Origin of the sequence: Mesorhizobium sp. Ca11 (assembly GCF_020165275.1) — a bacterium.
GTDB lineage: Bacteria > Pseudomonadota > Alphaproteobacteria > Rhizobiales > Rhizobiaceae > Mesorhizobium.
Genome location: NZ_JAIUHU010000018.1, coordinates 1 through 53571 on the forward strand (window position 1 = coordinate 1; position 53571 = coordinate 53571).

Genomic DNA, 53571 nt, shown 5'->3' on the forward strand with positions numbered 1-53571 from the left:
GTCTGCTTCACAGCCATCGCGATTCCCTCCGAGCTTCCTCTCAGAGAATCATAACCAGCCAATTACGCAACAGGCCCCCCTGTGGGAGAAGGTGGATCGGCGCGCAAGCGCCGAGACGGATGAGGGGTGTTCCAGCGGAGTGAGACGTTGGCATTCCCTGGAGCACCCCGCGCCTTCGGCGACACCTTCTTCCACAAGGGGAGAAGGAAAAGCGCTAAAGCTCGAGGTTCCACGTTTGCCCGACAAGATCCTTGCCGAAGGAATGGTGGCGTTCCTCGTCGACCAGCCTGAAGCCCGCGGCCTGATAGATGCGGCGGGCCGAGCTCAATATGTCGTTGGTCCAGAGCGTCAGCGTCTTGTAGCTCTTGGCTCGAGCAAAGGTGATGCATTCGTCGACCAGCCGCCGGCCAATGCCAAGGCCGCGCGCCGACGGCTCGACATAGAGCAGCCTGAGCTTCGCGACCTTGGGCGATTTGCGCATGACGAAGACCGAGCCGACCACCTCGCCTTCGCGCTCGGCGATCCAGCTGCGCTCCCATTGCGGGACGAAATTCTTGACGAACTCGCCGAGGATCTCTGCGACCAGCGCCTCGTAAGTTTCGTCCCAGCCATAGTCCTGCGCGTAGATGAGGCCTTGACGGTGCGTGATCCAGCCGATGTCGCCGACCTGCAGCGGCCGCAGAATATAGGGAACCTTGGCTTCAGGTCTGTCGCCGAGCAGGTCCTGCACGGCGCGCATGGCCTTGACCAGCCGGTCCTGGTCGGCCGGGGCCAGCCGATCGAGCAGCGCGCGCACCTGGTCGTGCGAATCCTGGTTGAGAGGCGCGAAGGCCTCTCTGCCGGCCTGCGTCAGCGCGATCGAGGCGCGGCGCGCGTCGGTCTCACTAGCTTCGCGTCCGACCAGGCCGCGCTCCTCGAATTTCTTCAACAGCCGGCTGACATAGCCGGGGTCGAGGCCGAGGTCGCGCACCAGGTCGCTTGCGACCAGCCCATCGCGATGGGCGAGCTCGTAAAGCACCCGCGCCTCGGTCAGCGAGAACGGACTTTTCAGCAGGCCCTCGTCGAGCAGGCCGAGTTGGCGGGTATAGAAGCGGTTGAAGGCGCGCACACTATCAATGCGCTCCTTGCCGGGATGGTCGTGGATGGTCATGGGAAGTCCTCCTGTCATGGACAAGATCAACCATTTAGTTGACTGAGTCAATGAAATGATCACCGCGCCTTCGTCATTCCAGGGCGGAGCAAGGAGCGAAGCGACGCGCGCAGACCCTGGAATCCATGCCGTTACCTACGATCGATACAACGGTGCGGACCCTGACGCCAAAACGCTGGCATAGGATACCTTCTTCTGCGCCGTATTCGTTCTTCGGCAGGTGGAACGGAATGGATTCTAGGGTCTCCGCTCCGCTTCGCGTCGCTCCGCCCTAGAATGACGACGTCACGGTAGCCGGCGCTAGTCGCGAGCGTCTGAAGCGCCTCTCAACCCAACGGCAGCACTGGCCAAAACTCCACAATACGCCCGGCCGAGAACACAGCGATCGCCCCGAAATGCTGCAGCACCGCCTCGCTCTGCGTCGGCCGCAGGAAGGCATAGTCGCCGGGCTTCACATCTGCGCCCGCCGGCAGGCCCATGAATTGCTGGTTGGACGACAGGCCGATCAATCCGTTCGGTTTCATGCCTCCGGGAAACACCGGCTCGGCCATCCATTTGCCGCCATAAAGGTAGCAGCCCTTGCGCGGGAAGAGGCCAAGCGCCTGCAGCGCCCTGGAAACCGCCGGCGGGCCGGGCAGCATCGGATCGAGCGCCTTGAGGATCGGCGTGGCGATAAAGGCCGCCGGCTGGAAGCCCTCCAAGCCAGGCGTGTCGAAATCCTTTGGCAGCACGAAGGCCGAGCCGATCGACACTTCGTTGGCGACGCCGCCGCCATGCAGCAGCGCGGTCTTGGAGCCGCCGATGTTGAGGATGCGGCGCTGGTCCGGATCGAGGACGGCGGCAAAATCGGCGGCTTTTGCAGAGGCCTGCTTCAGCGCCTTGGCCGCGCCCCCGAACAGGCCCGGTATCTCCGGCGCATGCGCCTCATAGGCCATGATGCCGTCGCAGAGCAGACCTTTTGGAATCGTGATCGCGTTAATCTCGGCGGGATCACGAAAACCGCCGCGATGCAGGCCGACATCCACCTCGAAAGCGAAGCGCAATTCTGTGTTGAGCGCGGCAGCGAGCGCGCCATATTCCGCCAGCCGTTCCGGCGTGTCGATCAGCCAGCAGACGCGCGACCACCAGCCGGCGCCACCCCTGGTCAGCGCACCCTTGGCGGCACCCACCGGCATCGGCTTGCCGTAGAGAAGATCGCCCTCGGAAAACGCGTCAAGCACGGCCTGCGTCAACTGCGGATGGAAGGTCATAAAGCGATTGGTGGCAAGCGCCTTGGCGATGTGCGAAAGCAGCGGCACGCAAGGCAGCGACTTGTCGACCAGCCGCACGTCAAGGCCCGGCGCCAGCCTTTGCTTCACCAGCGCGATGTTGCCGTCCAGCCGGTCGCAATCGAGGACAAGGCAGGGCCGGAAAATCTCGGCGGCCATCAATGCATCGGCCAGGGCGGCGAAATAGGCGCTCATTGTTGGATGCCGAACAGGCCGGCCATGTAGGGCGAGACGAAACGGTTTTGCGGATCGATGTCGCGCCGCACCGCCATCGCATCGTCCCAGCGCGGATAAAGCTTCTTGAAGTCCGCCGCCTTCAGGCTGTGCATCTTGCCCCAATGCGGCCTGCCGCCATACTTGCGGAAAATGGGTTCGGCGGCGCGCATGAAAGGTAGCGGATCATTCGCCGCATCGTGGTGGATTGCGATCGAGCAGGTCAGCCTCTTGTAGAATGGCGAAAGCCAGAATTCGTCGGCCGCCACCGAGCGCACCTCGATCGGGAAATAGACTTCCGGGAAATGCTTTTCCGTAAGCGCAATGATCTCGGCCAACGCCTTGGGACCTTCCTCGTAAGGCAGGTGATACTCCATCTCGTTGAATTTGGTGCGACGCTCGCTGGCGTAGACGTTGAGCCAGTCCTGCACATAGTCTTCCGCCGGCACCTTCCTCACCGCCCCTCTGATCAACGCGCGGCGCAACCGCGGCAGCCAGTGCAACGCGGTCCGAAGCTTGCGTAAAGTCGCCAGCCCTTCCTCGTCGTCCTCGGTCGGCCGCATAGTCGGCGCCGCGTCGCTGAGATCGCTGGCGATGAACTGGGCGTAGCCGGAGAACGGGATGTAGTAGAACTCGGCCGAGCGATGCGCGGCCATCATCATCTCGAAGTTTTTGAGCATGTCGCCGATCGGCAGCACCCATTTGCGGCGGCGCAGCCGATAGGTGGCGATGTTGTTCATCGCCACTTCGGTCAGCACGCCGAAGGCGCCTAGCGCGACGCCCGTGGCGTGGATCATGTCCAGGTCGTCTGCTCGGCTGAACTCGCGCAGCTCGCCTTGCCCATCGATGAGCTGCAGCGCCTCGAGTTGCGTGTGATAGGCGCCGAGCGTCGGGCCCGACCCATGCGTTGCCGTGCCCAGCGCGCCGCCGATCGCCTGGCGGTCGATGTCGCCCATGTTGGGCAGGCCTTGGCCGATGTCCTGCAGGATGTGCATCAAGGCGCCGAGCCGCGTGCCTGCCCTCACCCGCGCCCGGTTGTTCGCGGCATCGTGCGAGACCAGCCCCTCGATCTTCTCCAGCGAGACGATGGTGCCGTCGGACTGAACCAGCGGCGTGAAGGAATGGCCGGCGCCGGCGACGCGCAGCGGACCGGGTGCCGAGCGCACCAGTTCGGCCAACTCGCCGGCATCGGCCGGCGCCGCGATCAATTTCGGGCAAGCCGTGACGAAGCCGGACCAGTTGCTCCACGCGGTTGCCATCTTGACCCCTTTGCTCAGACCCGGCCGCGCCGCCGCGCGACCAGCACGAAAATGCCGAGCAAAAGCACGCTCGCCAAAGCGGCGGCGGCGGCGAATTCGGGTACGGGCCGGAAGTCCGCGCCGTCGATCAGCAGCGAAGCGGCGACCGGGCCGATGGCGAGGCCGAAGAGCTGGGCGGCCGGCACCAGCAGCACCGCGGTGCGCGTCTCGTCGGCGGTGATCGCCAGCCGGATCTGGTAAGGCACGATGAAGAGCAGGATGAAGCCCATCACCAGCGCCACGGCCCAGAACACCGAAAGACCCGGGCCGGACGCAAGCAGCAGCGAGCTGATCGCCGCGACGATCGTGATGACAGTGATGGCAAAACGATAGTCGATGCGCGCCTCGAAGCTTGTCGCGGTCATCGCGCCGAGCACCTGCGCGGCAAGGCTCGCCGAAACCATCAAGCCGACGGTGCGGCCATCGATGCCGAACTGTGCGCCGATGGGCTCGAGAAAAGCCCAGATGGCGCCGAAGAACATGAAATAGCAGAAGATCGACAGCAGCGCGGCGATCGCCGGCACGGTCGCCACGTTGGCGAACTGTTCTTGCTTGGGCAGGTCGGCATAGTCGTCGGGCACGGTCCATGCCACGACGAGCGAAAGCAGACAGACGATGCCGAGCGAGATGAAGCCGCCGGCCGAGCCCGCTCTCGGCACGGCAAAGAGCGCGAGGATCAGCGCCAGCGCGCATTGCGCCAAGGTCTGCAGCGTGACGAAGTAGCCGCCGATGCGCTCGGCCCGGCGCGAGCGGGCGATCAGCTCGGTCGCCACGGCGACAAGCCCGCCCTCCGCGAGGCCGGCCAGCGTGCGCGCGCCGATCAGCGCATTGGGGCTGCCGGCATAAGCGGTCCAGACATTGGCGAGCGCGAGCAGGACGAGCAGCACCGTGCTCTTCCAGCGCATGTTCCTGGCGGGAAGCAACATCGCCACGACGCCCGAGCCGATCGCTATCGCGATCATCTCGGCGGTGGCGACCAGCGCAAGCTCGTCGCCGGTGACGTGACCTTCGCTGTAGAGCGCACCGAGCAGCACCGGCTGCAGTCCGAGGATGAGGAGGCCGACCGAGCCGATCCACAGCGCCGAGGCCAGCTGCAGGCCCGTCGGATTGCCGACAAGCCAATCGCCATTTTCCGCTTGCACGGCTTGCGATGCAGTCACGAGGCGCTCTCCCTTGCAGCTCGCTCGAAAAACTGACAAGTTGTCAGCATTTGGCGAAACTGATACTTGATCATGTTTCTTGTCAACCGCGAGTTCGCGGCTTTCACGAGATTTGGCGCATGACGCAGACAAGGCGAACAGCGACGGAACCGCGGCGCAGGCCGAAGCAGGAGCGCAGCCGCGAGCGCATCGACGCGATCCTCGCCACGACCATGCGACTGATCGGCGAGAAGGGCATCGACGCGGTGACGATGAAGGAAGTCGGCGCGCTGGCCGGCGGGCCGATCGCTACCGTCTATCATTACTTCCCCAGCAAGTCGGCGATCCTGGCGATGCTCTATGAGCGGTTCTCCGAGGAAAGCCGCGCACGCTTCGGCGCGATCATCGCCAGGATAGCCCGGCTGGATGACGTGACCGCCGCGGCCGACCAGCTGCTCGACGATTATCATGCCCGTGTCGCCGCGGACCCAGCCATCCAGGACCTGCAGAACGCCATCCAGGCCGACAAGGCGCTGCAGCATCTCGACATCGCCGAGACGAGGCAACAGGCGAAGATGTTCTGCGATAAGGTCGGGCCGATCCTCCAAGCGGAGCAGCGCGAGGCGTTCGGACGTGTCGTGTTCCTGATCTTCCAGCTCGCCGGCAGCGTCGTGCGGCTGGCGCTGACACAGGACGAAGCGGAGGGACGGAGGACGATCGAGGATTATCGGTCGATCATCCATACGCAGTTGAAGCTGTTTTTGTAGCCGACGCCATACTCGGGGCCGCGCCTGGCTGCCTCAGCCCGCTTCCAGCTTCGGCCCCAGAATCTCCACCAGCCAATCCACAAACACTCTCACCCTTGGCGAAAGCTGGCGGCTCGGCGGATAAAGCACCGAGATCGGCGTCGGCGTCGGCGGATTGTCCGGCAGCACCTCGACCAGCCGGCCCGCTTCGATGTCGGCGGCGAAGCGGCGGCGCGGCGCCTGGTAGAGGCCGAAACCCTGGCGCACGAGCGTGGCGGCGGTGTCGGAATTGGAGACGGTGACGCGCGACGGCAGCACGATCTCGCGGATCTTTCCATCGACTGTGAACTCCAGCGGCATCACCTGGCCGGTGCGGGACGAGACGAAGCCGATCATGACGTGCCCGGCAAGCTCGTCCAGAGTGCGCGGCAGGCCGTAGCGCTCGACATAGGCGACGCTGGCAACCGTCGCCTCGCGCGCCATGCCGATGCGGCGCGCGATCATGTCGCTGTCGGGCAGCGTGCCGGCGCGGACCACGCAATCGACGCCTTCGCGCACCAGGTCGACGAAGCGGTCGCCCTCGCCGATATGCACGCTGAGCCCGGGATAGCGGGCGAGCAGCGCCGGCAGTTCCGGAATGACGAAGGTGCGGGCCATGTTGCCGTTGATGTCGATGCTCAGACGTCCGCGCACCTCATGCGCGCCGAAGCTGCCCTCGGCATCCTCGATGTCGGCGAGGATGCCGATGCAGCGCTGGTAATAGGCCTCGCCGTCCAGCGTCGTGGTGACGTGGCGCGTTGTGCGCCTCAGCAATTGTACGCCGAGCCGCTCCTCGAGCTGCTTGATCGCGGCGGTGGCGCTGGAGCGCGGCAGGCCGAGATCGGCGGCGGCCGCGGTGAAGCTGCGCCGTTCCACAACGCGAGTGAAGAGCCGCATGCTGTCGAACCGGTCCATCGCCGATTGTTCGCACAGACTGAATAGTGTTGGCAATCCATGGCCGATTATATCGATCAGGCAGGCGAGTATATGCATCTCCATCCAAAAGAAGGAGATTCGCCATGACCACTCGTCCCATTGCTCTCATCACCGGCGGCAGCCGCGGCCTCGGCCGCAACACCGCGATCCACCTTGCCCGGAGGGGCGTCGACGTCATCGTCACCTATCGCTCGCGCGCCGACGAGGCGAAGAGCGCAATCGCCGAGATCGAGGCTGCCGGCGGTCGAGCAGCGGCGCTTGAGCTCGACGCCGGCGCCGTCGCCAGCTTCCCGGCTTTCATTGCGGCGTTGAAGAAGACCCTCAAGGACACCTGGCAGCGCGACCGCTTCGACTATCTCGTCAACAATGCCGGCACCGGCCTGCGCAAGATGATCGCCGAAACGACGGAAGAGGAATTCGACACGCTGATGAACACCCATCTGAAGGGCGTGTTCTTCCTCACCCAGGCGCTGCTGCCGCTGATCAATGATGGCGGACGCATCATCAACATCTCGAGCGGGCTCGCCCGCTTTGCTGCTCCCGGATCGTCGGCCTATGCGATGATGAAGGGCGGCATCGAGGTGTTCACGCGCTACCTCGCCAAGGAGCTCGGCCGGCGCGGCATCACCGCCAACACCGTGGCGCCCGGCGCGATCGCCACGGACTTCAATGGCGGCCATGTGCGCGACAATGCCGAGATCAACCGCATGGTGGCCGGCGTCACCGCGCTCGGCCGCGTCGGCGTCCCCGACGATATCGGGCCGATGATCGCCTCGCTGCTCTCCGACGACAATCGCTGGGTCAACGCCCAGCGCATCGAGGTGTCTGGGGGCATGAATATCTAGACGATCGGTCACTTGACCTGGCGGATCAGTCCTTCGAAGCCGTCGGCAAGATTGGCATTGCCGGCGGCGATGAAGCTCGACAGGTTCCTGGCACGCCCAGGGGTCTTGTTGGCATCGAGCAGCACCGCCCTGCCCTCATGCATGACGAAGTCGAACTTGCCGTAATCGAAGCCGAGCTGGCGCCGCAGCGCGCGCAGCTCGTCCGGCACGGGCACCGCCTCGCGGCGGATGGTGTCGTCGCCCTTGACCAGGCTCTGCGGCGAGACATGACGGGTGCAGCGCTCGCGCTCGCCGCAGAACAGCCAGAAGCGGGCGCCAAAACCGTCCGGCTCCGGCTCGGGAATGAATTTCTCGACGACCAGATCCCGGCGTTCGAAGACCGCGCCCGGAACATCGGCGAGCGAGGCATGGATCTCGTATTTTTCGAAGGCTTGGACGCCGGGAAACGGCTCCGGCCTGCCGGCTCGCCGCGCGCGCCGGTTCAGCTGCTGTTCCGGCGTTCCCCGATGGTTGAGGCTGCTCTTGACGATGACCTGTCCCTGCCAGTCGTCGCCTTGGCCAATCACGGCGCCGCTGACGCGGCGTTTCGAGATGTCGGCGGCCCCAAGATTGAGGCAGAAGGGAAAGCGGCGCGCATAGTCGACATAATCGGGCGGCGTCACGGTCGCGTCGAGATGCAGCACCGCGATGTCGGCGGCCGGCTTCGCCGATGTGCCGCGCAGGACCCGCACCGAATGGCCGCGGCGCTTCAGCTCCTCCAGCAGGTCGAAGAGCATATACGGGCTGTCACGGCGCAGCAGCAGCCCGCGCCGGGTCTGGAAGCGGTCTTGTTCATGCGTGATGACGGCGATGCGTGCCATGCGCCCCACTTGGCTTATCATGCGCCTTCGATTATGCGACGAACACAATGCCCTAACCGATACAGGGTTTGCATGACCGAGCACTGGAATGCAATTCGCAAGCACTGGCAGTTGCTCGGCTCGCCGCTGCGGCCGCCGGCTCAGGTGGTCGAGGCCTACGAACGTGAGCTCGAGCTTTCGCAATCGCACGTCGTCATGCTCGGCGTGACGCCCGAGCTCGCCGGGCTCGGCGCCACGATGACGGCGGTCGACGAGTCTCCCGACATGATTGCCGGCATCTGGCCGGGCGACACCGATATGCGCAAGGCGGTGCAGGGCGACTGGTTCGACTTGCCGTTTCCCGGCGCGAGCATCGAAGCGCTGATCGGCGATGGATGTCTCTCCGTCATCGGCGCCGCTGACCTCAGACGCACGCTGTTCGCGTCGATTGCGCGTTCACTCAAATCCGTCGGCCGTGCCGCCATCAGGCTTTATGCTTCCCCCGGAACTCCAGACGACCCGAAGGATGTCCGCGCCCTGGCGCTGAGCGGCGGCGTCTCGACCTTCCATGAACTCAAATGGCGCGTGGCAATGACCGCCATCGGCGGAGCGCCTGATTACACGATACCGGTGAGGGGCATCCTCGAACAATTCGACAGGATGTTTCCCGACCGCGAGGAGCTGTCGGCTCGAACCGGGTGGGAGCTGCCGACCATCGGGACCATCGACGTCTACCGGAACTCGTCCGTCGTCTACAGCTTCGCCCCGGCGGCAGCGCTGATCAAGGAAGCCCAGACCTTCTTCGATGATGTCCGGCTGGCCCCGACCGGCACATACGGGCTCGCAGAACGCTGCCCGTTGCTGGTGCTGCGTTCGCCGAAGGGCCTGGACTGACGGGCGGGTTGCTCGTCGGCGCCTCGCGATGGCCGGTGCATTTCGGCCTTGCGTCTCGCACGAGAAAAATTTCGCGCCGCTGCCCCGTTGCGCGCGCCTTGACTCCGGCAACCCAGCGGCCTATCTCAGCGCCACGTTAGCACTCGCCTTTGGTGAGTGCTAACTTATATCCGGCGGCCTCGCCGGATGGAGGAACAGTTCTCACCGTTCTCATTCGAGGAAGAAAACATGGCAAAGTCCAAGTTCCGCCCGCTTCATGACCGCGTGGTCGTTCGCCGGGTCGAATCCGAATCCAAGACCGCCGGCGGGATCATCATCCCGGATACGGCGAAGGAGAAGCCGCAGGAAGGCGAGATCATCGCCGTCGGCTCCGGTGCCCGTGACGAAAGCGGCAAGCTCGTGCCGCTGGACGTCAAGGCCGGCGACCGCATCCTGTTCGGCAAGTGGTCGGGCACTGAAGTCAAGCTCAATGGCGAAGACCTTCTGATCATGAAGGAATCCGACATCATGGGCATCATCGGCTGATCATCGGCCTCACCTGAATCTTCATCTTCGGGCTCTTCCCGAGCCCCTGCCAGGAGCTAAAACATGGCTGCCAAAGACGTAAAATTCTCCCGCGATGCCCGTGAGCGCATGCTGCGCGGTGTCAACATCCTCGCCGACGCGGTGAAGGTCACCCTCGGCCCCAAGGGCCGCAACGTCGTCATCGACAAGTCGTTCGGCGCCCCGCGCATCACCAAGGACGGCGTCACCGTCGCCAAGGAAATCGAGCTTGAGGACAAGTTCGAGAACATGGGCGCCCAGATGGTCCGCGAAGTCGCTTCGAAGACCAACGACATCGCCGGCGACGGCACCACGACCGCAACGGTCCTGGCGCAGTCGATCGTCCAGGAAGGCCACAAGGCGGTCGCCGCCGGCATGAACCCGATGGACCTGAAGCGCGGCATCGACCTCGCCGTCACCGAAGTCGTCACGGCGCTCGGCAAGGCCGCCAAGAAGATCAAGACTTCCGAGGAAGTCGCCCAGGTCGGCACGATCTCGGCCAATGGCGACGAGTCGGTCGGCAGGATGATCGCGGAAGCGATGCAGAAGGTCGGCAACGAAGGCGTCATCACCGTCGAGGAAGCCAAGACCGCCGAGACCGAGTTGGAAGTCGTGGAAGGCATGCAGTTCGACCGCGGCTACCTGTCGCCCTACTTCGTCACCAACGCTGACAAGATGGTCGCCGATCTCGAGGACGCCTACATCCTGCTGCACGAGAAGAAGCTGTCCAACCTGCAGGCCATGCTGCCGGTCCTGGAAGCCGTCGTCCAGACCTCTAAGCCGCTGCTCATCATCTCGGAAGACGTCGAAGGCGAGGCTCTGGCCACGCTGGTCGTCAACAAGCTGCGCGGCGGCCTGAAGATCGCCGCCGTCAAGGCGCCGGGCTTCGGCGACCGCCGCAAGGCCATGCTGGAAGACATCGCCATCCTCACCGGCGGCCAGGTCATCTCGGAAGACCTCGGCATCAAGCTCGAGAATGTCGGCCTCAACATGCTCGGCCGCGCCAAGAAGGTGTCGATCTCCAAGGAGAACACCACCATCGTCGACGGCGCCGGCAAGAAGGCCGAGATCCAGGGCCGCGTCGCCCAGATCAAGCAGCAGATCGAGGAGACCACCTCGGACTACGACAAGGAGAAGCTGCAGGAACGTCTGGCGAAGCTCGCCGGCGGCGTTGCCGTGATCCGCGTCGGCGGTGCGACCGAAGTGGAAGTCAAGGAAAAGAAGGACCGCGTCGATGACGCCCTGAACGCGACCCGCGCGGCCGTGGAAGAAGGCATCGTCGCCGGCGGTGGCGTCGCGCTTCTGCGCGCTTCGGGCAACCTCAAGGCCACCGGCGCCAACTCCGACCAGGCCGCCGGCATCAACATCGTGCGTCGCGCGCTGCAGGCTCCGGCCCGCCAGATCGCGGCCAACGCCGGTGCGGAAGCCTCGATCGTCGCTGGCAAGATCCTCGACAACAAGGGCGCGACCTTCGGCTACAACGCCCAGACTGGCGAGTATGGCGACATGATCGCCATGGGCATCGTCGATCCGGTCAAGGTCGTGCGCACGGCTCTCCAGGACGCGGCCTCGGTCGCCGGCCTGCTGGTCACCACCGAAGCCATGATCGCCGAAGCTCCCAAGAAGGAGTCGGCTGGCGGCGGCATGCCTGGCGGCATGGGCGGCGGCGGCATGGGCGGCATGGGCGGCATGGACTTCTAAATCCAGGCTACCAAGCCAATGCATACGAAAGGGCGCCGAAAGGCGCCCTTTTTGTTTTGCATTTGGAGATCCGAGTCCTCAGGCGGCACTCTCCGCCTGCCGTGCCGCCTTGCCAGCCAGCACCGCCTGCTCGACCAGCGCCGCGACCTCGTCGGCCACAGCCTGGACCGGCGTACGATCGCGGGTGGCGCGGGCGATCACCATCAGGCCTTCGAGCGAGGATTCGACCAGCAGCGCCAGCGCCTGCGCGCGCCGCTCCGGCACCCCTGCCCGCATGAAAGCCTGGCGCAGCAGCCCGATCCACTGCTCAAAGGCTGAGCGGCAGATTTCAACCAGGTCCGGAACATCGTTCGGCGCGTCGAGCACCACCGGCGCGACAGGACAGCCGAGCGAGAATTCGTTCTCCTCCAGCATGCGGGCGACCGACTGGTAGATGTGGTGGACGGCAACGGCGGGATCGCTTTCCTCCAACAGCGCGGCGCCCAGCCGCTCCGTCACGTCGGCGACACTGGCGCGCGTCACCTCGACGACCAGTTGGTCCTTGCCGCCCGGGAAATGGAAATAGAGCGAGCCGCGCGGTGCTGCGCTGGCGCTTAGAATGTCGTTCAGCGACGTGCCGTGATAGCCGCGCTTGCGGATGAGCAGCGCCGTCGCCTCGATCATGCGGGTGCGTGTGTCAGTCGCCACGTCGACCTCTCAAAATGTCAACCTTTGTCAGGAGCGCGCATTATAGGGCTTGCCCCGAGTATGACAATCGGTCTACATAATATGTAAATCGGTCTACATATATCGGAGGCGAAGATGCGGACTTATCGGCTCGATGAATTCGGCGACATCGAGGGGCTGGTCATGCGCAAGGAAGCGCTGCCCAAGCCGGGTGCAAACCAGATCCTGGTACGAGTGCGCGCCGCCTCGCTCAACCGCCGCGACACGATGATCCTCAACGGCACCTATCCTTTGGCACCCCGCGCGGGCATCGTGCCGCTGAGCTACGGTGCCGGCGAAGTCGTGGCCGCCGGCGACGGCGTCACTCGCTTTGCCGTCGGCGACCGCATCACCGGCAGCTACTTCGCGCGCTGGATCGACGGCCGCATCCATCCGGGCGTAATCGACCAGCTCGGCTGCACACTGGACGGCATGCTCTCAGAATATGCGCTGCTTGACGAGCAATGGGCGGTGCGACTGCCGGACCATCTTTCCTGGCAGGAGGCTGCGACCTTCACCTGCGCCGGGCTGACCGCTTGGAGCGCGCTGACGCACGCCGAGATTCCGAAGCCGGGGCAATGGGTTCTCACCATTGGCTCAGGTGGTGTTGCGTTGTTTGCCTTGCAGTTCGCCAAGCTCATGGGCTGCCGTGTGGCCGCTGTCACCTCGCGGGCGGAGAAGACCGACAGGCTGCGGGCGCTCGGCGCCGACCTCGTCGTCGCGGCAGCCGAGACACCGGAATGGGGCATGAAGCTGCGCGAGGCGACTGGCGGCATCGACCTGGTCGTCGAAACCGGCGGCCCGGCGACTTTTGCGCATTCGCTGATCGCCAGCACGCTTCACGGGCGCATCGTGCTGCTCACCGTGCAGGACCGCGACGGCAAGTCGGTCGAAATTCCGGGCGCCGTCTATCAGCGCAGCCTGGTCACCATCGGCCGTCTCTTTGTCGGCAGCCGCAACGGGCTCGAGGCGATGCTTGCCGCGGTCGCCACGCACCGGCTGAGACCGATCATCGACAAGGTCTTCCCCTTCGCCGAGGCGCGCGAGGCCTACCGCCATTTCCAGCTGGGCGACGTCTTCGGCAAGGTCGTCATCGACGGCGCGTGACCATCATGCTTTCCCGCAAACAGAAAGGAGATCAGCCATGACAATCCGCGAAGCCTCGGCCCAATGGCAAGGAACAGTCAAGGAAGGATCCGGCCGGCTGCGGCTGGGCAGCGGAGTGTTCGAAAGCGCCTATTCCTTCCCGTCGCGCTTCGAGAGCGGCCCGGGCACCAATCCGGAAGAGCTGATTGCGGCCGCCCATGCCGGCTGCTTTTCGATGGCGCTTACCGCCATTCTCGGCGCCGAAGGCCACACGGCCGAGAGCATCCACACCATCGCCAAGGTGCATCTCGGCGCGACCACGGCCGGGCCGACGATCACCCGCATCGAGCTCGAAACTCAGGCGCGCATCGCCGGCATATCGGCCGAGGATTTCGAGCGGCTGGCGCAAAAGGCCAAGGCGGCCTGTCTCGTCTCGCGCGCGCTGGCCGGCGTCGCCACCGTCACGCTCAAGGCGAGCCTCGTAGCTCAATGAAACGACAGGAGAAGATCAAATGACCCATGAACACATCATCGACATCGCCGCGGCCAAACGCTCCGCCGAGACGGCGGAAATCATGCGGCGCTACAACGACGTCTTCCAGCGCCACGACCCTTCGGCACTGAACGAACTGGTGGCGCAGGACTGCGTGATCGAGAACACCACGCCGGCGCCCGACGGCGCCCGCCGCACCGGCAAGGCGGCTTGCGTCGAATTGTGGTCGGCGATCGCCACCGGACCCGGTACCCGCTTCGACATCGAAGAGACGTTCGTCGCCGGCGACCGCGCCACGATCCGCTGGCGCTTCTGGATGGCCGACGGCAGGTCGCTGCGCGGCGTCAACCTGATGCGTGTCGCCGATGGGCAAATCGTCGAGGCGATGGGCTATGTGAAAGGCTAGGCGTCGACCACCGCAACCGCATCGACCTCGATCAGATATCCAGGCGACAGGCTGGCCACTCCCAACACGACGTTGGCCGGCTTGTGGTCCCCGAACAGAGCCACGCGGGCGGCATCGATGATCGGGTAATGGTCATCGAGCCGGTAACCGACGACGTAGATCGTGATCTTCGCCACGTCGTTCGGACGGGCGCCTGCGGCGGCAATAGCCCGACCGAGATTGGCGAACACCTGGCGCGTTTGAGCCGTGAAATCACCTTCGCCGACAAGCTTGCCGTTTAAGTCTTCAGGTTCCTGGCCGGCGATAAATATCAGCCTGGTGCCCTTCGCCACGACGACTTGGCTGTATGTGTCAGGCTTGGGCAGATCCTGGGGATTGATGCACTCAAGCGTCATTGCGACCGCCTTTCTTGCTCGGATTTCCGGCCTTCCTCGGATTTCTGGATCTCTCGAGCCCCATTAGCCCAAAGCTCCCCCGAGGCGACATGGGCTATGTAGAGGGCTGGCGCCAAAGGCTACCGATCGGCAAGCGCCAGCTTCGCGCCGAGCATGACGAACGCGGCGGCAAAGCTGCGGCGCATCCATGTCAGCACCTTCGGCCGCGACACGATATGGCTGCGCACCGATGCCGCGAAGACGCCGTAGATGGCGAAGACGACGAACGTCATCAGCATGAAGACGCCGGAGAGCTCCAGCATCTTGGGCAGCGCGTGCGGCTCGGTGGTGCTGACGAATTGTGGCAGGAAGGCAAAGAAGAAGATCGACAGTTTCGGGTTCAGGATGTTGATCAGGATGCCCGAGGTGATCGTTCTGGCGGTCGAGCGCGGCGCGGCGTCCTCGTCGATGCTGAGGCCGCCTTTTTCCTTCAATGTGTTCCAGGCCATGTAGAGCAGATAGGCGACACCGAGATATTTCAGCGTCTCGAAGGCGACGGCGCTTGTGTGCAGCACTGCAGCGAGGCCGGTGATGGCGGCCGCCATATGTGGGATGATGCCAAGCGTGCAGGCGAAGGCCGCGACAATTGAGGCGCGCGCGCCGCGCGAGAGGCCGGCGCCAAGCGTGTAAATGACGCCGGTGCCGGGCGAAGCCACGATGATCAACGAAGTCAACAGGAATTCAATGCTCATGGATTTCCTCCGCTGCCCTGCCCGGCGGGAAGGTACCGGGGGGCGTGCAACAGGGCAAGCGGGGCGCTTTTCCTCGCCCCCGCGATGCGGGGGCAAGGAAACTAGCTGACCGCCAGCCCATGCGCCGCCCTCGCCATCAGGCAGTCGCCGCCGCCGGGCATGCAGGCCCGGCAGACGTCGGGGCGCAGCTCGTAGATGCCGCAGGCCGTGTGCTTGCCTACCTCGCCGGTGAGCGCCGAGCATCGGCCGCCCTCGCAACGCATGCCGGACTGGTCGGCCGCTACCAGCTCGGCCGGGATGCGGTCGAGCTGCTCATCCTCCTCGGTCGAAAAACGCGGCCAGTCTGCCGAGTAGGAGCAGCAGGCGCCGCAGCTCTGACAGTCGAAGACGGCGACCGCGCCGCCATCCTCGTCGACAGACACAGAGGACTGACCGAGCAGGCCGAGCGGCCCGGCTGTGCGACCGCCGTCCTGCGGCAAGAGCGCTACTTCTTCCTGGTCTTGCGCGCCGGCGCTTCGGCCGGCGACTTGAACAGATCAGTCGCAACCTCTGCGGGCGCATCCGGCTTTGCCGCCGGCTTGGCTGGCTGGGCCGCGGCGGGCGGAGCTGCCGGCCGGTCCTTGGCGGAGAATTTTATGGCCATGTCAGTCCTCGTCAGAAAAGCGCGATGATGGCGCATTCGGATTGCGCAAGCGGCCGATCAGCGCCGAGACCGCCGTGATGTTCATTTCCTCGGGCGACCAGTTCCTGGCGTCCTCGATGTGGTGCGGCGCCAGCTCACGATGCGTGCTGCCGCTGTAGGCGGCATCCTGATAGCTGGTGCGTTGACGGGTCTTGGCGTCTTCCCGCACATACTCAATCAGATAGTTCGGGGCTTCGGCGCGGCCGCGCACGCCAACGCGCACCTGGGCATCGCCATGCGCGCGCTTGCAGCGTTCGAGCCTTTCCAGCACTCGGCGAACATATTCGATCGGCTTGTCAAGGGTGTCGACCATATCGGCGATGGTCGCATCGGCGGCGATCGGCGTAGATGACACGCGTTTGGCGGCCATCAGCGTGTGCCTGCCGGTTTCGGCAAAGCCTGCCCACATGATTCATTCGAGCTAGCGGTCAAAATCTTCTCCTGCCCGCAGGTTGATGCCGAAATGGCAGAGCGTCTTTCGGCCATGACCATGCACAAAGCAACATGGCGCCGGATTAAATTGCGGACGCCCGCATCCCTGGCCTTGCAGCATTCTTATCACATCGCGGCGGACGTTGGGGCTATCCGCAAAAAAGGGCAAAAAATTCGTCGGCTGCGGAACCAATCTCGTGGCGGGCCGTTTTCACTCAAGCCGTCGGCAATTCACGAGCAATCGAGAACGGTTGACGGCAAAAGCGCCTCCCGCGCCATAGCAAGCGCGAGAGGCGTTTTCTGTTGTTCACCGCTCCTGATCGGTCGGACGGATAAGTATCTCGTTGACATTGACCCTCGGCGGCTGGCTTGACGGCATAGAAAATCGCGTTCGCAATGTCTTCCGCGGTCAGCGCTTCCATCGTGGCGAGACGGTGTTCGAGTCCGGCCTTGGATTGCAGGTTGGTGATATGATCGCCGAGTTCGGTACGCACAAGGCCCGGCTCGACGACGGTGACGCGCACCTTGTCGGCATAGACCTCGCGGCGCAGCGATTCCGAAAAAGCCACCACCCCGAACTTTGTCGCCGCATAGCCGCTGGCGCCGGGATTTGCGACCCGGCCGGCGACCGAGGAGACGTTGACGATATGACCCTTTGAAGCCTTCAGGTGCGGCAGCGCCGCCTTGGTGGTCGCCATCAGACCGATAAGGTTGAGCTCGATCATCTGGCGCCAGTCGTCTAGATAGGCTTCGGCCGCGGGAGCAAGCAGCATCACACCGGCATTGTTGACGAGGATATCGAGCCGTCCCCATTCGGATACGACCTTGTCGACCATAGCGGTGATGTCGCCGGGCTTGGCGATGTCGGCTTCAATGGCGAGCGCGACGCCATCGCCGTGTTCGATGCGCGCAACCAATGCTTCGAGGCGATCGGCACGACGGGCGGCGACCGCGACTTTCGCGCCGGCCGCGGCAAGGACCGCGGCGGTGGCCTCGCCGATGCCGGACGAAGCGCCGGTGACGAGCGCGACTTTGCCCGTGAGTGGTGAATTTGCGGTTGTCATGAGAAATCTCCAGGAGCCCGGCCCGCCCTTCACATAGGCCGCGCCGCCGGGGCTTGAAGACCCCCATCAGAGCAGTCGACGCAATTTGCCGAGTCGACCCGGGCTCAATCCTGTTCGTGCGGCCCGGGCTCCGGCCAGGGCTCCCTGGCGGCTTCCGCATACCAGTGCCGCATCGCGGGCGCCGCCAAGACCGCGTCGACATAGGCGCGGGTGACGGGCGCCAGTTCGCCGCCATAGGTGTCGAAGCGCGTCACCACCGGCGCATACATGGCATCGGCCGCGGTGAAATGGCCGAACAGGAACGGGCCGCCTTCGCCATATTGCTCGCGGCACTGGCGCCAGATCGCTTCGATCCTCGCCCGCTGCGCCTCGCCCTCGGCATCGAGCGGCTTATGGGATTTCGGCCGGCGCAGGTTCATCGGCCAGCCGTAGCGGACCTCGCGGAAGCCCGAATGCATTTCCGTCGCCACCGAGCGCGCCAGTTGACGGGCGCCGAGATCGGTCGGCCAGAGCCTTTTTTCCGGATAGAGATCGGCCAGATATTCAAGGATGGCAAGCGTTTCCCAGACGATCCTTCCATTGTGATTCAAGACCGGCACGAGGCCGGTCGGCGACACCTTGGCGAGGTTGGCCGCCGTCTCGGACGTGCGCAGCCGCACGAAGCTTTCCTCAAAAGGGATATCCAGGTGCCTCATCGCCACCCATGGCCGCAGCGACCATGAGGAAAAGCACTTGTTGCCGATATAGAGGGTGAACTCCGCCAAGACCGTCTCCTGATGATGTCAATTCGCTGCGGCCGTCATGATCGCCGCCGGCCTGACGCCGGCGCGGGCCTGAATCGCAGCGACCGCTGCCTTTATGTCGGGGTTGACCTCGATCGCCTTGCGGCCGGCCTCGATCGCGAGATCTACCTGATCGATCGGCAGCCGCAGCCTGGTCGGGATCTCGTTGAGCTTCGTCTGCACCGCCGGATCGACATCGGCGACGGGAATGTAGGTGGGCGACGGGTGGCCGACTTCTGTGCTCAGCACGTTGATCGGCCCGACATCGTCGGCGACGGCCACCAGAACTGCGACAAAGGCCACACGAAGACGCAAACTCGTTTCCCCCAGGACTGCCCTCTCCGCAGCCGCGGCAGACCCTAACCGGATTGCGTTATCCGATGCAACCGCACCGAGAGAGAGATCGCCGCGGCCTGGAACCCAAACGGATCCGGCACGTTGTCAGACCCGGATGCGGTTCTCGTGTCCAGTTTCCCTTCCAGACCCAGGAGATGCGCGCATGGTGAACAGGGATCAGGTCGCCGGTATCGCCAAGCAGATGAAGGGCTCAGTCAAGCAAACGGCCGGCAAGGCCACCGGCAACAAGCGGACCCAGGCTGAAGGCATCGCCGGCAAGATGCAGAAGGCTTATGGCGACGTGAAGGAGAAGGTTCGCAAAGCGTTCTGAGGCCGTCTTGTCTTGATGGCGAGATAGGCAACAGGCCGCCGCGAGGCGGCCTTTTCATGTCTGGAATTGCTTGGCGAAAGCGTTAGTGAAGACGATCTCGCCATGGTCACCGGCCGCCTCGCCCAACACCGCATCCATGTTGCCGGCAGTGACCCTGGCTAGCGCGAAGCCGCCCATATAGGCCGCCTTCGGCTTGATGATGTCGAGCCCGTCACGCTGGTAGATCATCGGCACTTCGTGCTGGTGGCCGTGGAAGACGGCAATCACATTGTAGCCCTTGATCGCGGTCACCAGCGCCTGGCGGTCGGCCTCGCCCCACCAATGCGGGCGGCCGGAGCCATCGTGATCATAGGTGCGTTTCACCGGATCCCAGCGCTCCGTAGAGAAAGAGTCCCAGCCATAATGCTGGAACAGGACGACCGGCCGGCCGTCGCCGGCATAAGTGGCGAGGTCCTGCTTCAGCCAAGGCAGGCTGCTTGGCGCGCCATGGCCGGTATCGCCGGCGAAGCGGTGCATCTGGACGAGATGCAGGCCGCCCCAGTCCCAGGAATAGCAGTCGGTATCGACGTCGTATTCGGTAGCGGGGACCGGCGGCTTGAAGAACACGCCGGGCCGATGGTTGACCTCGACATAATCGCGCAATTCGCGGCGATACCAATCGACGTGCGGCGGCGAGCCGTTCTGGTCGAGATCATGATTGCCGAGCCCGACATAGACCGGGATGTGGATCCGGTCCGGCCCGACACCTTCCTGATAGCGCTTGGAGAACTGCAGAAGCTGCGTGCCTTCGCTGGGCTCCGTGACCTGGCCGCCGCCATCGTCGGTGATGTCGCCGCCGGTGACGAGGCCGAGCGGCGTGCCGATACGGGTGCCGGCCGAATGCAGGCCAGTGGCAACGCCGTCGATCTCGGCCGGCCACTTCTTGTCGGCAATCGCGTTCAAGGCCGCGACGTTGCGCAGAAGTGCTGCATCGGTCTTGCCTTCCTGCAGGCAGTTGGGACTGAGCCCGTTCGCCATGCGGCAGGCATGAATATCGGCGATGAAGAGGAAAGTGGCGTCGATCGGCTGGATGCGCCTGCCGGTCTGGCCGAAGGCGACGCGAGGCAGCGCGCCGGCAGCAGCGAGACCTCCGGCGATGAAGACGCGGCGCGAAACAGTTGCTGGCGAAGAGCGATTCATCGTCACCCGATTAAACACCCTCGGACCGCCTCCCTCTGTCCTGACAGCGTTTATCGCAACAGCACCCTGCGGCGTCGTCTCGTTGCCAATCCGCCCGAAGACGGATGCACGCTTTCCAGCCCCCTCAAACACTCGCGCAACACCCCCGCATCCTGCGATGTCTTGGCCATCGACATGGCGCCGGAATAAGCAGCCACCGCAAGCGCGGCGAAGCGGTCGGGATCGGTCCCACCCTCCCCGCCGTCCTGCTGGTCGGCTCGGATCTTGTCGGCGATCGCCCTCCGCCAGCCGGCGAAAATCTTGGCAAGCGCCAGGCGAAACTCGTCGTCGGCCAGCGACAGTTCATGCGCCAGATTGTTGAGCGGGCAGCCGCGGACATAGCCCTGTCGCTCTAGCTCCGCAGCCACCGCCTCGAACACGGCCCGCACGCCTTCGCGGGCCGATGACGCCGCCAGCATCGGGTCGATCCAGGTCTTCTGGACCGCCGCCGCCACTCGTTCCTCGATCACTGCGAGCGCCAGCGCCTTCTTGGTCGGGAAATGGTGGTGCAGCGCGCCGCCGGTGACGCCGGCCGCCGCCATCAGATCGCCGAGGCTCGATGCGTGATAGCCGCGCGCCTGGAAGGCGCCTTCCGCCACGTCGAGGACGCGCCGGCGCATGCCTTCCGGATCGTTGGTGCGCTTTTTGCCTATCGCCATCTCCGCCTTCTCCCCTTGTGGGAGAAGGGAAGAAGATAGCAGATTGACAAAACAGGACAACCGGTCTGTTTATAAACAGGACGATCACCCTGTTTTGCGATTCTGGCCATGAACCGACCTTCCCGCCTTGCCTCGCCCGTCGTCGAGCTTCGGCAATACACGTTGAAGCCCGGACAGCGCGAAACGCTGATCGCGCTGTTCGAGCGGGAGCTCGTCGAAACGCAGGAAGCGACGGGCATGACCGTCATCGGCCAGTTCCGCGATCTCGATCGCCCCGACATGTTCGTCTGGCTGCGCGGTTTTGAGGACATGGCAACGAGAAAGGACGCGCTGAGCGCCTTCTATGGCGGCCTGGTCTGGGCAGCGCATCGCGATGCCGCCAATGCGACGATGATCGATTCCGACGACGTGTTGCTGCTAAAACCGGCTTGGCGGGGCGCGGGGTTCGACCTGTCAGGGTTGCAGCGGCCGACAGCCACCGAGGCCGAAACCATGAGCAATGGGAGCCGGTTGCTCGGCTTTGTTGAGATTTCGATTCACCATTTGCGGCCAGGTGCCGAGGCCGGCTTTGCCGAACGCTTCCAGGCTGAGGCGGTTCCGCTGCTTGCGGCAAACGGCGCCTGGCTTCTCGGCGCCTTCGTCAGCGAGCATTCCGAAAACACATTTCCTCGGCTGCCCGTGCGGGCTGGCGAAAATGTCTTCATCGCCATTACCGGTTTCGACGATGGCGATGCCCACGCGGGCGATCAGGCCGCTCTCGCCGCTTCGCCGGAGTGGCAGGTGGTTCGCGAAACCCTGCAAGCTGTTTCGACGAAACCGACCGAGACGTTGCGCCTGACGCCCACGGCCCGGTCGCTGTTGCGATAGTCACGCTGCCGGCAACATGCCGGCTATTGCCTCGGCGACAAAGGCCGGATCTTCCCAATGCGGGTTGTGGCCGCAATCCTGTGCCCACACCAGGCGCGATCCGGCCAGCGCCCCTGCCATCGCCCGCTGATGCGCTTCGCCAAAAAGCGGATCGCGCCCGCCTGCGATGATCAGCGTCGGGGCCTGCACGGCGCGCGCCGCGGCGGTCAGATCGGTTCCACGGACTTCTTCGAGAATGGCGCGCCAGCGCGCTGCGGGAATCGCGGACGCGTCTTTCGCCAGGCCGGCGAGAAAAGCCCGCGGCACGCCCGGCCGGCAGGCATGCCACCAATCATAGAAGGGATCGACCGGCGAGATCGGATCGCGCAACGCCGCCACGCCTTCGATCAGCTGGTGATCCGATCCGAAATCGGGCTTCAGCGTGCTGGCCAGGATCACCATCCCACCGATCAGTTCCGGATATTGCGCGGCCAGCGCGATGGACACCATGCCGCCCAGCGAATGTCCGACGACGACCGGCCGGTCGAGCCGCAAGCGCCGGATCAGCCCCGCGATGTCCTCAGCGAAATCGACGACACTGCACCCCTCGCCCGCATTCGAGGCGCCGTGGCCACGCAGATCGGGCATGATCAGCCGGCGCCCGGAAAGATGCGGCGTCAGCAGAGAAAAACTGCGGCTGGTGTCGGTGAAGCCGTGAATCAGCAGCAGCGGCGGCTCCGCACCGGCGATCTCGACATAGGCAAGGTCGAGACCGCCGATATCGACGATCCGCTTGCGCCCGGCCCAAGACGCCTGCTCGACCTCCTGATCCGTCAGTTCCAAGGCTGACGGCTCACAGTCCGAGCTTTTCCTTGACCGCGGCAAGGCCGGGCTTGCCGTCAAAGGTGGTGACGCCGGCGAGCCACGCATCGAGCCGATCCTTGTGCAGGGTGATCGACTTCAGCGCCCCATCCTCCGGCTTCATGCCGTCATTGATGAGATAGCCCATACCGACATTTTCCATGTCGATGTCGAAGGCAAGGTTCTTCAGGAACTGCGCGACGTTGGGGCATTCCTCCAGGAAACCGTTGCGCACCTGGGTGGTCACGGTGGCGGCGCCGAAATTCGGGCCGAAGAACTTGTCGCCGCCGGTCAGGTACTTGAAGTCGTACATCGTGTTCATCGGGTGCGGCGCCCAACCCTGGAAGACGATGAACTGCTTCTCCTTGATCTCGTAGCCGACCTCCGAGAGCATGCCGGCTTCGCTCGACTCCACCACTTGCCAGCCATCCAGACCATATTGCGGATCGGCAATGGCATCCATCATGAGCTGATTGGATCCGGGCTCGATGCCGTACATCTTCTTGCCGAACTTGTCGGCGAATTTGTGCAGGTCCGACAGGTCCTTGACGCCGGCGTCCCAGACATAAGTCGGCACGGCGAAGGTGTATTTGGCGCCGACCAGGTTGACGCGCACATTCTCGATCGAACCGTCCTTCTTATAGGGCTCGTAGTAGGTGACCATCGCAGGATCCCAGTAGCCGAGGAACAGGTCGAGGTCTTTGTTCTTCATCCCTTCATAGATGACGTTGATGCCAAGCACCTCGCTTTGCGGCTCGTAGCCGAGCGCCTGGAGCAGCACCTTGGCCACACCGGTGGTGAAGGCGAGATCGTTCCAGCCGGGTTCGGCCATGCGAACTGCTTTGCAGCCTTCGGCTTCGGCGGCGCCGGCCGCCTGGGAAGCCGCCATTAGCGCCGCGACCCAGACGCCTCTCGCAAGCATGCGCAACATTCCGGTTCTCCTCTTTCAATCCTTTTTGACCTTGTGGTCATTTTATTGTCCCCTTGGTCAATCATTGATCTGGACGGGCGAAAATGTCAACGTGGATTCGCCATGCATGGATCGGTCCGGTGAAACTCACGCGTCTCAGCGACATTCGCCGCAAGGAACTGCGGCAGGCGGCCTTCGCAGTGCTGGAGCGCGAAGGCATCGCCGGCGCGACGCTGGAAAAGGTCGCGGCCCAGGCCGGCGCCTCGAAGGGCATCGTGCTGCATTATTTCCGCAACAAGCAGGAGCTGTTCGAGCACGCCATGCGCGAGGCCAATGCCGTGCTCTGTCGCGCCGTCGTCGCCCGGCTTCAGCGGGCGCGAACGCCGATGGAACGGCTGGACGCCGTGATCGAAGGCAATTTCGAGGAGCATTTGTTCCTGCCGCCGCTTTGCCATGCCTGGCTGTCGCTCTGCGCCGAGGTGCCGCGCGATGAGAAACTGGCGCGCATCCAGAAGGTCATCCACGCGCGCATGCGCTCGAACCTCTTGTCCGGCCTGCGCGGCCTCGCTGCGCCCGAACTGGCCGAAGAGATCGTGCTCGGCGTCACCGCTTTGATCGACGGACTGTGGCTCAGGCTTGGCCTGCAGCCGGGCAGCGTCACGCGCGAGCAGGCCGTGCGCCAGGTCAAGGATTTCGTCGCGGGCCGGCTGGGCCCGCGCCAGCCCTCGCCGGTCGGGTTAGCCTCAGCCGGATAAGGTTCATACCGGCGATCGCTCCCGCGCTTGACCGTCTGCGTTGCTCAGCGCTGCACTCCCGCTCCAACGGCAGCTATACCCCCGGGAGAGCACTTGCGGTGCCGTCCCAGTCCTTCAAGCCGAGCGTTCCCACCTCATCGAGTATCTGCTCGCGGATCCAGCGATGCGGTGGCTCATCATCGCGGCGGGCGTGCCAGTACATTCTGACCGCCGGCGATGGTATCGGGATCGGCGCCCGATAGATGCCGATCGGCAGGGATTTTGCCGCCGCTACAGCGAACTGCGTTGGAACCGCAGCCAGATAAGGCCCGTTCGCCACGGCCAGCGCGACGGCCTGGAAGTGCGGCAAAGCAAGCATGACGCGACGCGCCCGGCCCATCCTGCCCAGCGCATCGTCGGTGAAGCCCGACATTGATCCATCGATGGAGCGCAGCGCATGCGGCAGCGCGCAGAAGAGGTCGAGTGGCACCTCTTCGCCCTCGGCGATGCCGGCCTGGCCGAGCGCCGCATTGTCCTTCGCCGCGACAATGGCGAAGGGCGAGCCGAACAGCGCCACGCTTGAGACCCACTCCGCGACCTCCAGCGGGCGCTCCAGCGCAAGGTCGATCCGATCGTCCTGCAACAGCTTCGAGACGTCGCCGATGGCGCTGTCGAGGAAACGGAACGATACGCCGGGCGCCACCGCCGCAATGCGCGCGGCGAAGGGCGGCATAAGCAGCATTGAGAAGAAATCCGCGCCCATGAAGGTGAAGGTCCGTTCCAGCCTTGCCGGATCGAAATCGGTCGCCGGCTGAAAGGCGCGCTCGATCTCGCGCAGCGCTGCACGCACCGGCTCCGCCAGGCTTTCGGCGCGAGGCGTCGGCACCATGTCGTTGCCGCGGCGCACGAAGAGCTGGTCGTTGAGCGCATGGCGCAGGCGGTTGAGCGCGGCGCTCACAGCCGGCTGGCTGAGGCCGATCTGCTCGCCGGCGCGCGTCACGCTCTTCTCGCGCAGCAGCGCATCGAGCACCCTCACCAGATTGAGGTCGAGCGCGTTCAAATTCATCGCATCAATCCGCCCCATACGATCATTCGATTTCCATCACCGGCTCGTCCTTGCTTAGGTCGCCGTCGAAGCCGCTTTGTCGGCACTCAACAAGGGAGAGCAATGATGACAATGATCAACACGACGATCGCAGGCAAGGAACTCCTCTGGTTCAACAACACGCTCGTTGCCATCCAGGTTTCGTCGGCCGACGGCGAGGACGGCATCTGCATCATCGAGCACCGCCAGCCCTACGGCGATTCCGCGCCGCTGCACGTGCACCGCAATGAGGACGAGGTGTTTCATATCCTCGAAGGCCGGATACGCTTTGTCGTCGACGGCCGCGAGCGGCTTGCCGGCGCCGGCGAAACGGTGCTCGCTCCGAAAGGCCTGCCGCACACTTACAAGGTCGAGTCTCTCGAAGGCGCCCATACGCTCACCGTCACGCGCGGTTCGGATTTCGAGACGATGGTGCGCAAGGCTAGTCGCCCTGCGGAGCGAGCCGAACTGCCGCCGGCGGCAGCGCCGACGCCGGAGATGATTGAGGTGTTGACGAGCCTGTGCGCCGAGAACGGCATCGATATTGTCGGGCCGCCGCTGAAGCGCTGATCTCCCGCCGGGCATCTCCCCATAAGAAGGGGGAGATTGGCCCTCACCGCCGTCTCGCCCAGAGCGAGAGGAAGAGGCCCTCTCTTCAACCGATTTGCATCTTCCCCGACCGCAATCTCCGCTTGAAGCGGTTTGTGCAACGCGATACGCCCTTGCCCAAATCGACAGACGGAGACTTGCCGTGAGCGCTGAAAAGACCAGAACCGAAACCGATACGTTCGGCCCCATAGAGGTCGCGGCCGACCGCTATTGGGGCGCGCAGGCGCAGCGTTCTCTGGGCAATTTCAAGATCGGCTGGGAGAAGCAACCGGCTTCGATCGTGCGTGCGCTCGGCATCGTCAAGCGCGCCGCCGCCGAAGTGAACATGGAGATGAAGCGGCTCGACCCGGCCATCGGCAAGGCGATCGTGGAAGCAGCTCAGGAAGTGATCGACGGCAAGCTCGACGAGCAATTTCCGCTGGTGGTCTGGCAGACGGGCTCGGGCACGCAGTCCAACATGAATGCCAACGAGGTGATCTCCAACCGGGCGATCGAGATGCTCGGCGGCGTCATGGGCTCGAAGAAGCCGGTGCATCCGAACGACCACGTCAATATGAGCCAGTCGTCCAACGACACCTATCCGACGGCCATGCACATCGCCTGCGCCGAGCGGGTCGCGCACCACTTGATCCCAGCACTGCACCATTTGCACAAGGCGCTCGGCGCCAAGGCCCGCGCCTTCAACCATATCATCAAGATCGGCCGCACCCATACCCAGGACGCCACGCCGCTGACCCTCGGCCAGGAATTTTCCGGCTATGCCGCGCAGGTCGCCTCCTCGATCAAGCGCATCGAGCTCACGCTGCCCGGTTTGCAGGAACTGGCCCAGGGCGGCACCGCCGTCGGCACAGGGCTCAACGCGCCGGTCGGCTTCGCGGAAAAGGTGGCGGACCGTATCGCCGCCATCACCGGCATCGCCTTCGTCACTGCCCCGAACAAGTTCGAGGCGTTGGCGGCGCATGATTCCATGGTGTTCTCGCATGGTGCCATCAACGCTGCGGCCGCGGCGCTGTTCAAGATCGCCAACGACATCCGCCTGCTCGGCTCCGGCCCGCGGTCGGGCCTCGGCGAGCTCTCGCTGCCGGAAAACGAGCCGGGCTCCTCGATCATGCCGGGCAAGGTCAACCCGACCCAGTGCGAGGCGCTGACGCAGGTCTGCGTGCAGGTGTTCGGCAACAATGCAGCACTTGCCTTCGCCGGCAGCCAGGGCCATTTCGAGCTCAACGTCTACAACCCGCTGATGGCTTACAATTTTCTGCAGTCGGTGCAGCTGCTGGCCGATGCTTCCGTCTCCTTCACCGACAATTGCGTGGTCGGCATCGAGGCGCGCGAGGACAACATCAAGGCCGCGCTCGAGCGCTCGCTGATGCTGGTGACGGCGCTGGCGCCGACCATCGGCTACGACAACGCCGCCAAGATCGCCAAGACCGCGCACAAGAACGGCACGACCTTGCGCGAGGAGGCCTTGGCCACCGGGCTGGTCAGCGAAGCCGATTACGATCGGCTGGTGCGGCCGGAGGACATGACGCATCCGGGCTGACGATTGCATCTCTTCTTAGGAAGAAGCGGACGAGCCATTTTGCAGTGGGAGAATTTGCTCCCACTGCCGATTCTCGCGACATGAATTTCGCGCCCGCCGGGGCAATGTAAGAATGAAGATTCTGTGAACAATGTGTCGCCACATAGGCGGCTTCTGGTGAACAGTCTCTATCGTTTATCTGACGGGCCATTCAACCGTTCGGAGAACCGCCATGTCCATCAACTCTTCCGTCGCCGGCAACGGCGCAACATCCAGCAGCTCCACGACGATCCTGTTGGGTCGCGTCCTGCTTGCCGTCATCTTCCTGCTTTCCGGCTTCGGCAAGCTCACAGCGATTTCCGGCACCGCCGGCTATTTCGGCGCTCTCGGCCTGCCGGTGCCGACCGTAACGGCCGTCGTTGTTGGGCTGATCGAGCTGCTTGGCGGCCTTGCCATTCTCGTCGGCTTCCAGACCCGGATCGCTGCCTGGGTGCTCGCCATTTTCACGATCGCCACTGGGCTGGTCGCTCACACCGGCTGGGCCGACCAGATGCAGATGATCCAGTTCCTCAAGAACCTCGCCATCACCGGCGGCTTCATCCTGCTCGCCTCCTCCGGCGCCGGCGCCTATTCGATCGACGCCAAGCGCGGCTGATCTTTTTCCTCCCATACTGAAGCAATCCTCCCAAACTGAAACGAAAGCGGTGCGGAATTTTCCGCATCGCTTTTTCGTTTTCCGGTTGTAGGCGTAGACTGCGCCGGCAGCCGGCCTGATGCCGGCAAGGGAGATGACCAATGCCCCGCAACGCATTGCTTCTCGTCTCGCGGCTCCTGCTCGCCGCGTTGTTCGTGCCCTCCGGTTTTCAGGCGCTCACCAACATCGCCGGCACGACCAGCTATTTCGCAGGCCTCGGCCTGCCGCTTCCGACTCTTGCAGCCTGGGGCACCGGCCTGTTCGAGCTGATCGCCGGATTGCTGATCCTGGTCGGCTTCCAGACGCGGATCGTGGCGCTGCTGCTTGCCGCCTTCTCGATCGCCGCCGGCTTCATCGGTCACTACGGCCAGGGCGCCGACGATGCGACCCTCGCCTTCCTGCACCAGCAGATGCTGATGAAGGACATCGCCGTTGCCGGCGGCTTCCTGGCGCTCGCCATGGCTGGCGCCGGCGCATGGTCGGCTGACGGGCACGGTTTCGGCCTCGGTGCCCAAGTGACCTGAGCCGGCCCTATTTCACTGACATGCCTATTTCACCGACACACTTGGTCCGCCCTCGACCGCCAGCACCAGACGCCGGTTGGTGATGCGCGCGAGCTGCGCCAGCCGGCCGGCAGGACGCTCGCCATAGAGGTCGGCGAGCGAGGCCGGCAGTACCAGCGCGAGCGCTCCGTTGCCGCGGCTCTCCCATTTCAGCCTCGGCATGACGCCCGGCATTGCCGCTGTGAGGAGATAGACCACACGCATCATCGCCGCCAGCACGCGGGCGCGTTCCAGAAGGCGCGGCGGCGCCAGCGCTTTGATCTCGGGAGCGATGCCGTCGTTGAAGATGCCGTCATGGCGATAGGCGTTGGCCAGGGCCAGATAGGCGCGGCCCGGATGGTCGACGCCGATAAAGGAGGCATGCGCGATGATATTGAGCGACTGCCGGCCGCGATATTCCGGATGCGCGCGCCAGCCGATATCGGCAAGCAGGCAGGCGGCATGGCGGTAGCGTGCCTCGTCTTCCGTCTCATCAATGCCGAAGGCCTTGAACGCCTTGCCGGTCCATTCGACCAGGTCGTGCGCGTGATGCACCGAGCGCGAGCGCAATAGCGCCAGTTCCTCGGCGGCCGAGATCAGCGGGTCGGCCTTCTGCTCGGCGGCGTCGAGCAGCGAGTAGAGGAAACCCTCGCGCACGCCCTGCGCCGAGACGACGATCTTCGACGGCTGCATGGCCGACATGATCTCCTGTAGCACGACGGCGCCGTAGGGTAAGAGCGAGCGGCGGTTCTTGGAAACGCCCTCGATGCCCCTCACCTTCTCGACCTCGCTGCGGGCGACCTGCTTGAGGAAAGTCTGCGCGCTGTCGGCCGATATCTCGTAGTGATGCATGACGCCGAGCGGGTAGTTGTTCATCTCCATATGCAGCCGGGCAAGATTTCGCCAGGTGCCGCCGACGGCGTAGAAAACCCTGCCCTGCCCGCCCTTCAGAAGCTTCGCCCGCGCCAGTTCCTGGCGCGCGATCTTTTGGGCCTGCACGAGCGAGTTCCTGGCCATGTCCTGCAGGCGCAGGCCGCCGAGCGGCAACGTGATGCCGTCGCCCATCGCTTCGCCATTGATGTCGATCAGCTCAAGGCTGCCGCCGCCAAGATCGCCGGCGATGCCGTTGGCCGGATGGAACCCGGAAATGACGCCGAGCGCCGAATAATAGGCCTCCTGACGGCCGGTGAGGACGCGGATCTCGGTCTTCAGCACCTCCTCGGCACGGTGGATGAAATCGGGGCCGTTGCCCGCCTCGCGCGCGGCGGCTGTCGCCAGCACATAGATGTGCTCGGCACCCGCCTGGTCCGAGAGGGCGCGGAACCGGCGGAATTCCTCCATCGAGCGCGTCACCGCCTCGGGATCGAGCTTGCCGGTCGAAACGATGCCGCGGCCGAGGCCGGCCAGCATCTTCTCGTTGAACAGAAGCGTGGGTGAGCGCGCCAACCCCTCATAGACGACAAGGCGGATCGAGTTCGATCCGATGTCGATGATCGACAGCGGCCGCCGGTCCTGAAGCCGGCCCTGGGAAACTGCAATCACGCGGCGGCGTTCTTCTTGCGGCGCTTGAACTGGGCAATGCGCTTGGGCGCATGCGATTTCAGCGCGTCACCCCGCCCGGAGAGGCTCGGATTGGTCATGAAATATTCCTGCGCGTTGAACGGCTCCTCGCCCTCCTCCAGCACAACGCGCCGGGAGGTGCCGTCAGCCAATACGTCGAAACTTTGCTGGTTGTCCATGATGTTGCCCAGCATGATCTGGCCAAGCACCTGTTCATGCACAGTTGGATTGGTGATCGGCACCAGGGTCTCGACGCGGCGGTCGAGATTGCGCGGCATCATGTCGGCCGACGAGATGTAGACGACCGCCTCGTCCGAGGGCAGGCCGTGGCCGTTGCCGAAGCAGAAGATGCGGCTGTGCTCGAGGAAGCGGCCGACGATCGATTTCACCCTTATGTTCTCGGAAAGACCCGGCACCTGCGGCCTCAGGCAGCAGATGCCGCGCACGACGAGGTCGACCTCGACGCCGGCGCGGCTGGCGTCGTAAAGCGCGTCGATGATGGTCGGATCGACCAGCGCATTCATCTTCATCCAGATGCGCGCCGGTCGGCCGTCGCGGGCATGGACGATCTCGTCCGAGATGTGTTTCAGGATGCGCTTGCGCAGCGTGAAGGGCGATACGGCAAGGCGCATCTCCTCGGCGGGCTCGGCATAGCCGGTGATGAAATTGAAGAGCTGCGCGACATCGCGCGCGATCGTCGGGTCTGTCGTGAAGAAGGACAGGTCGGTGTAGATACGGGCGGTAACCGGGTGGTAGTTGCCGGTGCCGAGATGCACGTAGTTGCGCAGCCGGCCATCCTCGCGGCGCACGATCAAAGACATCTTGGCGTGGGTCTTCAACTCCAGGAAGCCGAACACGACCTGGACGCCGGCGCGTTCGAGGTCGCGCGCCCAGCGGATGTTGGCTTCCTCGTCGAAGCGGGCCTTGAGCTCGACAAGTGCGGTGACCGACTTGCCGGCCTCGGCGGCGTCGATCAGCGCGCGCACGATCGGGCTGTCGTTAGAGGTGCGGTAGAGCGTCTGCTTGATCGCCACCACTTCCGGGTCGGCGGCGGCCTGGCGCAGGAACTGCACCACCACGTCGAAGGACTCGTAGGGGTGATGGACGACGATGTCCTTCTCGCGAATGGCGGCGAAGCAGTCGCCGCCATGCTCGCGGATGCGCTCGGGAAAGCGCGGATTGTAGGGTGTGAATTTGAGGTCGTCGCGGGGGATGGCGACAATCTCGGATATCTGGTTGAGCGCCAGCGGACCAGTGAGCACGCTGATGCGGCTCGACGACACGCCGAGCTCGCCGGCGACGAAGTCCCGCAACGCGGCCGGCATCAGCGTGTCGAATTCGATGCGGATCACCGAGCCGCGGCGGCGCCGCTTCAGCGCCGTTTCGAACAGGCGCACCAGGTCCTCCGACTCTTCCTCGACCTCGATGTCGCTGTCGCGGATGATGCGGAACGTGCCGGACCCCTTGACCTCGTAGCCGGGGAAAAGCTTGCCGATATAGATGCCGACCACTTCCTCCAGCGGAATGAAGCGGACATGGTGCTTGCGGTCGGGCAGGCGGATGAAACGCCTGAGCGCCACCGGCAGGCGCAGCAGCGCGCTCATCTCCTCGCCATTCTTGCGATGGCGCAATTGCAGGGCGATGGAAAAGCCGAGATTGGGGATGAACGGAAACGGATGCGCCGGGTCGATCGACAGCGGCGTCAGCACCGGGAAAACCTGTTCCTGGAAATGTTCCTCCAGCCAGGCCTTCTCATCCTTGGTCAGCGCGTCGCGGGTGATGCTCTCGATGCCTTCCTTGTTGAGCAGCGTCATCAGCGCCGAGAGGCTCTTCTGCTGGTCTTCCTGAAGGCGCTCGACCTCCCGCAGCAACTGCTCGAGCTGCTGTTCGGGCGTGCGGCCGTCCGGGCTCTTCAGCGCGATGCCCTCGCGGACCTGGCCGGCAAGGCCGGCGACGCGGACCATGAAGAACTCGTCGAGATTGGCGGCAGAAATCGACAGGAAGCGGACGCGTTCAAGCAGCGGATGATGCTCGTTCAGCGATTCCTCCAGCACGCGGCGGTTGAATTGCAGCCAGGAGAATTCGCGGTTGACGAAACGATCGGGATTGCCGCCGTCGGGGCTTGCGGCCTCGACGGTGATGAACTCGCTCTGCACAGGCTTCAGTTCGTTCATGGTTTCCCGCTCTTGCCCGCAACCGTCCTTGGGAGCGCCGCATATTGCCGTTCGGCGACGCTCTAACATGTCTTTGTGACGCATGATCGTCACGGAATCGCTCCGACGCCGGCCTCACGCGCTTAACCGGCTCAACTTATCCTCTGCCAGGCTTTTGCGACAGTTTGATTTCATCGATCTTGCAAACTGGGCTGTTATGCTCCAGATGCAGGCTGGTCACACCCACTGGCCGAACCCAATTGGAGACGACGATGGCAGGCGGCAGCATTCCCCATTTCCAGAACGACGCGGGCCATCCGGTCATCGAGATCGGCGTCAAGGAATTCATGTGCACCGGCGCCAACCCACCCTTCGACCATCCGCATGTGTTCCTCGACATGGGCGACGACGATGAGAAGGTCTGCCCCTACTGCTCGACGCTCTACCGCTATTCGCCATCGCTGAAAGCGACGGAAACGCAGCCGGCCGGCTGCCTCTATGTCGATCAGGCCGCCTGATCGCCCCTTTCGACCATGACTGAAACACCGTCCCGGCAGATCGTTATCGCCGGGGCTGGTCTTGCCGGGCTGACGGCGGCGCTTGCGTTTGCCGAGCGTGGCTTCCCGGTAAGACTGTTCGAGCAGGCCAGGCAACTCGAAGCGGCCGGCGCCGGCCTCCAGCTTTCCCCCAACGCAACCCGCATCCTGCGCCGGCTCGGCGTGCTCGATCGCCTGCTGCCCAATGCGATCCGGCCGCAAGCGGTAGTGCTGAAGGATGCAAGAAGCCTGCGGGAGCTGGCGCGCGTGCCGCTTGGTGAAGCGGCAGAAAAGCGCTGGGGCGCGCCTTATCTCGTGGCGCACCGCGCCGACCTGCAGGCGGCGCTGATGGCGGCGGTGGCGCTGCGGCCGGACATCGAGCTTATCACCGGCGCGCGCGTTACCGGCATTGCCATCGACCCGCAAAGCGTGACCGCGACGGTCGAAATCGACGACAAAGCGACGGATGTCGCGTGCGGTTTGCTGGTCGCTGCTGACGGCGTCTGGTCGTCGGTTCGCGCCCAGCTTGCCCGGACGACCGGCTTTGCGGCAAGCCGCTTTTCGGGCGAACTCGCCTGGCGCGCGACGGTCCCGGCGGAAAGCGCCGCCGGCCAGGCTTTTATGCAAATCGGAGCCACCGACAGCGTCACCACTTTCCTGCATCCCGGCTTCCACATGGTCGCCTATCCGGTGAGCAAGGGTAGCGCCGTCAACCTTGCCGCCTTCACCAAGGGCGAGCGCATTGCCGAAGGCTGGTCCGGCCATGCCGACCCTGCGATCCTCTCAGGCGCCATCCGGGGCACCGCGACGGGGCTGTCGAGGCTGGTGGCGCTCGCCGGCCCCTGGACGGCGTTCCCCATCCACACGGTCGAGCAGCGCCGTTGGACGATGCCGGAAGGCATCGCGCTGATCGGGGACGCCGCGCATGCCATGACGCCCTTCGCGGCCCAGGGCGCGGCGATGGGGATCGAGGATGCTGCGATGCTCGCCAATCTGGTCGCCGATTTTCCGGGCGATCCGAAGCAGGGCCTAACTACCTGGGAGAATCTCAGACGGCCGCGTGTCGAAAGAGTGTTGAAACGCGGCGCGCTCAATCGGCTGGCCTGGCACGCCTGGGGGCCGGTGGCGATCGCGCGCAACCTGGTGCTGGCGACGAGGCCGCCTGAGAAGCTCACGGCGGACCTGGACTGGCTCTATGGGTGGGAGGAGCGGGAGGTTGTGCGGCGGTAGCGCGCTCCACGGCCTGACATGCTCGCGGCGCAGCGCTCCTCTGTCCTGCAGGACAGAGGGAGGGCGCGAAGGAATGAGGCGCTCGCAAAAGCGCTGCTAATTATACAAGCTCAGCGACCAACCCAACGAGACCGGCAGAGGGTTCCACCATCCTGTGCGAAGGCCTGCAACGCGCAGTCCCGCGCCCGTCCACGTATTACAGCCAACCAGCGCGTTGAAATGGCCGTTTGCCTCGTAGAAACGGTCGAAAGTTGAATAGCCCGCATTTTCAATCGCCATCGGCCCGCCCGCCTCTCCCTGCCGGAAGCTTGCCGCGATATAGTCGAGCAGCGCCGAGAAATGTTCCTCATCGATGTCAAAACCGGCGACATCCGGATGCGGCTCAAGAATAGCCCCCGCAGCATCGACATGCATCACCGAGGCGTCGAGCGTAAGCGCCTTCAGCACCGGCATGGTCTTCAATTGCGACCAGGTCGGCGTCTCCAGATAGAAGGCGCGGCCGCCCCGGCCGAAGACGATGTAGCGCGCCCCCGGAGCCTCGATCGGCAGGCCGGTATCGGCGAGAAAGGCAAAGCGCCGGCGCACGCTGTCGTCGAGGGGCACGGCGATGTCGGTGTGGATCGGGTTCTTCAACACCAATATATGCCGCGTCCCCTCGCCTTCCGCCCGTGCCGCCGGCCAGAACGGACGCGGCACCAGCGTGCCGAGCGCGGCGGCAAGCACCGCCGCTCCCAACAGCATCACCATATATCGCAGGACTCGTCTCATCGGGTGCGGTCGTTCCGTCTCGTCTGCGTCAACCCGAGGATAACCTGGACGATCAGGCTAGACGATTTCGCAGCGTCAACCAAAAATGAGCCGATCCTTGTCCGATCGCCCGAATGCAAAAAAAGCCCGGCTGTTTCCAGCCGGGCTTCCGAAAATTTAGCGTTGCGCCCGCTCAGTGCAGGATCTGCGACAGGAAAAGCTTTGTGCGTTCATGGCGCGGATGGTCGAAGAATTCGGCCGGCGTGTTCTGCTCGACGATCTGGCCCTGATCCATGAAGATCACGCGGTTGGCCACCTTGCGGGCAAAGCCCATCTCGTGGGTGACGCAAAGCATGGTCATGCCCTCTTCCGCCAGCCCCACCATCGTCTCCAGCACTTCCTTGATCATTTCCGGGTCGAGCGCCGAGGTCGGCTCGTCGAACAGCATGATGCGCGGGTTCATGCACAGCGAGCGTGCGATCGCCACGCGCTGCTGCTGCCCCCCGGAGAGCTGGCCCGGATATTTGTTGGCCTGTTCCGGGATCTTGACGCGCGTAAGGAAATGCATGGCGATTTCCTCGGCCTGCTTCTTCGGCATCTTGCGCACCCAGATCGGCGCCAGCGTGCAGTTCTCCAGGATGGTCAGATGCGGGAACAGGTTGAAATGCTGGAACACCATGCCGACCTCGCGGCGCACCTCGTCGATCTTCTTCAGATCGTTGGTGAGTTCCTTCCCGTCGACGATGATCTTGCCCTTCTGGTGCTCTTCCAGCCGGTTGATGCAGCGGATCATGGTCGACTTGCCGGAGCCGGACGGGCCGCAGATGACGATGCGCTCGCCACGCATCACCTTGAGGTTGATGTCCTTCAGCACATGGAACTCGCCATACCATTTGTGCATGCCGACGATGTCGATGGCGACATCGGTGGTGGAGATGTGCATCTTGGCGGCGTTGACCTTGATTTCTTCCGCGCTGACGGCGTTTTCGGTGGCCATAACCTGTTCCCTTTTTATCGTTTATAACCGGTGTCGAGCCGGCGTTCGGTGTACATTGAATAGCGCGACATGCCGAAGCAGAACAGCCAGAAAACGAAGGCGGCAAAGATCAGGCCGGACCTCGCGGTCTGCGGGGTCGCCCAGTTTGCATCGGCGAAATTCTGCTTCACCACGCCGAGCAGGTCGAACATCGAGATGATCAGGACCAGGCTGGTGTCCTTGAACATGCCGATGAAGGTGTTGACGATGCCCGGAATGACCAGCTTCAGCGCCTGCGGCAGCACGATCAGGCTCATCTTCTGCCAATAGCCGAGGCCGAGCGAATCGGCGCCCTCATACTGGCCCTTCGGGATCGCCTGCAAGCCGCCGCGAATCACTTCGGCCATATAGGCGGCGGCAAACAGCGACACACCGATCAACGCACGCAGATACTTGTCGAAGGTAACGCCCGCGGGCAGGAACAGCGGCAGCATGACGCTGGCGAAGAATAGCACCGTGATCAGCGGAATGCCGCGCACCGTCTCGATGAAGACGATACAAAGCCATTTGATGATCGACATCTTCGAACGGCGCCCGAGCGCCAGCACGATGCCCAAAGGCAGCGACACCGCAATGCCGACGAAGGAGAGGCTGAGCGTCACGAGGAGCCCGCCCCAGCGCGAGGTCTCGACAACCGGCAGGCCGAACACGCCGCCAAGCAGCAGGAAGAAGGCGACGATCGGCAGCGCTACGAACAACAGCACCGCATTCAATCCCTTGCGCGGCACGCGCGGGATCAGCATCGGCACCAACAGCGCCACGAACAGGATGGCGACCAGGATCGGCCGCCAGCGCTCCTCGATCGGATAGGTGCCGAACATGAACTGGCCGAACTTGGCGTTGACGAAAGCCCAGCAGGCACCGGTCCAGCCGTCGGGCTGGATGCCGCCTTGCGTGACGGTGGTGCAGACGGTGCGATCCGGCCCGGTCCACTGGGCATTGAGGAAGGCCCAGCTGACGACCTGCGGCAGGATCCAAAGCACGATGGCGATGCCGAGGATTGTGAGGACGGTGTCGCCGACCGAACCGATCAGGTTCTTGCGCACCCAGGCATAGGCGCCGCGTTCGGTAGGCGGGGCCGGCTGGGCAAGCGCCATCTCGGTGCGCACCCAGGACATGTCATGTTCCTGCATGGCCCTACCTCTCCACCAGCGCCATTCTGGCATTGACGATATTCATGACAAAGGACGTCACCAGGCTCAGCACCAGATAGGCGATCATCATGATGAAAACGCCCTCCACCGCCTGCCCGGTCTGATTGAGCACCGTGCCGGCGGTGGCGGTAAGGTCCGGATAGCCGATAGCGATCGCCAGCGAGGAGTTCTTGGTCAGGTTGAGATACTGGCTGGTGAGCGGCGGGATGACTATGCGCATCGCCTGCGGGATGACCACCAGCCGCAGGATCGGACCGGAGCGGAGGCCGAGCGCCGCCGCCGCTTCGCTCTGCCCTTTGTTGACGCCCCTGATGCCGGCGCGCACGATCTCGGCGATGAAGGCCGCCGTGTAGAAGGAGAGCGCCAGCAAGAGCGACAGGAATTCCGGTTTGACCCAGAAGCCACCGGTCAGATTGAAGGTCGACTGCTTCGGAAAATCGAAGGTGAGCGGCATGCCGCCGAGCAGGAAGGCCAGCACCGGCAGGCCGATGATTAGCGCGACCGATGTCCAGAAGACCGGAAATTGCTGGCCGGTCGCCTTCTGCCGCTGTCGCGCTCTGTGGGCGACGAACCAGGCCATTGCAATCGCGAGCAGCAGTGCGACGCCGATCAGCCAGGAGCCATCGCCCCAAACGGCGCGCGGAAAATAGAAGCCGCGCTGGTTGAGGAACGAGCCGAAAGGCAGGTGGATGCTCTCGCGCGGCGGGGGCAGCACGGCCAGCACGCCGGAATACCAGAAGAAGATGACCAGCAGCGGTGGGATGTTGCGGAAGATCTCGACATAGACCGTGCAGATCTTGCGGATCAGCCAGTTCTGCGACAGGCGGCCGATGCCGATGGCGAAGCCCACGATGGTCGCAAGCACGATGCCGGCGGCGGCGACAATGATCGTGTTGAGCAAACCGACGACCAGCGCGCGGAAATAGGTCGAATCGGACGTATAGGCGATCGGCGTGTCGGAAATGTCGAAGCCGGCCCTGCTCCTGAGAAAACCGAAGCCCGACGCGATGTGCAGACGCTGGAGGTTTTCGATGACGTTGTGGACGATCCACCAGATCGAACTGAACAGCAGGATCACGACCAGCGTCTGAAAGAACAGGCTGCGAATTCTAGGGTCATTGATGAAGGAGCCGCGACTCGGCTCCTCGCGAAGGATTTCCTGCGAAGCCATGGACCGTCCTCTGGAAAGAGAAACCGGGAGACAGACGACCTGCCTCCCGGATCACGTTTCAATCAGCGGATCGGCGGACCGTATTGCAGGCCGCCTTTGGTCCACAGCGCGTTGATGCCGCGCGCGATCTTGAGCGGGCTGCCCGAGCCGACATTGCGCTCAAACATTTCGCCGTAGTTGCCGACAGCCTTGACGATGTTGACGACAAAGTCGTTGGAGAGGCCGAGATCGGCGCCATATTTGCCGTCCGGTTCAGTGCCGAGAAGGCGCTGGATGTTCGGGTCGGTCGACGTCTTCATCTCATCGACATTGGCCTGCGTGATGCCGGCTTCCTCGGCGTTGAGCAGCGCGAAATACGTCCAGCGCGCGATATGCGCCCACTGGTCATCGCCCTGGCGCACGGCCGGGCCGAGCGGCTCCTTGGAGATGATCTCGGGCAGCACGACATGGTCGGCCGGCGAGGAGAGCGTCAGACGGATACCATAAAGGCCGGACTGGTCGGTGGTGTAAGCATCGCAGCGGCCGGCGTCATAGGCGGCGTTGACCTCTTCGAGCTTCTCGAACACGACGGGGTTGTACTCCATCTTGTTCTTCTTGAAGTAGTCGGCGAGGTTGAGCTCGGTGGTGGTGCCGCTCTGCACGCACACGGCGGCGCCCGAAAGCTGCAGCGCGGAGTTCACGCCGGGCAGCTTCTTGGCGTTGATCATGAAGCCTTGGCCGTCATAGTAGGTGATGCCGACAAAATCGAGGCCGAGCGCGCTGTCGCGGTTGCTGGTCCAGGTGGTGTTGCGCGACAGGATGTCGATCTCGCCCGATTGCAAGGCGGTGAAACGCTCCTTGGCGCTTAACGGCGTGAACTTCACTTTGGAGCCGTCACCGAAGACAGCGGCCGCAACGGCGCGACAGAAGTCCGCGTCGATGCCCTTCCAGTCGCCCTTGTCGTCCGGCGCCGAGAAGCCGGCGAGGCCGGTCGAGACGCCGCACTGGATAAAGCCCTTCTGCTTCACGGTATCGAGCGTGCCGGCCGAGGCGGCAGACGCCATGAACCCGAGCGCGGCGACGCCAAGAATGCCGATTGCAATGTGTTTCATGACCCACAGACCCTTTTCTGTTACAGGCGCCCCTATCGCCAGGCGACGCTTGATCTTTTTTCGTTTGTGAATGCAGCTCCCACTCCAAGGCCCACTCCCGGGACCCGCATCGGTTGCGATGCGCTGCCTCCCATTCACGAAACGCATCGAAGGCGATTATTCCTGTGAGGTCAAGGGAAATGACCGATTCCTCAGAGGTTTGAAAGCAATTGCCGCAAATGCCAGAATTGCGGACAAGAGCACATGAAACCGGCAGGCGATGCGAACAAATCAGTCAAGTCGCGGCGTCGCGAATCCGTGCCCCTGCGGCAGAATCCGCTGCGGCAATAGCGTTCTTTACTGGGCTTGAGCGCCTTTGGATTGGCCCAGCGGAAGACCGGCTTTTGGCAGGCCCGACGCGGTTGCGCCGGCTTTGCCGCCGCTTTATGGCTGATCCCTGACATCATTCGACAGGCGACGAACCATGGCTAGAGACGTCATCGAAATGGGCATCAACACGCTGCTTGCCCATTCCGGCAACAACCCGCGTGACTATTTCGGCTTCGTCAACCCGCCGGTCGTGCATGCCTCGACGGTGCTTTATCCCGACGCCGCTTCGATGGCCGGGCGCAGCCAGAAATACACTTACGGCACCCGCGGCACCCCGACGATGGACGCGCTGACGCTCGCCGTCGATGCGCTGGAAGGCTCGGCCGGCACGATCGCCGTGCCCTCCGGGCTGGCGGCGGTGACGGTGCCGCTGCTCACCTTCCTTGCCGCGGGCGATCACCTGTTGATCGTCGACAGCGTCTACCACCCGACGCGCCACTTCGCCGACACGATGCTGAAGCGGCTCGGCGTCGAGATCGAATATTACGAGCCGCGCATCGGCGCCGGCATCGCTTCGCTGATCAAGCCAAACACAAAGGTGGTGTTCACCGAATCGCCGGCATCGAACACCTATGAGGTGCAGGACATCCCGGCGATCTCCAAGGCTGCACATGCGGCGAACGCCATCGTGATGATGGACAACACCTGGGCGACGCCGCTCTATTTCAAGCCGCTCGACCATGGCGTCGACATCTCGATCCATGCGGCGACGAAATATCCGGCCGGTCATTCCGACGTGCTGCTCGGCCTGGTTTCGGCCAACCACGCCTGCTGGACAAAGCTTTATGATGGGTTTTGCGCGTTGGGCTGCTGTTCCGGTCCCGACGATATCTACCAAGTGCTGCGCGGCCTGCGCACGATGGGCGTGCGCCTCGAGCATCACCGCAAGAGCGCGCTCGACATCGCGCGCTGGCTGGAGGAGCAGCCTGGCATCGCGCAGGTGCTGCATCCGGCGCTGGAAAGCCATCCCGACCATGCGCTCTGGAAGCGCGATTTCTGCGGCTCGAGCGGAGTCTTCTCAATCGTGCTCAACGGCGGCGGCCAGAAGGCCCAGCACGCCTTTCTCGATGCCCTCAAGATCTTCGGCCTCGGTTATTCCTGGGGCGGCTATGAAAGCCTCGCCGTTCCGGTTTTCCTTGGCGACCGCATGCTTGCCAAAGGTTCGTATGCCGGCCCGCTGATCCGGCTGCAGGTCGGGCTCGAGGATGTCGAAGATCTCAAGGCCGACATTCTGCGCGGGCTCGCGGCGGCCGCCGCAGCCGGATGACAGGCTGATCGGCACGGAATCCGCACCGGCGGCAGACAAGCCCCGGTCGAAGCGGTAGCATGGGGCCGTGCAACCAGCTCGGGAACCTTTTATCGGCAGGCGCATCCAACCCTGGATGCAACATCTGTCGGGAGATCGGGCGCGATGATAAAGCCCGCCATCGAAACCGCTGAGGTCGGTACGGCCGAAGCCGGCGACATGGCATTGGTTCGCCGGGCGCTTGCGCGCGATCCGAATGCGTTCCGTGCCATCATCAAGACGTACAACCAGCGACTCTACCGCATCGCGCGCGGCGTGGTGCGCAACGACGCGGAGGCCGAGGACATCGTGCAGGAGGCCTATTTGCGCGCCTTCGCCAGTCTGAGCAGTTTTCGCGGCGAGGCTTCGCTCTCCACCTGGCTGTCGCGCATCGTCATCAACGAAGCGCTCGGCCGGCTGCGCAAGCGCAAGCGCGTCGCGGCCATGCATGAGAACCCGGAGGCGCAGATCATCCGGTTTCCTTTGAATCCAACCGACTTGAACCCAGGCGACGATCCGGAGCGGACGATGGCGCAGCGGCAGATTCTGAGGCTTGTCGAACGGGCGACCGACAGCCTTCCCGATGTCTATCGCACCGTCTTCGTCGCCCGCATCATCGAGGGCCTGAGCATCGAGGAAACCGCCGATTTTCTCGGCGTGAGGCCCGAGACGGTGAAGACCAGGCTGCACCGGGCGCGAACGCTGGTGCGAAAGGCACTGGACGACGAGATCGGTCCGGTGCTGCTCGACGCCTTCCCCTTTGCAGGCCGGCGTTGCGAGCGGCTGACGCAGGCGGTGATGAAAAGGCTGGATTTCGAGGTCTAACTTTCCTGGGAACGTTTTGACGCGTCCGGCATCCAATCTACCGTCAACCTCAAATGAAGCCCGAGGCCAGCGCCGTCGGGCGAAGGAGATGCCATGTTCATGCGATCAACCGCCGCCCTCGCCGCTCTTTTCTTCGTGAGCACGGCGCCGCTGGCGCTAGCCGCCGAAAAGCCCACCGATCCGCAGATCGCCCACATTGCCTATACGGCCGGCACGCTCGACATCGAAGCGGCCAAACTGGCGATCAAGAAGTCCAAGAACAAGGAGGTCGTCGACTTCGCCAAAGACATGGAGCGCGACCACGAGGCGGTGAACAAGCAGGCGCTCGAGCTCGTGAAGAAGCTGAAGGTCACGCCCGAGGACAACGACACCAGCAAGGCCCTGACCAAGGCTGCGAAGGAAGAGGACGCCAAGCTGGCGAAGCTCAAGGGTGCTGCCTTCGACAAGGCCTATATCGAGAACGAAGTGGCCTATCATAAGCAGGTCAACGGCGCGCTCGAAACCTTGCTCATCCCCTCGGCCAGCAATGCTGAGCTGAAGAGCCTGCTGGAGACCGGCCTCAAGGTTTTCCAGGGGCATCAGCAACATGCCGAACACGTCGCCGGCATGTTGAAATGAGGCTGCTATTGCTTTGTTCTGAGGCAATTCCTGACGGAAGGCTACGGCGAAGTCGCTGCGCCCAACCGTTTCACACTTTTCCAGGAATTGCTTTGCTCACTCTGGCGCTGGCGCTCATCGCATCGCCGGCGTTCGCGGCGACGATCGAGATAACGATCGACAAGCTGGTCTTCTCGCCCGCAAACATTCAGGCCAAGGTCGGCGATACGATCGAGTGGACGAACAAGGACGTGATCGCCCACACCGCGACGGTGAAAGGCGGCTGGGACGTGATGATCCCGGCAAAGTCGAAGGGCAAGGTTACGCTGAAGGCGGCGGGAACAGCAGACTATTTCTGCCGCTTCCATCCCAACATGAAGGGCCATGTCGAGGTGGCGCCCTAGCTATCCGAGAGCGAGGCGCGCGCAGCGCCTCGCTTGACCTTGCAGCAATCCTCCCATGCCGAAAGCAGCCTCAGCGCCGCGCGCCGCACTCGCACACTTTCGCCTAGGCCAGGACATTCGGGCGAATTGCCGAACCGACTCTGCAAACCGTCGTAAAGGCTTGGCGCGATTGAGAAAGCCGAGGCCGCTGGCGGCACGTCCTGCGCGGATCGCTGTGCAATAATATTCCCTTCAGCGGCGAATCTACGGATTGGTTTGGCTTTCAAATCCGCGGCTTCAGCGGCATTGCGGGCAACGCAATTCCACCTCTTCGATCCAGGGCCTGCCATGGCGTTTCGCCTTTTCGTTCCGATCCTTGCTGGCGCGACGCTTCGCGAACGGCTGCTTGCCTGCATCGGCGCTACCATCGGTATCGCGCTCACCGGCATGATCAGCGGGCTCGCCATGGGTAGCGGCCCGCTTGTGGCGATGCTGGTGGCGCCAATGGGCGCTTCGGCGGTGCTGCTCTTTGCCGTTCCCTCGAGCCCGCTGGCGCAGCCCTGGTCGATCATCGGCGGCAACACGATTTCGGCGCTGGTTGGCGTGACGGTGGCGCATTTTGTGCATGACACGGTGATCGCCTCCGGCCTAGCGGTGGCGCTGGCGATCGCCGCCATGTCGTTCACGCGCTCATTGCATCCGCCGGGCGGCGCAGCGGCGCTTACCGGCGTGCTCGGCGGGCCGGCTGTCGCCGCCGCGGGCTTCCTGTTTCCCTTCGTGCCGGTAGCACTCAACTCGATCATCCTGGTTGCGCTCGGCTTCCTTTTCCACAAGCTGTCGCGGCGCAACTATCCCCATGTGCACGTGCCCACCGCCCGCGGCCACGGCACCGCCGACCGGCCGCCGGCCGAGCGCGTCGGCTTCCGGCCCGAGGATGTCGACGCCGCCCTCTCGGCGCTCGACGAGACCTTCGACATCGACCGTGACGACCTGGAGCGCCTGCTGCGCCAGGTCGAGTTGCAGGCCATGGTGCGCTCGCAGCGTACGCTGCTTTGCAAAGACATCATGTCGCGCGATGTGATCTCCGTGGCGGAAAAGGCCTCGGCCGACGACGCGCGCAAACAGCTGATCGACCACAATATCCGCACCTTGCCGGTGATCGACGCGGACGGTCGGCTCTCCGGCGCGGTCGGCCTGCGCGAGCTGACAAGGGCGACCGACACGGTCAAAGGGGTGATGTCTAAGGCCGGCACCGCCTCTCCCGACACCCCGGCGATGAGCCTGCTACCGGTGCTGACCGACGGGCGAAGCCATGCGGTGGTGATCGTCGATGCCGAGCGGCGCATCCTCGGCCTGATCACCCAGACCGACCTGCTCGCGGCCGCCGCACGCCTGCAGCAGGCAGACAGGGCGCCGTTGAAAGCGGTGGCCTAGGCAAGGCCCTCGCCCGGCAAGCCGGCTGCCACGTCGAGACGCTGCCGCCGGTTCATGTCGCCGCGGCGCTCTCGCCCAGGCGGTCCGAAGGGACAGCGTCTTCAGGCCCAGGCCAGCCAGGCGGTGCCGGCAAGAAGCGTCACCAGCGTCAGCGGCAGGCCGACCTTAAAAAAAGCCGAGAAGGAAAGCTCCTTGCCGGCAGCTTTTGCCTGCTCGGCGACGATCAGATTGGCAACCGAGCCGAGCAGCGTGAAATTGCCGGCAAGCGTTGAGCTCATCGCCACGACCAGCCAGGCGCGCGCCGGGTTTTCCAGCCCGGGGACAAAGGGCCGGAGCGCCAGCACCGCCGGCACATTGCTCATGATGTTGGAAAGCACCGCGGTGAAGCCGGAGAGGCGCCAGACATCGTCGAGTCCGATGTTCTTGGCCCAGGCGATCATGTCGGGCGTGAGCAAGGTGCGCTCGGCACCCGCCACCACCACGAACAAGCCGGCGAACATGAAGAGCAGCGGTCCGTCGATCTCGCGGTAAATGCGCCGCGGCTTGATTGCCCGCGTGACCAGCAGGAAGGCGCCAGCAATGAGCGCCGCCTTCGCGACGGGAACGCCGGCGAAGAAGGCGAGCGCCAGCAACACGCACACGATGGTGGCCTTCAGGACCTGCCCGGGCAGCATGCGGCCGCGATAGACTTCCGGGCTGAGCTCGGCAGGGCGGGAGAATTCGGCCCGGTAGACGATGCGCACGATGACGATGACGCAGAGCAGGCCGAACAGCGCCACCGGCGCGAGCGCCAGCGTGAAAGCCGGATAGGAAATGCCGGACAGCGCACCGATCACCATGTTCTGCGGGTTGCCTGTGATGGTGGCGACGCTGCCGCAGTTCGAGGCCGTGCAGGTAGCGATGAGGTAAGGCACCGGGTTGCGGTTGATGACTCGTGTGACGTGCACGACGATCGGCGCCATCACCAGGCAGATCGCGTCATTGACCAGGAAGGCCGAGAGCGCGCCGGTCAGCAGCGTCACCATTACCAAAAGCATGAAGGGCGCGTGGGCATGCTCGATGGCAAAGCCGCCGAGCGCCCGAAACGCGCCCGAGACCTTCAGATGCGCCACGACGATCATCATGCCGAGCAGCAAGGTTATGGTGTCGAAATTGATGGCTCTGTAGGCATCCTCGATGCCGATCGCGCCGATTGCGATCATGGCGGCGCCGCCCAGCAACGCGATGCCGGCGCGGTCGAGCCGCAGGCCCGGAATACGGCCGACGGCGACGCCGGCATAGGTGAGCACGAGGATGAAAAGCGCGCCCGCGCCGGTCCATGTCATTGCAAGAAGGTTCCCTTTGCGTGCCCTGATCCGTCGACGCATCGGGCTGCACCACATTTAACAACGCCAGCGCAAAGGGAAAGCGCACAAGCGCGTGAAAGCCTTATGTCGCTTTCACGCCTTTCACATTCATAAACCCTAATGTAAAGAATAGTGAATTAACATATGTGACCGATAATCCAGGCGTTGGGGACTAAACGGATGAACACGGTCGTTGAAGCGGAACATGGCGTCCCGCCACGGGAGGAACTGATGCGTCCGCAGGAATGCTCCCGCTGTCACGGGGCCAAGAAGGTTTTCGTTTGCGCGCGCTGGCTGAGCTCGAACGGCCATTGCTGCCCAGAGGGCACGCACCGGCTGAATTGTCCGGGACACAGTATCGTGTGCCTCGAATGCAGTGGGCGCGAGGGCTAGCGGGATTCGCGGATCTGCCGCCGGTCGACCGCAACGCCGCCGAATCCTGTTCTGTGGCAGCAATGATTAGCTGACTGCGATGCGCCCTGCGACGGCAAATGCTTCCGCTCCTTGCCGTCGTCGCGCTGATCGCCGCCTAGCCCGCCAAAACTAGCCGAAACGCAGATCGGGAACCGTAACGCCAGCCGCGAAGCAATCGCCTAGTGGCGAAGCTGAGGGACGCGCTGGCGACACTCTGAGGCCTGGTCACATCGTGGGCCGTCAGATACGGCCGAGCAACACCAGGATGATCACGATGACTAGGACGAGTCCGAGGCCGCCGCCTCCATAATAGCCGGTGCCGTAGAAAGGCCCTCCGCCTAAGCCGCTGAAGCCGCCAAGCAGGGCAAGAATGAGAATGATGATAAGAATCGTGCCGAGGCCCATGGTTTCTTCCTCTCTGACAGTGCGATCCCGCGCATTGCTATCGAGGAAGTGAACTCGCAAGCCGCGCGCATGTTCCGCCGACGTCGGAGCCGGCTTCTGCTTTCGGACGACACGATCGGCGGCTCAATCCGCTTGGAACCATTTCACAGCCGGCAACGTTGGAGCCTGCCCATCCGGGCAATCTTGGTAAGAAGGCAGGCAAATGGGCGCATCGATCCTTATCGGCATATTGATCACCTTCCTGGTGGTGATCCTGGTGCTTTACCTCGTGCAACGCCTGCCGCTCGATGCCCGCGCGCGCCAGATCGCGCAGATCATCGTCATCATCATCGGAATCGTTTCGCTGCTCAAATATCTTGCGGTGTTCTAGCCGCGATCCATATTCGACACCCGGAAACTTCAAAAACCTGGCGTCCCCATGAGAACCCTGTTGATCGCACTTGCCGCAGGCAAAATATTGTGCGCCGGCCCAATGTTGTGCACCGTGAGCGCCGCCTACGCCCGGCCGGACACACGCGCGATGACTTGCGAGCAGACGCAGACGCTGATCAAAAGCGATCGTGCCGTGGTCTTGAGCACAGGCGCGGATACTTATGACCGATTCGTTCGGCAATTCGGCAATGAGTGCGACTGGCCGGAAGTGCCTGTGTCGACGACGGTTCCCACCAAGGACGGCGAGTGCCGCGTCTATCGGTGCGAGGAGCCGATCAACCTCCCCGACTGACCGTGCTTCTTGCACGCAGGCGTGGAACCATCGCAACTTGTTGCGGGTTTTAGCAGCCGGCAGCGGGACCTGCCGGGGCGAGCGAAATTGGCTCTGTGCATAGCCGCAGGAGGAACAGCAATGCCTGAAATCGCGCGCAGCGGGAGTTGCCTGTGTGGCGGGGTGCAGTTCCGCGTCACTGGGGAGCCGCTCCGGGTCGGCCTCTGTCACTGCAAGGACTGCCGCAAGACAAGCGGATCGGCCTTCCATGCCTACGCCGTATGGCCGCTAAAAGCGTTCGAAACCACCGGCATCACCAGCAGCTATGGCGCTCGGAGCTTTTGCCCGACCTGCGGAAGCCGCGTTCCGTTCATTGGCGACGACGAGGCCGAAGTGACGATCGGTAGCCTGGACGTTGCGCCAACCGAAGGGCTGGTGCCGAGCTATGAACTCTGGATCGGACGCCGCGAGCCCTGGTTGCAGGCCCTCCCCACGGCGCGCCAGTTCGAGCATGACCGGATCGCCGATGATTCGGCCGCAAGCGCTGAAGCCGACCTGGAGCCGCGGCAAAGACTGGCTTAGGTTGATCTCTTGGCAGACCTTAGTCTGAACGACAGAGCCCTTCAGTCTGGTGACGGCTTCGGCACGTCCGGGAGGACGCCCGGCCGCGAACTGATATGGGCGGGCTTTTCTCGAAGTTTCGCGTTTTTCAACCACCGGTCGGTTTGCCGGTCAATCGGCTGACGCTAGCATTTGGATATGCTGCAAATATGAGGCGGTAAGCCGGCTTGGCTTCCTGCAACAGTACGCAAAGAGTTTTATTCTTTTACAAAATATAAGAATTTTCAACCAGCTTCCTGCGGAAATAAAGCCTCCGGGATTGTTTTGCCTGCTTGCTCGCCGCGTTTTCGTGTGAAACGCCAAGCGGCAGTTGCAACATAAAAGTGAAAATTCTTTCGGCTCAAGAAATTTTTCTTCGCCATTTTTCCGGTTATATCAACATGGCATCCCGAATTGCCACCGGCAGCAAGTCTTATGACTTCGGGCCTTGTACAAAAGGCCATGTTTGTTTCTTACCGTTTTTGCGACATAGTGCTGCCAAAGCTTGAAACCGGACGGGGCGGTTTTCATGACGTCGGCGCCTGAACACGGCCGCAACATGCATATGCGGTATCCACCGATCGACGGGTTCTGGACCTGGGATATCAAGCGCGACCGCGTTTATGGCGACGCCAATTTTTCAGATTATTTCGGTCTGACACTCGATGAGTTCTCTCACGGCGCTTCGCTTGAACGATGCATGCAAAGCATTGATCAGGACGACCGCTCACGGGTTCGGCTGGCGATCCGCAAGGCCGTGGAGCGCAGGTCCGCATTCAGGGAGGTCGCTAGGGTCCATTCCGAAAAGATGGGGTTGCGCAAGATCCTGGCCGTCGGCCAATGCTATGTTGACGGGACGGGCGAGGCAGCGCTCTATCCCGGCTGGTTCGTCGATCTGACGGACGACGCCGCGTGCGAAGAGCGAGCGCTGCGTGAGATCCGCAACCATGTCGGGCAAGCCAAGGACCTAGCGCGGTCGATCGGACACGACCTGATGTCCTATCTCCTGGACAACATCGAGGAAGAGGTCGAGCAGCGGCTTGGCGCAAGGCTGGGGAGGCGAAGATCGTCTTGAAGCAGCTTTCGCCGATTGTTCGCGGGTCAATTTCGCTTGCCGCGCCGGCCGACTTCAGCCGCGACCATGCGCGCAAAATGCGACTGGGGCGACCGGCGCTCTATGAGCTTGGCCCGCTCCAAGGCTGCGTCGCCGTAAAATTCGATCAACACGCCGGCAGCCTTGGCGGCGTCGGCTCTCAATCGGCCGAAATCGGCTTGCCCGCTCTCGCTCGGGGGCTCGCTCCTGGCGATCACGTCAAGCATGGCTTGCAACTTGTCAGGAGTGCTGCCCTCGTCTTCGTGCATGTCGCTATCCAATTGGGCGCGTAAAATATCGACATTTCCGCGCGATGTCCAACAGCTTCGTTGATCGGGCGTCCTCAGTGCAACCGAGTACAGCTTCACCGCGAGCGAGGCGATAATCTTCGTACAAGCATAGTGAGCCAAACTTACCGCACCGACATTTGGGGGCACCCATGGACCAGCCTAGCAAAATGGAAAACCTGCAGTTTGCGCAGGGGATCCTGCGAGAACTTCGCCAGAAGGCGGAGGCCGATGGCGAGAAGCTTCTGACCTACTTGATCGACATGGCTTATCTCGAAGCCAGCGACCGCATCCGCGCCCACTGGATCGGCAACCACGAACACGAAGGCCGCCGAGCCAAGGGCTGAGGCCCGCCGGATCGGGACAACCGGCCGAAACGCAAAAAGCCCGCCATGCCTTCCGGCATGGCGGGCAGATCAAAGCGCGTGAAGACTATGTCAACACACCGCGGTCGCTGATTATGATGCGGCCGCCTGTTGGCGAACCGGAAGCTTCCAGCCCGGCCGTGCGAAATGGCAGGTGTAGCCGTTGGGATAGCGCTCGAGATAGTCCTGATGCTCGGGCTCGGCTTCCCAGAAGGGCCCGACCGGAGCGAGCTCGGTGACGACCTTGCCAGGCCACAGGCCGGACGCGTCGACATCGGCTATCGTGTCCTCGGCGATCCGTTTCTGTTCATCGCTGGTATAGAAAATCGCCGAGCGATAGCTCGTGCCGATATCGTTGCCCTGGCGGTTCTTCGTCGTCGGATCGTGGATTTGGAAGAAGAATTCGAGCAGCGTGCGGAAGCTGGTCCTGGCCGGATCGAAGATGATCTCGATCGCCTCGGCGTGGGTGCCGTGGTTGCGGTAGGTGGCGTTGGGGACATCGCCGCCGCTGTAGCCTACTCGCGTCGAGATCACGCCGGGCAAGCGCCGGATCAGATCCTGCATGCCCCAGAAGCAGCCGCCGGCAAGGACCGCGCGCTCGGTGGAAGAAGCCATGTCGTACCTCCTTTGGATTCTCCATAGATAGGCGTTGCACCTGGATTCTTCCAGCGGCTCAAGCGGGCCAACCGCTGACACCGGCATCTTGGTCCGGTGGGGACGATCCGCCGGTCGATGTCTCGATGCCTGCGCGGTTTCTGCCCGCCGCGATCAGGAATCCGGCGTTTGTTTGAATCTTCGCACGACCACCTCGAAAACGATGTCCGAGATCCACATTGCCGAGACTCCGATGAGGAAGGCTGCGGCGAGCGTGGTGGTGTCGTCCGCGGCGGGGATTGGCAGGCCACTTGCCCGGACCCAGGCGACGACAGGCAATGTCAGATAGGCGGCGGCCAAGGCGCCGCAGATGGGCGAGGCAATCATCTCGCGCAGCTTGTAGCGATGGCGCGACAGCGCCCGCAGCACGCCGCCGGCGAGCCCCGCTGCCACGACCTGGCCTTTGATGCCGAGAAGATCGAAGATGTCATGCATCACGGCCTCCAGCCGCAGAGTTTTTCGCCCTTGCGGTTATGCGCAAGCTGCGCCCTCGCCTCCCGGTCGGACAAGGCATCGACCGCGCTGGCAGAGAGGCGCATCGGCGAGGCGACGGCGCAGAAGCTGCCCTTGGCCGTCGCGCAGCCGGCGAGCGCGGCGACAATGGCGGCGACGATCAATCCCTTGCCCATGATTTCAGCTCCTTTCTGACCGCGTCAGCCGGCAAAGCGCCGACATCGTAGTCGACCTGGTCGGCGACATCCCGGGCCGCGGCCTCGGCGTTGGCCTGCTTGCTGCGCTCAGCCCTTGCGCCTGCGAGGCGCTGGCGGAAGCCCCAGCCGAGCGCGCCGACAAGGCCGGCGCCGATCGCCAGGATTGACGGATTGGTGAGAAACCACGCCAGCAGCGCGCTCATAGCAGCGTTCCGATGAGAAGCCCGGCGATAAAGCAGGCGGCGCCGATGACGACACACGGCCTGGCGGCTTCGATACAGGCGGTGAGCAGACCTTTCAGATTTTCCATGGTCAATGCTCCCAGCCGAAGCGGCGCGCGAGCAGATGCCACCACTCGGCCGCGGCGGCGATGGCAAGACCGAGGCCGGTCTCCAGCGCCATTTGAATGTCGGGATCGGCGGAGAACGCCGAGGCGTCGTCGGCGCCCAGAAGGCCGCGCGCGACAAGCACGCCCGCGCAATAGCGCAGGGCGATGCGGATGATGACGGCAATCATTGGCAGAATACTCCGAAAAGATTGCAGGAAAGATGCGCGGTCCAGGCGGTGAGTGAGCCGAGCGCCAGCGTGATCAGCGCGAGGACGCCGGCTACCTTGGAGGGCCATGCAGATCTGTTTGGCAGAGTGGGTGCCTCGCCGGCGGCAGGCAATCCGGCGCCGGCAGGCGCTGCGGCTAGCGGGACATCATCGGTGGATGCCGGCCCCGGCGAAGCGGATCCCTCAGTCGCCGACGGCGCGGCCGACATCAGCAGCGCCTGCCGACGCACGGAGGCGACTCGGGCGCTCCAGCCCCGGCCGAAGCTCGGCCAGGCCGATAGTTTTTTCAGGAAGGCGAGCCGCGCGTCGCACAGCGCATCAATGACGACGCCGGCAGGTTTTGCCCTCATCGCCGCCAGCGTGGCCGGGCCAATGCGGCCATCCTGAACAACACCGAGCACACCCTGAAGATACTTCGCCGCCCTGCCCGGCCCGCTGTTCACGGCGAAGTCGAAGAGCGCGTAGTCGATGCCGCCGGGGAGCTGAGCGCCCACTACAGCATCCCAATAGAAACGGCGGTAGACGGTGGCGACCTGATCGTCTGAGATCCTGCGCAGGTCGGCTTGGGTCGCATCCGCTTTCACGTAGCGGCGGAAATTGGCGAGCGTGACACCTTTCATGGTGGCGCCGCCCGGATCGGCGGGATTGTCCGACCAGCCGCCTTCGGATTTTAGCACGAGCGAAAGGGCACGCGTGAAGTTGCGGTCCATGGGGGCTCCTTTCCGCTGGGAGGGGTAGGCAATGTTGGCTTTGATGGGGAAGCTGCTAAACTGTGCGCCAAACAGAGACTGGCGCGCGAAATGGAAGAGAACCTGCGAGCAGGCGAAATACTGGATGGCGAGACCTTATTAAGCGAGGAGCCAAACTTGCTCCTGTGGACGCTGGTCGGATCGCTTGTATTGAATGTTGTTTTGGGGGTGGCGCTAGCCGGCTTTTATTTCGGACTGGTCAACTAGTCCCCGGGCCTTGTCGTCGCGTCGGCCAGCGTACCCGATAACGTGAACCCGCCACCCCCGCCTTTGTTGGTCGGCCATCCCGAAGTGGGGCCGCTGAGACGGATCAAAGGTGTCCCCAGAGCCGCGACCGCCACGGCTGGGTCAACTGGCTTCTTGATGGAATCGATGAACAGTCGCCTATTAGCTACTACCGAAAGGTCGAGGTAAGTCGGCCACACCAGCAAGTCAGCCATATCGCCCGGATATTTCAAATTTCCCGTTCCGCCGCCGCTTATGAACCAGTCGACCAGCGTCCAATCGACGGTCGATCCAGTCGCGTACGTTGGCACCGTCGCCAAATCGGAAACGTCATTCATGTACAGCCAGCGAGTCGCTGTGCTGGCGAGCTGGAATGACACCAAGAAATGACACCAACCCGACGCCACAAAGTACGACGCGGAAGAACGCATGTCGCCGATAACGGTCCCCGATGAGTTGCTGACAGAAGCTTGAACAGCCCCGGAGCCTCCCAGCGCCAAGAACACACGAGAACCCGTCGCCCCCGCTACCCCAATACCGCCAAGTGCGGTTCCTGATACCGCGTCAGATGATTTTTTGAACCAAAGCGAGGCCAACAACGAATTGCCGTCCACTGCGCCGGTAAGCCCTCCGCCGCGCGAAAGGACGGTGGTCGTGCCGTCGAAATTGACGGCATTCGCCCGATAGCGCGGCCGGGCTGTGGCCGGGATGATGCCGGGCAGCATCCTACAGGCCCAGCCCCAGCACGGACTTCAGCTCGCTGATCGACACATCGAAATTCGCCAGCATGGTGCCCACCTTCTCCTCTGCCGTCGGCGGTTCCGGTGGCGGCGGGGTATCCTCGACCTGGTAGACCTGTTGGATCACTTCACCGGTTTCCACATAGGACGGTGCGCCGACGACCTGTTTTCCTTCCGGCACTACGAACGGCACGGCAATCCTGCCGCCCACCGCCTCGACTTCGTCGATCGTCCAAAGGCCCTGGTCGTAGAAGCCGCGCAGGCTGTCGCCGTTCATCTGGATTTCGACAGGATAAGGATCGCATGGCGTCTCCACTTGCCGGCCATCCCCGTAGATGGCGGTATAGGTACCGACCATCTGGGTCACGATCGAGGAGGCGTGCCACTCCTGCCAAACGTCATTGATCTTACGAACGAGAAGGGACATCGGGTTCTCCTGTTAGGTTCTCAAAACGCTGGTGATGACAAGGCGGCTCGCCGTGTC

General features: G+C 63.6%; 68 protein-coding genes (1 of these 68 only partly in view). 28 read left to right on the forward strand and 40 right to left on the reverse strand.

Annotated features, from left to right (window positions below; all coding sequences use genetic code 11):
• Positions 1-214: 214 nt before the first annotated feature.
• The 4 genes from LB538_RS24965 to LB538_RS24980 all read right to left on the reverse strand — a co-directional run bounded on the left by LB538_RS24965 (position 215) and on the right by LB538_RS24980 (position 5089).
• On the reverse strand, positions 215-1150 hold the full coding sequence (locus LB538_RS24965; RefSeq protein ID WP_224531094.1) for a helix-turn-helix domain-containing GNAT family N-acetyltransferase: 936 nt from the start codon (positions 1148-1150) through the stop codon (positions 215-217).
• Positions 1151-1476: 326 nt separating this feature from the next.
• Positions 1477-2613, reverse strand: coding sequence for an alanine racemase (locus LB538_RS24970; protein WP_224531091.1), 1137 nt, complete (start codon positions 2611-2613; stop codon positions 1477-1479).
• The gene (locus tag LB538_RS24975) at positions 2610-3890 is read right to left on the reverse strand and encodes a D-arabinono-1,4-lactone oxidase (RefSeq protein ID WP_224531088.1); all 1281 of its coding nucleotides are present in this window, start codon (positions 3888-3890) and stop codon (positions 2610-2612) included. Before LB538_RS24975 ends, LB538_RS24970 begins: the two co-directional genes overlap by 4 nt.
• 14 nt (positions 3891-3904) lie before the next feature.
• On the reverse strand, positions 3905-5089 hold the full coding sequence (locus tag LB538_RS24980) for an MFS transporter (RefSeq protein WP_224531077.1): 1185 nt from the start codon (positions 5087-5089) through the stop codon (positions 3905-3907).
• A 119-nt stretch (positions 5090-5208) separates the two neighbouring features.
• Here LB538_RS24980 and LB538_RS24985 point away from each other — a divergent pair, with 119 nt between their 5' ends.
• Positions 5209-5835 carry a TetR/AcrR family transcriptional regulator gene (locus LB538_RS24985; protein ID WP_224531075.1) on the forward strand — a complete coding sequence of 209 codons (627 nt, stop codon included), beginning with the start codon at positions 5209-5211 and terminating at the stop codon, positions 5833-5835.
• 33 nt (positions 5836-5868) lie between these two features.
• Here LB538_RS24985 and LB538_RS24990 read toward each other — a convergent pair whose 3' ends face one another.
• Positions 5869-6768, reverse strand: coding sequence for a LysR family transcriptional regulator (locus LB538_RS24990; RefSeq protein ID WP_095768457.1), 900 nt, complete (start codon positions 6766-6768; stop codon positions 5869-5871).
• A 104-nt stretch (positions 6769-6872) separates the two neighbouring features.
• On the opposite strand from LB538_RS24990, the gene LB538_RS24995 reads away from it, so the two are divergent.
• Positions 6873-7634 (forward strand): SDR family NAD(P)-dependent oxidoreductase, encoded by a 762-nt coding sequence (locus tag LB538_RS24995; protein WP_224531072.1) that lies wholly within the window; start codon positions 6873-6875, stop codon positions 7632-7634.
• 8 nt (positions 7635-7642) lie between these two features.
• Here the strand turns inward: LB538_RS24995 and LB538_RS25000 are convergent, their stop codons facing one another.
• On the reverse strand, positions 7643-8494 hold the full coding sequence (locus tag LB538_RS25000) for a hypothetical protein (RefSeq protein WP_224531069.1): 852 nt from the start codon (positions 8492-8494) through the stop codon (positions 7643-7645).
• A 72-nt stretch (positions 8495-8566) separates the two neighbouring features.
• On the opposite strand from LB538_RS25000, the gene LB538_RS25005 reads away from it, so the two are divergent.
• From LB538_RS25005 to groL, 3 genes are all read left to right on the forward strand, one after another.
• Positions 8567-9367, forward strand: a complete 801-nt coding sequence (locus tag LB538_RS25005; RefSeq protein WP_224531066.1) for a class I SAM-dependent methyltransferase — start codon at positions 8567-8569, stop codon at positions 9365-9367.
• Positions 9368-9595: 228 nt separating this feature from the next.
• Positions 9596-9892 (forward strand): co-chaperone GroES, encoded by a 297-nt coding sequence (groES, locus tag LB538_RS25010; RefSeq protein ID WP_010915433.1) that lies wholly within the window; start codon positions 9596-9598, stop codon positions 9890-9892.
• 63 nt (positions 9893-9955) lie between these two features.
• Positions 9956-11611 (forward strand): chaperonin GroEL, encoded by a 1656-nt coding sequence (gene groL / locus LB538_RS25015; protein ID WP_224531064.1) that lies wholly within the window; start codon positions 9956-9958, stop codon positions 11609-11611.
• A 78-nt stretch (positions 11612-11689) separates the two neighbouring features.
• Here the strand turns inward: groL and LB538_RS25020 are convergent, their stop codons facing one another.
• Entirely contained in the window at positions 11690-12298 is a 609-nt protein-coding gene (locus LB538_RS25020) for a TetR/AcrR family transcriptional regulator (protein WP_224531058.1), read from the reverse strand.
• A gap of 114 nt (positions 12299-12412) precedes the next feature.
• Here LB538_RS25020 and LB538_RS25025 point away from each other — a divergent pair, with 114 nt between their 5' ends.
• The 3 genes from LB538_RS25025 to LB538_RS25035 are packed head-to-tail and all read left to right on the forward strand — an operon-like array spanning position 12413 to position 14301.
• Entirely contained in the window at positions 12413-13423 is a 1011-nt protein-coding gene (locus LB538_RS25025; RefSeq protein ID WP_224531055.1) for a zinc-dependent alcohol dehydrogenase family protein, read from the forward strand.
• Positions 13424-13460: 37 nt separating this feature from the next.
• Positions 13461-13895 carry an OsmC family protein gene (locus LB538_RS25030; RefSeq protein WP_224531052.1) on the forward strand — a complete coding sequence of 145 codons (435 nt, stop codon included), beginning with the start codon at positions 13461-13463 and terminating at the stop codon, positions 13893-13895.
• Between the two features lie 19 nt (positions 13896-13914).
• Positions 13915-14301 (forward strand): nuclear transport factor 2 family protein, encoded by a 387-nt coding sequence (locus LB538_RS25035; protein WP_224531050.1) that lies wholly within the window; start codon positions 13915-13917, stop codon positions 14299-14301.
• Here the strand turns inward: LB538_RS25035 and LB538_RS25040 are convergent.
• The 8 genes from LB538_RS25040 to LB538_RS25075 all read right to left on the reverse strand — a co-directional run bounded on the left by LB538_RS25040 (position 14298) and on the right by LB538_RS25075 (position 18702).
• Positions 14298-14696 (reverse strand): RidA family protein, encoded by a 399-nt coding sequence (locus tag LB538_RS25040; protein ID WP_224531047.1) that lies wholly within the window; start codon positions 14694-14696, stop codon positions 14298-14300. The two genes, LB538_RS25035 and LB538_RS25040, sit on opposite strands and share 4 nt — an antisense overlap.
• Positions 14697-14815: 119 nt before the next feature.
• A complete protein-coding gene (locus tag LB538_RS25045; RefSeq protein ID WP_140727569.1) occupies positions 14816-15427 on the reverse strand; it encodes a LysE family translocator in 612 nt (203 codons plus the stop codon).
• 101 nt (positions 15428-15528) lie between these two features.
• Complete coding sequence (locus LB538_RS25050; protein ID WP_095768507.1) at positions 15529-15867, reverse strand: YkgJ family cysteine cluster protein; 339 nt, start codon at positions 15865-15867, stop codon at positions 15529-15531.
• Between the two features lie 44 nt (positions 15868-15911).
• Positions 15912-16070 carry a hypothetical protein gene (locus tag LB538_RS25055; RefSeq protein WP_224531045.1) on the reverse strand — a complete coding sequence of 53 codons (159 nt, stop codon included), beginning with the start codon at positions 16068-16070 and terminating at the stop codon, positions 15912-15914.
• Between the two features lies 1 nt (position 16071).
• Positions 16072-16479, reverse strand: a complete 408-nt coding sequence (locus LB538_RS25060; protein ID WP_318011881.1) for a hypothetical protein — start codon at positions 16477-16479, stop codon at positions 16072-16074.
• A 277-nt stretch (positions 16480-16756) separates the two neighbouring features.
• On the reverse strand, positions 16757-17605 hold the full coding sequence (locus LB538_RS25065; protein WP_224531040.1) for an SDR family NAD(P)-dependent oxidoreductase: 849 nt from the start codon (positions 17603-17605) through the stop codon (positions 16757-16759).
• A 104-nt stretch (positions 17606-17709) separates the two neighbouring features.
• Positions 17710-18369 (reverse strand): glutathione S-transferase family protein, encoded by a 660-nt coding sequence (locus LB538_RS25070; protein WP_224531037.1) that lies wholly within the window; start codon positions 18367-18369, stop codon positions 17710-17712.
• Between the two features lie 18 nt (positions 18370-18387).
• Positions 18388-18702, reverse strand: coding sequence for a hypothetical protein (locus tag LB538_RS25075; protein WP_224531035.1), 315 nt, complete (start codon positions 18700-18702; stop codon positions 18388-18390).
• A 184-nt stretch (positions 18703-18886) separates the two neighbouring features.
• Here LB538_RS25075 and LB538_RS25080 point away from each other — a divergent pair, with 184 nt between their 5' ends.
• Positions 18887-19054 carry a CsbD family protein gene (locus LB538_RS25080; RefSeq protein ID WP_224531034.1) on the forward strand — a complete coding sequence of 56 codons (168 nt, stop codon included), beginning with the start codon at positions 18887-18889 and terminating at the stop codon, positions 19052-19054.
• A 54-nt stretch (positions 19055-19108) separates the two neighbouring features.
• Here the strand turns inward: LB538_RS25080 and LB538_RS25085 are convergent, their stop codons facing one another.
• A complete protein-coding gene (locus LB538_RS25085) occupies positions 19109-20233 on the reverse strand; it encodes a metallophosphoesterase (RefSeq protein ID WP_224531032.1) in 1125 nt (374 codons plus the stop codon).
• A gap of 50 nt (positions 20234-20283) precedes the next feature.
• Positions 20284-20931 carry a TetR/AcrR family transcriptional regulator gene (locus LB538_RS25090; protein ID WP_224531029.1) on the reverse strand — a complete coding sequence of 216 codons (648 nt, stop codon included), beginning with the start codon at positions 20929-20931 and terminating at the stop codon, positions 20284-20286.
• 108 nt (positions 20932-21039) lie between these two features.
• On the opposite strand from LB538_RS25090, the gene LB538_RS25095 reads away from it, so the two are divergent.
• Complete coding sequence (locus LB538_RS25095) at positions 21040-21798, forward strand: NIPSNAP family protein (RefSeq protein WP_224531027.1); 759 nt, start codon at positions 21040-21042, stop codon at positions 21796-21798.
• Here the strand turns inward: LB538_RS25095 and LB538_RS25100 are convergent, their stop codons facing one another.
• Positions 21799-22620 (reverse strand): alpha/beta fold hydrolase, encoded by an 822-nt coding sequence (locus LB538_RS25100; RefSeq protein ID WP_224531025.1) that lies wholly within the window; start codon positions 22618-22620, stop codon positions 21799-21801.
• Positions 22621-22630: 10 nt separating this feature from the next.
• Entirely contained in the window at positions 22631-23569 is a 939-nt protein-coding gene (choX, locus tag LB538_RS25105; protein WP_224531023.1) for a choline ABC transporter substrate-binding protein, read from the reverse strand.
• A gap of 83 nt (positions 23570-23652) precedes the next feature.
• Here choX and betI point away from each other — a divergent pair, with 83 nt between their 5' ends.
• Complete coding sequence (gene betI / locus LB538_RS25110) at positions 23653-24303, forward strand: choline-responsive transcriptional repressor BetI (protein WP_224531021.1); 651 nt, start codon at positions 23653-23655, stop codon at positions 24301-24303.
• A gap of 73 nt (positions 24304-24376) precedes the next feature.
• On the opposite strand, the gene LB538_RS25115 is transcribed toward betI, so the two are convergent.
• Positions 24377-25348: a LysR family transcriptional regulator gene (locus LB538_RS25115; RefSeq protein WP_224531019.1), complete on the reverse strand. Its 972-nt coding sequence runs from the start codon at positions 25346-25348 to the stop codon at positions 24377-24379.
• 105 nt (positions 25349-25453) lie between these two features.
• Here LB538_RS25115 and LB538_RS25120 point away from each other — a divergent pair, with 105 nt between their 5' ends.
• The 4 genes from LB538_RS25120 to LB538_RS25135 all read left to right on the forward strand — a co-directional run bounded on the left by LB538_RS25120 (position 25454) and on the right by LB538_RS25135 (position 28712).
• The gene (locus tag LB538_RS25120; RefSeq protein ID WP_224531015.1) at positions 25454-25936 is read left to right on the forward strand and encodes a cupin domain-containing protein; all 483 of its coding nucleotides are present in this window, start codon (positions 25454-25456) and stop codon (positions 25934-25936) included.
• 181 nt (positions 25937-26117) lie between these two features.
• Complete coding sequence (gene fumC / locus LB538_RS25125; RefSeq protein ID WP_224531014.1) at positions 26118-27515, forward strand: class II fumarate hydratase; 1398 nt, start codon at positions 26118-26120, stop codon at positions 27513-27515.
• Between the two features lie 211 nt (positions 27516-27726).
• Positions 27727-28149, forward strand: coding sequence for a DoxX family protein (locus LB538_RS25130; RefSeq protein WP_224516145.1), 423 nt, complete (start codon positions 27727-27729; stop codon positions 28147-28149).
• Between the two features lie 140 nt (positions 28150-28289).
• Positions 28290-28712: a DoxX family protein gene (locus tag LB538_RS25135; RefSeq protein WP_224531012.1), complete on the forward strand. Its 423-nt coding sequence runs from the start codon at positions 28290-28292 to the stop codon at positions 28710-28712.
• Between the two features lie 24 nt (positions 28713-28736).
• On the opposite strand, the gene ppx is transcribed toward LB538_RS25135, so the two are convergent.
• Together ppx and LB538_RS25145 are read right to left on the reverse strand one after the other, a co-directional pair.
• Positions 28737-30272, reverse strand: coding sequence for an exopolyphosphatase (gene ppx / locus LB538_RS25140; protein WP_224531010.1), 1536 nt, complete (start codon positions 30270-30272; stop codon positions 28737-28739).
• A complete protein-coding gene (locus tag LB538_RS25145) occupies positions 30269-32464 on the reverse strand; it encodes an RNA degradosome polyphosphate kinase (RefSeq protein WP_224531009.1) in 2196 nt (731 codons plus the stop codon). Before LB538_RS25145 ends, ppx begins: the two co-directional genes overlap by 4 nt.
• A gap of 251 nt (positions 32465-32715) precedes the next feature.
• On the opposite strand from LB538_RS25145, the gene LB538_RS25150 reads away from it, so the two are divergent.
• On the forward strand, positions 32716-32961 hold the full coding sequence (locus LB538_RS25150) for a zinc-finger domain-containing protein (RefSeq protein ID WP_224516141.1): 246 nt from the start codon (positions 32716-32718) through the stop codon (positions 32959-32961).
• 15 nt (positions 32962-32976) lie between these two features.
• The gene (locus LB538_RS25155) at positions 32977-34209 is read left to right on the forward strand and encodes an FAD-dependent monooxygenase (RefSeq protein ID WP_224531006.1); all 1233 of its coding nucleotides are present in this window, start codon (positions 32977-32979) and stop codon (positions 34207-34209) included.
• A 96-nt stretch (positions 34210-34305) separates the two neighbouring features.
• On the opposite strand, the gene LB538_RS25160 is transcribed toward LB538_RS25155, so the two are convergent.
• The 5 genes from LB538_RS25160 to LB538_RS25180 all read right to left on the reverse strand — a co-directional run bounded on the left by LB538_RS25160 (position 34306) and on the right by LB538_RS25180 (position 39408).
• The gene (locus tag LB538_RS25160) at positions 34306-34977 is read right to left on the reverse strand and encodes a TIGR02117 family protein (RefSeq protein WP_224531004.1); all 672 of its coding nucleotides are present in this window, start codon (positions 34975-34977) and stop codon (positions 34306-34308) included.
• A 172-nt stretch (positions 34978-35149) separates the two neighbouring features.
• Positions 35150-35899, reverse strand: coding sequence for an amino acid ABC transporter ATP-binding protein (locus LB538_RS25165; RefSeq protein WP_036259985.1), 750 nt, complete (start codon positions 35897-35899; stop codon positions 35150-35152).
• Between the two features lie 68 nt (positions 35900-35967).
• Positions 35968-37125, reverse strand: coding sequence for an amino acid ABC transporter permease (locus LB538_RS25170; RefSeq protein ID WP_224531003.1), 1158 nt, complete (start codon positions 37123-37125; stop codon positions 35968-35970).
• Positions 37126-37129: 4 nt separating this feature from the next.
• A complete protein-coding gene (locus LB538_RS25175; RefSeq protein ID WP_224531000.1) occupies positions 37130-38317 on the reverse strand; it encodes an amino acid ABC transporter permease in 1188 nt (395 codons plus the stop codon).
• 62 nt (positions 38318-38379) lie between these two features.
• Positions 38380-39408: an amino acid ABC transporter substrate-binding protein gene (locus LB538_RS25180; RefSeq protein WP_140545460.1), complete on the reverse strand. Its 1029-nt coding sequence runs from the start codon at positions 39406-39408 to the stop codon at positions 38380-38382.
• Positions 39409-39871: 463 nt separating this feature from the next.
• Here LB538_RS25180 and LB538_RS25185 point away from each other — a divergent pair, with 463 nt between their 5' ends.
• From LB538_RS25185 to LB538_RS25205, 5 genes are all read left to right on the forward strand, one after another.
• Positions 39872-41044, forward strand: a complete 1173-nt coding sequence (locus tag LB538_RS25185) for a cystathionine beta-lyase (protein WP_224530997.1) — start codon at positions 39872-39874, stop codon at positions 41042-41044.
• A 144-nt stretch (positions 41045-41188) separates the two neighbouring features.
• Positions 41189-41887, forward strand: a complete 699-nt coding sequence (locus LB538_RS25190; protein ID WP_224530994.1) for an RNA polymerase sigma factor — start codon at positions 41189-41191, stop codon at positions 41885-41887.
• 93 nt (positions 41888-41980) lie between these two features.
• On the forward strand, positions 41981-42505 hold the full coding sequence (locus LB538_RS25195) for a DUF4142 domain-containing protein (protein ID WP_224530992.1): 525 nt from the start codon (positions 41981-41983) through the stop codon (positions 42503-42505).
• An 86-nt stretch (positions 42506-42591) separates the two neighbouring features.
• Positions 42592-42888 carry a cupredoxin family copper-binding protein gene (locus tag LB538_RS25200; RefSeq protein ID WP_224531102.1) on the forward strand — a complete coding sequence of 99 codons (297 nt, stop codon included), beginning with the start codon at positions 42592-42594 and terminating at the stop codon, positions 42886-42888.
• A gap of 327 nt (positions 42889-43215) precedes the next feature.
• Complete coding sequence (locus LB538_RS25205; protein WP_224530987.1) at positions 43216-44301, forward strand: HPP family protein; 1086 nt, start codon at positions 43216-43218, stop codon at positions 44299-44301.
• 101 nt (positions 44302-44402) lie between these two features.
• Here the strand turns inward: LB538_RS25205 and LB538_RS25210 are convergent, their stop codons facing one another.
• Together LB538_RS25210 and LB538_RS25215 are read right to left on the reverse strand one after the other, a co-directional pair.
• A complete protein-coding gene (locus LB538_RS25210; protein WP_140840747.1) occupies positions 44403-45626 on the reverse strand; it encodes an anion transporter in 1224 nt (407 codons plus the stop codon).
• Between the two features lie 675 nt (positions 45627-46301).
• On the reverse strand, positions 46302-46466 hold the full coding sequence (locus tag LB538_RS25215; protein WP_095768421.1) for a DUF3309 family protein: 165 nt from the start codon (positions 46464-46466) through the stop codon (positions 46302-46304).
• A gap of 202 nt (positions 46467-46668) precedes the next feature.
• Between LB538_RS25215 and LB538_RS25220 the strand changes: the two genes are divergently transcribed.
• From LB538_RS25220 to LB538_RS25230, 3 genes are all read left to right on the forward strand, one after another.
• Positions 46669-46836, forward strand: coding sequence for a Thivi_2564 family membrane protein (locus LB538_RS25220; RefSeq protein WP_140545453.1), 168 nt, complete (start codon positions 46669-46671; stop codon positions 46834-46836).
• Between the two features lie 60 nt (positions 46837-46896).
• A complete protein-coding gene (locus LB538_RS25225) occupies positions 46897-47190 on the forward strand; it encodes a hypothetical protein (RefSeq protein WP_411909059.1) in 294 nt (97 codons plus the stop codon).
• 120 nt (positions 47191-47310) lie between these two features.
• Positions 47311-47751 (forward strand): GFA family protein, encoded by a 441-nt coding sequence (locus tag LB538_RS25230; RefSeq protein WP_224530983.1) that lies wholly within the window; start codon positions 47311-47313, stop codon positions 47749-47751.
• 263 nt (positions 47752-48014) lie between these two features.
• Here the strand turns inward: LB538_RS25230 and LB538_RS25235 are convergent, their stop codons facing one another.
• Complete coding sequence (locus LB538_RS25235; protein ID WP_224530982.1) at positions 48015-48233, reverse strand: hypothetical protein; 219 nt, start codon at positions 48231-48233, stop codon at positions 48015-48017.
• Between the two features lie 65 nt (positions 48234-48298).
• Here LB538_RS25235 and LB538_RS25240 point away from each other — a divergent pair, with 65 nt between their 5' ends.
• Positions 48299-48844 carry a hypothetical protein gene (locus LB538_RS25240; RefSeq protein WP_224530972.1) on the forward strand — a complete coding sequence of 182 codons (546 nt, stop codon included), beginning with the start codon at positions 48299-48301 and terminating at the stop codon, positions 48842-48844.
• Positions 48845-48870: 26 nt separating this feature from the next.
• Here LB538_RS25240 and LB538_RS25245 read toward each other — a convergent pair whose 3' ends face one another.
• Positions 48871-49131 carry a hypothetical protein gene (locus tag LB538_RS25245; protein WP_224530970.1) on the reverse strand — a complete coding sequence of 87 codons (261 nt, stop codon included), beginning with the start codon at positions 49129-49131 and terminating at the stop codon, positions 48871-48873.
• Positions 49132-49319: 188 nt separating this feature from the next.
• On the opposite strand from LB538_RS25245, the gene LB538_RS25250 reads away from it, so the two are divergent.
• On the forward strand, positions 49320-49496 hold the full coding sequence (locus tag LB538_RS25250; protein WP_176477083.1) for a hypothetical protein: 177 nt from the start codon (positions 49320-49322) through the stop codon (positions 49494-49496).
• Positions 49497-49607: 111 nt separating this feature from the next.
• Here LB538_RS25250 and msrA read toward each other — a convergent pair whose 3' ends face one another.
• From msrA to LB538_RS25280, 6 genes are all read right to left on the reverse strand, one after another.
• Positions 49608-50129 (reverse strand): peptide-methionine (S)-S-oxide reductase MsrA, encoded by a 522-nt coding sequence (gene msrA, locus LB538_RS25255; RefSeq protein ID WP_224530968.1) that lies wholly within the window; start codon positions 50127-50129, stop codon positions 49608-49610.
• 153 nt (positions 50130-50282) lie between these two features.
• Positions 50283-50603, reverse strand: a complete 321-nt coding sequence (locus tag LB538_RS25260) for a hypothetical protein (protein ID WP_140545448.1) — start codon at positions 50601-50603, stop codon at positions 50283-50285.
• Complete coding sequence (locus LB538_RS25265) at positions 50603-50797, reverse strand: hypothetical protein (RefSeq protein ID WP_224530966.1); 195 nt, start codon at positions 50795-50797, stop codon at positions 50603-50605. The genes LB538_RS25260 and LB538_RS25265 overlap by 1 nt, the downstream gene beginning before the upstream one ends.
• Positions 50782-51021 (reverse strand): ABC transporter permease, encoded by a 240-nt coding sequence (locus tag LB538_RS25270; protein ID WP_224530963.1) that lies wholly within the window; start codon positions 51019-51021, stop codon positions 50782-50784. The genes LB538_RS25265 and LB538_RS25270 overlap by 16 nt, the downstream gene beginning before the upstream one ends.
• Positions 51022-51130: 109 nt before the next feature.
• Positions 51131-51334, reverse strand: coding sequence for a hypothetical protein (locus LB538_RS25275; protein ID WP_224530962.1), 204 nt, complete (start codon positions 51332-51334; stop codon positions 51131-51133).
• A complete protein-coding gene (locus LB538_RS25280) occupies positions 51331-52083 on the reverse strand; it encodes a glycoside hydrolase family 108 protein (protein WP_224530959.1) in 753 nt (250 codons plus the stop codon). Before LB538_RS25280 ends, LB538_RS25275 begins: the two co-directional genes overlap by 4 nt.
• A gap of 90 nt (positions 52084-52173) precedes the next feature.
• Here LB538_RS25280 and LB538_RS25285 point away from each other — a divergent pair, with 90 nt between their 5' ends.
• Positions 52174-52329 carry a hypothetical protein gene (locus LB538_RS25285; RefSeq protein ID WP_224530956.1) on the forward strand — a complete coding sequence of 52 codons (156 nt, stop codon included), beginning with the start codon at positions 52174-52176 and terminating at the stop codon, positions 52327-52329.
• On the opposite strand, the gene LB538_RS25290 is transcribed toward LB538_RS25285, so the two are convergent.
• The 3 genes in view from LB538_RS25290 to LB538_RS25300 are tightly spaced (at most 12 nt apart) and all read right to left on the reverse strand, a layout consistent with a single transcriptional unit that may run on beyond the window.
• Positions 52326-53072: a hypothetical protein gene (locus tag LB538_RS25290; RefSeq protein ID WP_224530953.1), complete on the reverse strand. Its 747-nt coding sequence runs from the start codon at positions 53070-53072 to the stop codon at positions 52326-52328. The genes LB538_RS25285 and LB538_RS25290 overlap by 4 nt on opposite strands.
• Position 53073: 1 nt before the next feature.
• Positions 53074-53514 (reverse strand): hypothetical protein, encoded by a 441-nt coding sequence (locus LB538_RS25295; protein ID WP_224530951.1) that lies wholly within the window; start codon positions 53512-53514, stop codon positions 53074-53076.
• A 12-nt stretch (positions 53515-53526) separates the two neighbouring features.
• Positions 53527-53571, reverse strand: partial view of a terminase large subunit domain-containing protein gene (locus LB538_RS25300; protein WP_224685872.1) — the 3' end only. The gene runs 1683 nt beyond the window's last position; only the last 45 of its 1728 coding nucleotides appear in the window; the start codon falls outside the window, past its right edge; it ends in the stop codon at positions 53527-53529.

Bases quoted from the DNA above. Each gene is read 5' to 3' on its own strand.
- LB538_RS25175 (WP_224531000.1), bottom strand. From the start codon at position 38,317: ATGGCTTCGCAGGAAATCCTTCGCGAGGAGCCGAGTCGCGGCTCCTTC.
- LB538_RS25085 (WP_224531032.1), bottom strand. From the start codon at position 20,233: ATGAATCGCTCTTCGCCAGCAACTGTTTCGCGCCGCGTCTTCATCGCC.
- LB538_RS25080 (WP_224531034.1), top strand. From the start codon at position 18,887: ATGGTGAACAGGGATCAGGTCGCCGGTATCGCCAAGCAGATGAAGGGC.
- LB538_RS25000 (WP_224531069.1), bottom strand. From the start codon at position 8,494: ATGGCACGCATCGCCGTCATCACGCATGAACAAGACCGCTTCCAGACC.
- LB538_RS25260 (WP_140545448.1), bottom strand. From the start codon at position 50,603: ATGCATGACATCTTCGATCTTCTCGGCATCAAAGGCCAGGTCGTGGCA.
- LB538_RS25115 (WP_224531019.1), bottom strand. From the start codon at position 25,348: ATGAATTTGAACGCGCTCGACCTCAATCTGGTGAGGGTGCTCGATGCG.
- LB538_RS24975 (WP_224531088.1), bottom strand. From the start codon at position 3,890: ATGGCAACCGCGTGGAGCAACTGGTCCGGCTTCGTCACGGCTTGCCCG.
- LB538_RS25195 (WP_224530992.1), top strand. From the start codon at position 41,981: ATGTTCATGCGATCAACCGCCGCCCTCGCCGCTCTTTTCTTCGTGAGC.
- LB538_RS25060 (WP_318011881.1), bottom strand. From the start codon at position 16,479: ATGGCCGCCAAACGCGTGTCATCTACGCCGATCGCCGCCGATGCGACC.
- LB538_RS25280 (WP_224530959.1), bottom strand. From the start codon at position 52,083: ATGGACCGCAACTTCACGCGTGCCCTTTCGCTCGTGCTAAAATCCGAA.
- LB538_RS25120 (WP_224531015.1), top strand. From the start codon at position 25,454: ATGACAATGATCAACACGACGATCGCAGGCAAGGAACTCCTCTGGTTC.
- LB538_RS25030 (WP_224531052.1), top strand. From the start codon at position 13,461: ATGACAATCCGCGAAGCCTCGGCCCAATGGCAAGGAACAGTCAAGGAA.
- LB538_RS24965 (WP_224531094.1), bottom strand. From the start codon at position 1,150: ATGACCATCCACGACCATCCCGGCAAGGAGCGCATTGATAGTGTGCGC.
- LB538_RS25160 (WP_224531004.1), bottom strand. From the start codon at position 34,977: ATGAGACGAGTCCTGCGATATATGGTGATGCTGTTGGGAGCGGCGGTG.
- LB538_RS25215 (WP_095768421.1), bottom strand. From the start codon at position 46,466: ATGGGCCTCGGCACGATTCTTATCATCATTCTCATTCTTGCCCTGCTT.
- LB538_RS25090 (WP_224531029.1), bottom strand. From the start codon at position 20,931: ATGGCGATAGGCAAAAAGCGCACCAACGATCCGGAAGGCATGCGCCGG.
- LB538_RS24970 (WP_224531091.1), bottom strand. From the start codon at position 2,613: ATGAGCGCCTATTTCGCCGCCCTGGCCGATGCATTGATGGCCGCCGAG.
- LB538_RS25270 (WP_224530963.1), bottom strand. From the start codon at position 51,021: ATGAGCGCGCTGCTGGCGTGGTTTCTCACCAATCCGTCAATCCTGGCG.
- LB538_RS25250 (WP_176477083.1), top strand. From the start codon at position 49,320: ATGGAAAACCTGCAGTTTGCGCAGGGGATCCTGCGAGAACTTCGCCAG.
- LB538_RS25245 (WP_224530970.1), bottom strand. From the start codon at position 49,131: ATGCACGAAGACGAGGGCAGCACTCCTGACAAGTTGCAAGCCATGCTT.
- LB538_RS25170 (WP_224531003.1), bottom strand. From the start codon at position 37,125: ATGCAGGAACATGACATGTCCTGGGTGCGCACCGAGATGGCGCTTGCC.
- msrA (WP_224530968.1), bottom strand. From the start codon at position 50,129: ATGGCTTCTTCCACCGAGCGCGCGGTCCTTGCCGGCGGCTGCTTCTGG.
- groES (WP_010915433.1), top strand. From the start codon at position 9,596: ATGGCAAAGTCCAAGTTCCGCCCGCTTCATGACCGCGTGGTCGTTCGC.
- choX (WP_224531023.1), bottom strand. From the start codon at position 23,569: ATGTTGCGCATGCTTGCGAGAGGCGTCTGGGTCGCGGCGCTAATGGCG.
- LB538_RS25220 (WP_140545453.1), top strand. From the start codon at position 46,669: ATGGGCGCATCGATCCTTATCGGCATATTGATCACCTTCCTGGTGGTG.
- LB538_RS24995 (WP_224531072.1), top strand. From the start codon at position 6,873: ATGACCACTCGTCCCATTGCTCTCATCACCGGCGGCAGCCGCGGCCTC.
- LB538_RS24985 (WP_224531075.1), top strand. From the start codon at position 5,209: ATGACGCAGACAAGGCGAACAGCGACGGAACCGCGGCGCAGGCCGAAG.
- LB538_RS25230 (WP_224530983.1), top strand. From the start codon at position 47,311: ATGCCTGAAATCGCGCGCAGCGGGAGTTGCCTGTGTGGCGGGGTGCAG.
- LB538_RS25265 (WP_224530966.1), bottom strand. From the start codon at position 50,797: ATGGGCAAGGGATTGATCGTCGCCGCCATTGTCGCCGCGCTCGCCGGC.
- LB538_RS25190 (WP_224530994.1), top strand. From the start codon at position 41,189: ATGATAAAGCCCGCCATCGAAACCGCTGAGGTCGGTACGGCCGAAGCC.
- LB538_RS25240 (WP_224530972.1), top strand. From the start codon at position 48,299: ATGACGTCGGCGCCTGAACACGGCCGCAACATGCATATGCGGTATCCA.
- LB538_RS25165 (WP_036259985.1), bottom strand. From the start codon at position 35,899: ATGCACATCTCCACCACCGATGTCGCCATCGACATCGTCGGCATGCAC.
- LB538_RS25185 (WP_224530997.1), top strand. From the start codon at position 39,872: ATGGCTAGAGACGTCATCGAAATGGGCATCAACACGCTGCTTGCCCAT.
- LB538_RS25145 (WP_224531009.1), bottom strand. From the start codon at position 32,464: ATGAACGAACTGAAGCCTGTGCAGAGCGAGTTCATCACCGTCGAGGCC.
- LB538_RS25045 (WP_140727569.1), bottom strand. From the start codon at position 15,427: ATGAGCATTGAATTCCTGTTGACTTCGTTGATCATCGTGGCTTCGCCC.
- LB538_RS25155 (WP_224531006.1), top strand. From the start codon at position 32,977: ATGACTGAAACACCGTCCCGGCAGATCGTTATCGCCGGGGCTGGTCTT.
- betI (WP_224531021.1), top strand. From the start codon at position 23,653: ATGTCAACGTGGATTCGCCATGCATGGATCGGTCCGGTGAAACTCACG.
- LB538_RS25130 (WP_224516145.1), top strand. From the start codon at position 27,727: ATGTCCATCAACTCTTCCGTCGCCGGCAACGGCGCAACATCCAGCAGC.
- LB538_RS25135 (WP_224531012.1), top strand. From the start codon at position 28,290: ATGCCCCGCAACGCATTGCTTCTCGTCTCGCGGCTCCTGCTCGCCGCG.
- LB538_RS25150 (WP_224516141.1), top strand. From the start codon at position 32,716: ATGGCAGGCGGCAGCATTCCCCATTTCCAGAACGACGCGGGCCATCCG.
- LB538_RS25055 (WP_224531045.1), bottom strand. From the start codon at position 16,070: ATGGCCATAAAATTCTCCGCCAAGGACCGGCCGGCAGCTCCGCCCGCC.
- LB538_RS25290 (WP_224530953.1), bottom strand. From the start codon at position 53,072: ATGCTGCCCGGCATCATCCCGGCCACAGCCCGGCCGCGCTATCGGGCG.
- groL (WP_224531064.1), top strand. From the start codon at position 9,956: ATGGCTGCCAAAGACGTAAAATTCTCCCGCGATGCCCGTGAGCGCATG.
- LB538_RS25285 (WP_224530956.1), top strand. From the start codon at position 52,174: ATGGAAGAGAACCTGCGAGCAGGCGAAATACTGGATGGCGAGACCTTA.
- LB538_RS25095 (WP_224531027.1), top strand. From the start codon at position 21,040: ATGAACCGACCTTCCCGCCTTGCCTCGCCCGTCGTCGAGCTTCGGCAA.
- LB538_RS25235 (WP_224530982.1), bottom strand. From the start codon at position 48,233: ATGGCCTTTTGTACAAGGCCCGAAGTCATAAGACTTGCTGCCGGTGGC.
- LB538_RS25295 (WP_224530951.1), bottom strand. From the start codon at position 53,514: ATGTCCCTTCTCGTTCGTAAGATCAATGACGTTTGGCAGGAGTGGCAC.
- LB538_RS25275 (WP_224530962.1), bottom strand. From the start codon at position 51,334: ATGATTGCCGTCATCATCCGCATCGCCCTGCGCTATTGCGCGGGCGTG.
- LB538_RS25210 (WP_140840747.1), bottom strand. From the start codon at position 45,626: ATGACATGGACCGGCGCGGGCGCGCTTTTCATCCTCGTGCTCACCTAT.
- LB538_RS25035 (WP_224531050.1), top strand. From the start codon at position 13,915: ATGACCCATGAACACATCATCGACATCGCCGCGGCCAAACGCTCCGCC.
- LB538_RS25065 (WP_224531040.1), bottom strand. From the start codon at position 17,605: ATGACAACCGCAAATTCACCACTCACGGGCAAAGTCGCGCTCGTCACC.
- LB538_RS25005 (WP_224531066.1), top strand. From the start codon at position 8,567: ATGACCGAGCACTGGAATGCAATTCGCAAGCACTGGCAGTTGCTCGGC.
- LB538_RS25205 (WP_224530987.1), top strand. From the start codon at position 43,216: ATGGCGTTTCGCCTTTTCGTTCCGATCCTTGCTGGCGCGACGCTTCGC.
- LB538_RS24990 (WP_095768457.1), bottom strand. From the start codon at position 6,768: ATGGACCGGTTCGACAGCATGCGGCTCTTCACTCGCGTTGTGGAACGG.
- LB538_RS25180 (WP_140545460.1), bottom strand. From the start codon at position 39,408: ATGAAACACATTGCAATCGGCATTCTTGGCGTCGCCGCGCTCGGGTTC.
- LB538_RS25025 (WP_224531055.1), top strand. From the start codon at position 12,413: ATGCGGACTTATCGGCTCGATGAATTCGGCGACATCGAGGGGCTGGTC.
- LB538_RS25040 (WP_224531047.1), bottom strand. From the start codon at position 14,696: ATGACGCTTGAGTGCATCAATCCCCAGGATCTGCCCAAGCCTGACACA.